The organism is Streptomyces sp. NPDC025273 (genome assembly GCF_040638585.1).
Lineage (GTDB): Bacteria > Actinomycetota > Actinomycetes > Streptomycetales > Streptomycetaceae > Streptomyces > Streptomyces cinereorectus.
The window spans coordinates 1-40,892 of sequence record NZ_JBEZYP010000031.1; the positions used below are offsets into that span (position 1 = coordinate 1).

The window sequence follows — 40,892 nt, forward strand, 5'->3', positions numbered from 1 at the left end:
ACGTCATCGTCCACGCACGCCGTGCCGAGATCGCCGACGGCATCAACACGACCCACCGCAACCCGGGCTACTTCCCCGACATCGAACTGCCCACCACCCTGACAGCCACCACCGACCCGGCGACCGCCCTGGACGGCGCGCACTACCTCGTCCTGTCCATCCCCGCCCAGTCGCTGCGCACCAGCCTCGCCGCGTGGGCGCCGCACATCGGGCCCGACACGGTGATCGTGTCGCTGATGAAGGGGATCGAGATCGGCAGCGGACTGAGGGCGAGCCAGGTCATCACCGAGGTGACCGGCGTGAGCACGAACCGCATCGCGGTCCTCTCGGGCCCGAACCTCGCACGCGAGATCATGGCCGGACAGCCCGCCGCCGCCACCGTCGCGTGCCACGACGAGGACGCCGCCCGCCGCGTTCAGCAGGCGTGCCACACCCCGTACTTCCGCCCCTACACCAGCACCGACGTGACCGGTTGCGAGCTTGGCGGCGCGGTGAAGAACGTCATCGCCCTCGCGGTCGGCATCGCCTCGGGCATGGGCATGGGTGACAACGCCTCCGCCATGCTCATCACCCGCGGTCTGGCGGAGACCACCCGGCTGGCCACGGCCATGGGCGCCCACCCCGGGACGCTGGCCGGCCTGGCCGGCCTCGGCGACCTGGTGGCCACCTGCTCCTCCCCGCTTTCCCGCAACCGCACCTTCGGGACCCACCTCGGCCAGGGAATGAGCGTCGAGCAGGCAACGGCCGCCACCCGGCAGACCACCGAGGGAGTCAAGAGCGCGGAGGCGATCCTCGCTCTGGCCCGCGCCCACGACGTCGAAATGCCCATCACCGAAGTGATGTCGGATCTGCTGCACGAGAAGATCAGCCTCGACCAGGCCGCGGCCGCACTGATGCAGCGGCCCCCCAAGCCCGAGCGCTGAACCCGCCGCCCCGTTCCCGCGGGCGGCCACCGCACCTTCACCCTCCCATCACGGAGGCTGTCACCCATGCACGAGTCCGTGCTGCCCGCTGCCCAGACCGCCGCCACCCTCACCCTCGTAGCGTGGATGATCACCGGCTTCACCCCGCTGCCCGGCCGCTGGCTGCGCTGGAAGATGTTCTGCCGGGCCACCTTCACCCTCATCACGCTCACCGGAACCAAGGACGGCCGCACCGAGCCCGTCAACGTCTACGACCACCTCTCCCCGGGCTCCTTCATCCTCGGCCCGCCCCAGCTCCAGGCGATCCTCAACTACCTGACCACCAGCGGCCGGTACGACACGATCGACGGCCACGGCCGCCTCCTGAACGCCGACGGCGAGCACACGATCGAAGTGAGGGACAGCCGTGTGGTTCTATGACGCCCTCACCTCCGGCTTCCAGCACCCCACCGACCCCGGCCGGCTCCAGCAGTTCCGCATCCTCTTCGGCACCGTCCTCACCCTGCGCTTCGCCCTGTCCATCGGCCAAGGCGGCTGGCACCGCCTCGCCCCCGGGTCCCTCAGCCTCCACCTCGCCGAGCTGCGCCTCGGGCCCACACGGGCCCGGCTTCTCGCCAGCACCTACCGGCCCGCGCTGATCCTCCGCACAGCCGCCGCCCTCACCCTGGCCACCGGCCTCCTCCCACGGCTCGCGCTGCTCGTCGTCCTGGCCGGGGCCGCCATGGAACTCCTGTACCTCAAAAGCCCCAACGCCGTCCGCTACACCCTGCTCACCGGCACCTGCCTCCTGCTCGCCGGAGACCTCGGACACGGACTGCACATCGAGCACGGCCCCAGCAGCGCCAACACCTGGGCCCAGTGCCTCCTCGTGCTGATCACCACCGACATCTACTGGAACAGCGCCTGGCAGAAACTCCGCTCTCCCCAGTTCCGCACCGGCCTCTACCTCGCCCAGTGGATCCACGTCTACACCCAGGTCCGCGAACAGCTGCCCTACCGCCGCCAGTACGCCGTCCCCGGCACCGTCCGACGCCACCTGGGCAACCTCACCGCCCGCGACATCCACCTGTGGCGCATGGCGGCGGCCGCCGCCATCACCGCCGAGATCATGCTGCCGCCCGCCCTGCTCTACCCGCCGACGATGCCGTACGCCGTCGCCACCGGCATCGCCATGCACACCGCCTTCACCTGCCTCAAACCACGCCAGCTCATCACCTTCTCCGGCCTCACCCTCGGCACCTACCTCGCCTTCGCCCAAGGATGATCCCGCCCCGGCTGTCGCTCGGCGTCCCGTCTCACAAAGGGCTCGTCAGGTGGGGGCACACAGGGGCACCATGTCTGAATGACCCGCGACCTCTTCGCCCCTGTCGTTCCAGATAGGCAGACTCATCATCTCTTCCAGCGAGTCCGGGCTGGCACAGCCCATATGGCCGCTCGTCGATTGATGAACGAGATCTTCACGGATTTTCACGACGTGGACAAAAGCTTTGTCAGGGAGTTTCAGTCTGGGGGGTTCTCGGCGCGCGTCTTTGAGTTGGCTCTTTTCGCGTATTTGCGCGAGCAAGGCCTCAGCCCGGACAGGTCCCAGGCGGCACCGGACTTCGTCATCCGCGGCGAGAATCCGGTGGCCATAGAAGTCACCACAACCAACCCGGCCCAGGGAAAAGAGCCGGATGACATTGAGTATGCACCTCTACTCCGCGAAGAAATTCCCGAAGCCGATCAAGCTTTCGTGTTCCAACTAGGTAAGGCACTGAGACGCAAACTGACGCACCGTGACGCCGCTGGCTGTGCGTACTGGGAGAAGTCTCACATTCGGGACGTGCCATTCGTTATTGCTGTCGGCGCTTTTCATAACCAGAACGCGCAGATGCACGTGATGTCCTCGGTATGTGAGTACCTATATGGGCAGCGGGATGTCCTGGGTCATGATGAATCAGGCAAGCTCACAATCGCTGCTGAAGAGATCAGCGCGCACGAGTTGCGAGGCAAGACCATCCCGAGCGGTCTGTTCAGGCTTCCTGAGGCAGCGAACTTGGCCGGTGTCCTGTTCAGCAACGCGCACACCGTAGCCATGTTCAACCGGATCGGCATGGAAATTGGGTACGGATCGGACGACGTAGCATTCTGCCGCGTAGGGACTGCCTACGATCCGGATCCGAACGCTTCCACACCTCAGCTCTTCAGCTATGTCGCGGGCGACCGCCCCCCAGACCAGCAGGAGACTTTCACGGAAGGGCTGAGTCTGTTCCTCAACCCCTGGGCCATCCGGAAGCTCTCCCCGCAGGCGCTGCCGGGGATCTCATTCGTCGACCTCCTCGACGACGGCCGACTCATGTCCATGTTGCCGGGCGGCTTCCACCCCTTCACTTCGAAAACGCTTGTCTTCGAGGGACCGAACGCCCATCAAGTGGCGCGCTATCGGCAGCTTCAATTCCTCGGCCGGCTCCCGAACACCGATCAGAAATAGTCAGCCGTCAGAAGGGCGGTCCTTCTACAGCTTCTGACACCGCCGGTTCGGCGGGCCCTGGGGGACCCAGGCCCGCCCCAGGGCTGATGCGTTCTCAGGTTGTGAGATGAAGTAGCTGGCACGCGTGGGCAGGGTGTGACCGGTAGTGGTCACGCGGACCGAACCGTACGCGGACGTATCAGCCACCGTGTGCGAAGCAGGGCCAGAGCGCCCGGGTAGGTCGCTCACCCGTTGGCTGTGGCCGTGCCGGTCATCGTCCCCAGCCGTTCGGGGGATACGCGGGCCGCATCCGGCGCGTTTCCCGCCCCGCCGGGGTATCCCTTGGTGCAACGAAAGGGAGACATGATGCCGCTCTATCTATCGAGGTTCAGCTACACACCGGAGACTTGGGCGAGGCTGATCGTCCACCCCGAGGACCGCGCAAAGGCCGCTCAGGCGTACATCGAGTCCGTCGGCGGGAAGCTCCACGGCTTCTGGTACGCCTTCGGCACGCACGACGGCTACAACCTGTGGGAGGCCCCCGACAACGTGTCCATGGCCGCGGTTGCGCTGGCGATTAGTGGAGGCGGCGCGCTTAGCTCGTTCGAGACGACAGTTCTCCTGACCGTCGATGAAACCATGGATGCCCTGCGCGAAGCCGAACGAGTCCAGTACCGGGCGCCGGGCGCGTAGCGGTCCAGGCCGATGCGTTCTCTGGAGACGAGATGAGTGGTTCGCCCAGGTGTGGTCATTCGCGGGTGATCCGCCGGACTGGAAACGACGAACGCGACCGGGCTGGCCGTGGACGGCAAGACCGTGCGCGGAAGCCGCACCAACGGCGCGGCCGTACACCTGCTCGCCGCCGCCCTGCACGACAGCCAGACGGTCATCGCCCAGCGACAGGCCGAGGCTAAGAGCAACGAGATCCCCGCGTTCGCCCCGCTTCTGGAGCCGCTCGATCTGCGCAACATCGCCATCGGCCTCATGCGCCAAGCCGGATGGGCGAACCTCGCTGCAGCCACCGACCACTACCGGTCACGCCCCGCCCACGCGTGCGAGCTACTTCATCTCACAACCTGAGAACGCATCAGCCCTGAGGCCCGCCCCGGTACGGTTATGGCTGTGCCACCCGTCGGTTCGGCTTTGAGTCCCCTTCGGGAAACTCGAACCCACGGCCCTTTCGTCATCGCCCACAACACCCCCATGACCGACCTGGGCGCACCCAAGGCCGTCCCACCCCTACGGCACCGGGGCAACCGGAGCTCTCCCTGCGCACACCCAGCGGCGGTACGGGGCAAGGCCAAGCGGGAGCATAGCTGTGTGGAGGGTCCTCTCGGTCTAGTTGGTGTTGTTGGGGACGGCGAGACGGGCGAAGCCGTAGATGTAAAGAAGGATTCCGGCGACGATCGCGGGGAACGCCAGGTGGTTGCAGAGGGCTTCGGCGTTCTCGCCGACCCACGCCGTGAAGCTGGTGCTGGAGGCGAACTCGGGACGGTGGTAGTCGTACTGGCCCATGGCCGCGCCGGCGCCCACGCAGACCACCCCGCCCAGCATGAAGCCGATGGGGGCGCGGCGCTGCTGCCGCTTGTCGTAGTAGCCGGTACGGGTGTGCTCCTGATAGACCGCGAGTTCCCCGGGGGCGGAGTCCAGTTCCTTCTGCGCGAGCCATTCGGCGGCGGCCTGGGCCTCGATCGACTCGGCGGCGTCGAAGAAATGCCGCTGGGCGGCGGCGTGGCAGTCGGCCTCGTCGCACATCACGCGGGCGGTCATCGTCACCGACCCGTCCGGGTGCTCGGCGGTGTCGATGTCCGGATCGGTGAGCTGGGCGTAGGCGCAGGTGGACGCCGCCTCGCGGACGCCCTCGCGCACTGCGGTCTCCAGCGCGGTGCGGCCGTCCGGCTCGGTGGCGAGCTGCTCGGCACTCCAGCGCAGGCGGTTGGTGTGCACCGTGTACCGGCGGTCTATCGGCGCCGTGGTGAGGGTGACGGGCACGTTCAGCGGCATGTGATCAGTCGCTCCTTCGGGTGGCGATGGCTGTACGGGCAAGCCGGGAGCGGTGATCGAAGCCGGCGTCGGCGAGCGGGCAGGCGGACCGGGTATCCACATCCGCCTCCCGACTTCCGTCGCACCACGCGACGTTCCGTCCGACCCACACTCCGATGAAGCTTCCCGCCACCGCTACTCCAGCCGTTTCGACGGCAGCTATCCCCTGATCCATGAAGCTCATCCTGCCCGACTCGAAGAGGCCGTCCAGGGCCAGAGCTTCAAGCGTTACGCAGGACTCATGCCACCTGGAGGTAGCAGCGGACAGGATCCGCCGTCCGGACTGCCCGAGGGTGCTCACGAGGCCGGAACGGCGCAGGGTCGCAGGTGTGGAGTTCCCCGTTAACGTCGCGCTGGCCCGGGCCGTATCAACACTCCCGCACGGACCGGATTACTGGTACGAACCCAAGTTCGACGGCCACAGGATGATCATGCGGCGCACCGAAGAATCGGTGATCCTGTACGCCCGGTCCGGGCGGGTTGTCACCTCGAACTGGATGGACCTGGCCGTGGCCGGCATGGAGCTCAGGCCGGCCACCGTTCTGGACGGCGAAGCCGTCGTATGGCGCGATGGGCACCTGGACTTCGGGGCGGTGCAGTCCAGGGCCGCGTCGTCGGTGGCAAGGGCCCGATTCCTGGCCGGCCAGCATCCCGCCGCGTACGCCTGCTGGGATGTACTGCACCACCCGGACCCGGCGATCGGGGATACCCGCGCCCTTCCGTACACCCGGCGCCGGGAGCTCCTCCTGAATCTGCTCGACGGCATCGGGTCCCCGATCCAGCCCGTTCCGGCGACGGACGACCGCACCGTGGCCGAGGACTGGTACGAGTCGCTGCAGCCGATGGGGATCGAAGGTGTTGTGGCCAAGCGCGGCACAGCTGGATACCCCTCGGGCCGTAGGGCCTGGGTGAAGGTCAGACACGCGGACACGGCCGAGGCCCGGGTCGTCGGGTTCACCGGCGCGCGACGGCGGCCGCGGAACCTCGTCCTCGTCCTCGCCGGAGCAGCCCGGCCCCGCATGTCCGTACGCCTCGATCCCGTTCTCGCCGCTCGAATCGGCACCGCCCTGCTCGACGCACCTGCCACCGGGCAGCGGCGCACACACGGAGAGCCCTACACGGGACTTGAGACCGACCTGGTGGTGGAAGTCCTCGCCGGAACCGGCCGCCACGGCACCCTGACCGTGGTCCGGATCCGCTGACTGGGGTGAGCACGTGCTTGTCGTACCGTCCTGCCATGACAGCTGAAAATGACAAGCAGGCTCTTACCGCCATCTGTAAGGCCGCGAACAGCGGATATCTACTGCAGGTGATAGCGGATGGCAGCTTCGACCCTGTCGTCGAGAAGGACCTCTCGCACTGGCCCGACTGGCCGACCTTCCCGGCCGAAGCCGCGCACGCGGCGGGATGTGAACTGGTCCTGCTCGGCTATATGGTCCGGCCTGAGACCGTCACTGCCGACTCGCTGATGGGCTGGCACGCTGTACCGGATCAGCGGGCATGGTCGGCGAAGGTCGGCTCGTTCGCCGAGATGCGGGCTGCTGGAATCTGACAGGGTGTGGGCGTGCGGCGACCCTCCCGTGGGGAGGCCGGGAGGGGCGGCAGGCCCCGCCTGTGCCGCAGCAGGAAGGCGGGGCCGTTGCGGGATCCCGGTCTCGGGGGTGGTCCGGGTGCTCGCGTGATCAGCATGGCACCGGAACCAGCCAATCAACAGGGCTGTGACCGGAAACAGTTGTTCCGCTGGAGGATGCCGCGTTACTACCGTGACGTGATCCGACCATGGGGACCAGCGGTACAGCCAGTATCGGTGAGAACGATCATGGCTGTGAGCTGCCGTTTGGCGTCGGGGCCTTGGTAGTTCTCACGGAAAAACAACGCTAAGCAACTGCGGCCCAGCTCAGAGGGTGAATCAGGACGGCCGCAGCGGGTGTAGGGCCGGGCGAAAGGCCCGGGGCGCGGGCCTGGTCACTGGCCGAGGGTCGCTGACGCGGTTCGTGTCCACTGGCGTTCGACCTGGTCGATCTTTGCGGGTGCGACATTGTCGACTGCGGCGTTTGCGCGGTGAGGCTCGCTGCTGACGGGCATACAGAATCCCTCGCTGAGTTCACCGTCGGCTCCCGGCCTGCGACGACCGATGAGGGTCGGTGCGTACATGCGCACGCACTCCCTGCAGGCCGAACAGGATGAGAAGCTCAACCACGCCGCCGTCGGCGCTGCCCAGCCAGTGCGGCAAGGACGTGTCGAACTCGGCCGCCTCACCGGGCGGCAGTGTCAGGTCACGCTCGCCGGTCACGAGCCGCAGGCGTCCGCTGAGCACGTAGAGCCATTCAAAGCCTTCGTGGGTCTGCGGGGTCGGTTCGAGTGGTTCCGGCTGGGCGGGGATGATCATCTTGAACGCGTGCACACCGCCCGGTCGCCGGGACAGGGGCACGAACGTCATCCCGAACCGCCTGAGCGGCTTGAGGTGGATCCGGGGGTCGCCAGTGCGCGGGGCACCGACGAGATCGTCCAACGGAACGTCATAGGTACGGGCCAGCGGCAGCAGCAGTTCCAGGCTCGCCCGGCGCTGCCCGCTCTCCAGCCGGGACAGGGTGCTCTCCGACACGCCGGTCGTCGCCGCGAGGTCGGCGAGGGTGATGCCGCGGTCACGACGCAACGCACGCAGCCGCGGCCCCACCGCGTCGAGCACGTCTTCATCCGTCTTGGGTTCCATGGGGTCATCTTGCTATTACCGCAAGATTGTGTGCCAGTTTGTGGTGCGCCCGGCAAGACTGAGCACCTTCTGACACAAGGAGTCCTGATGAGCACCACCGATATGAGCACCACCGATGCGGTCGCCTTCTGGGACGGCATCTACGCGGCCCGACCGGCAGCCGGCAACCCGCAGCCGAACGCTCGCCTCACCGAGACGGTGACGGGCCTGCCGCCCGGTGACGTGTTGGACCTCGGATGCGGCGACGGCGGCGACGCGCTGTGGCTCGCCGGCCAGGGGTGGCAGGTCACCGCCGCCGACATCTCGGCCGTGGCGGTCGAGCGGCTCGCCGCCCTTGCCCGCTCACACGGCCTGGGCGACCGCGTCACCACCGTGCAACACGACCTGCACAGGTCTTTCCCGCCCGGCGGGTTCGACCTGATCCTCGCCCACTACCTGCACACCCCCGGGGACCTGGACCGGGTAACCGTCCTGCGCTCGGCCGCGCACGTACTGCGCCCGGGCGGGCGGCTGCTGGTAGTCGACCACGGCTCGGCCGCGCCGTGGTCGTGGAATCAGGACGCCGACACGCGGTACCCGAGCCCACGGGAGGTCGCCGCCGGTATCGATCTGGCCCCGGAGACATGGACGGTCGAGCGGGCCGACGCCCCCCGCCGGATCGCGACCGGACCAGGCGGGCACACCGCCGAGGTCACCGACCACGTCCTCCTCATCCGCCGCACTGCCTGACACGGGGGCAGGCCCCCAATGAAGGAAGGCGACCACTGTTGCCCAGCACCCCACGCCGCACCACACGCCGCAATGGCCGTGGCGACACCCCGCCGCCCCGGACCGGAAGCAGTGAGATCGAGGTCCTGCGCGGCTTTCTCGACTACCTCCGGACCTCGATCGCCACGAAGGTCGACGGCGCACCCGAGCCGCAGGTGCGAACAGCCGCGGTGCCGTCGGGCACGAACCTGCTCGGCCTGCTCAACCACCTGACGTACGTCGAGCGGTCGATGTTCCTCGGGGACGACGTCACCGACTGGCAGGCGACGTTCCGCGCCGCGCCGGCGGACAGCGTGGCCGATGTCGTCGCCCGCTACCGAGACGCGGTCAAGCGCGCGAACGACGTTCTCGACGGGTGCGCCGATCTCGGCGCACCGGTCCCCCGACCCCGGCCGGACCGCCCCGCTCCCAGCATCCGCTGGGCACTCACCCACCTGATCGAGGAGACCGGCCGGCACGCGGGCCACGCCGACATCCTCCGCGAACTCATCGACGGCACGACCGGCCGCTGACCCACCCTCTCCGGGACGGAAACACATGATCACAGAACCACGGCCGTTGCCACGCCGTTCCCTCCGTTCCGCGCACACGGCGGCAACCGTGATGCTCACCCTCCTGCTCACGATCGCCACCACAGCCTGTTCCACCCCCGCCTCCACGTCCACGCCGACAGCCGGTGGGGCTTGAACAACTGGTCAGCGGGCTGGCACCTGCTGGTGCGAGTCGGACAGGACCAGGGACATGGTCTGTTCGGTGAGGGGTTCGAGGGAGATGTCGTAGATCCGGGTGATCTGCTGGAGCCGGCTGATGGCCTTGCGGACCCCGGTGGTGTTTCCGGTGGCCCACTCGATGTGCATCCAGTCCCGGTAGAGGACTTCGGAGGTCTCATCGATGTCCAGACCGCGCAGGACCGCGTGCCGGGCGGCATCCATGTCGGGAGTGTCTCCGTCGGTGAGCCAGGCAGCCAGGGTGTGTGCGACGTCGACCACGCGGGAGATGACTTCCTGCTGGATGGAGTCGGCCCACGGGTAGTCCTGGCCCTCGAACGGCTTGCCGCGGACCATGCCCAGCGCGTTCTCCAGGTCCGCGACACCGGCGTCGGGGCCGGAGGCCAGGCCCCGGGTGGCGAGTTCCTGGAAGCGGGCCCAGTCGGAGCGGATCCCGGGACGGAACGAGTATCCGTTCTTCGGACGGGGGAGGTACGACTGCCCGTCGGCGGCGGCCCCGAAACGGGACCTGATCTCGGAGAGACGGGACTGCAGCGTGCGGGTCGACCAGGGGTTGACGGGGTCCATCGCCGTGCACAGGGCGTCGGCACTGCGTCCGGGCCGCAGGTAGATCAGAGCGGCGAGCGCCCCGACCTTCGTGGCATGCCCGGAGCCGCTGATGCTGCTGACCTGGAGCGGCCCGAGGATCCGGATCTCAGGTGTCTCCGGGTCCTCGTCCTCCGTGCCGTCGAAGGGCGGTACTGCCGACGGGCCGGCTGGTGCGGGCACCGCGGGGCTGCCGGGTGAGCTTGTCGGCATGGATCCCTCGGTCTCCGCAGCTGCATCGCCCGACTCGTTCGGGGTGGCGGAGGCGAGCAGCGCGGGGAACGGGTTGCCGGGGTCGGCTGCGCCGTCGCCCAGGTAGACGGTGTGGGCGCCGGTGAGGGGGGTGGTGGCGATGTGGGCGTGGTCTTCGGAGAGCTTCCAGGCGCCGGTGGCGGGCTGGGCGGGTTCCTCGGTGACTTCGAGGGCGTGGATGAAGCTGCGGTACTGCTCGTCGGTCAGCCGCTGCAGCTGGACGGGCCGGCCGCCCAGCTCGGGGAGCTCGACAGGCGTGTCCGGCGCGGCGGGGATGGTGTCGGCGTCGGGGAAGGCCTGCCGGGTGGCGTCGTTGGCGGGCAGGACGACCGCGATCGGCAGCTTCCGTGCCGCGGACAGAGCGTCGGCGAGCTGCCAGACCTGGTCCCCGTCGATGTCTCCGGCACAGATCAGGATCCAGGGCAGCGGGGCGGGTGCTGTTTCGTCCTGCTGGTGGACTTCGAGGAGGAGGCTGCCGAGGTCGGCGACGACCGACTGCAGCTTCGGCATGGTCTGTACACGGCCTTTGGGCAGCAGTGAGGCCAGGCGGCTGCCGAGTCCGACGGTGATGATGTCGGTGTGATCGCTCCAGCCGCACGTCCCGGCCTCCAGAGCCAGGGCCCGCGTGACGGCAAGGACGTCGCCGGGTTGCCCATCCAGCAGCAGCACACGGTGCATCAGGTCGGCCAGCAGGAGGTCACCGTCCTCTGTGGCCCCCAATGTGACTAGGCCGGGATAGGGGGCGGGCACGTCTGCGGTGGCTGCCTCGTCCAGCAGCGTCGCCGCAGGATCCAGCCCCCATACGCCCGGCTCGTCGCAGCCGGTGAACGGGGACATGGGGGTCCCGGACTTGTCCTCGACCAGCAGCTGCACACTCTGCCCCGTGATCCGCGCCCCACGGACGACCGGCAACTCGACCCCCTTACCGGCCTGGCCGGCCAGGGTCCGCAGCGCGGTGTCCAGGAGCGCGGCGCTGGCAGGCTCACCACTGGTGTTCAGGAGCTGTTCCAGCAGTGACGGGTCGGCGTCGATCGCGATCGTCTCGCCCGCCCTGCGGCGCCGCTGCTGCAGGATCCGCTTCACACCGAGCGCCCCGGCGAGCGAAGCAGCCAGCAGCGCACCGATCCCCGCGACCAGCGCCACCTGCTGCACGACACCGCCGTCGCCGTCGTCCGTCTCCGGCGAGGCTACTGCTGAGGGCTCGGCCTGCGACGGCTCAGCGCCCGGCGGGGAAGCAGAAGCGGCCGGGCCGGGCACGGTGCTGGGCTCCGGGGCCGGAGCGCTCGGGGGAGCGGGCGCCGGTTGCCCCTCCTCCACGTCGCTCTGTTCCTTGTCGTCGTTGTGCTGCTCCGCCTCGTCCGGCTGCGCGTTGTCTGGCTGCCCCGCGTCGTCCGGGGTCTGTGGGGCGGGCGCGTTCGGGCCTTGCTGTCCTGGGCCAGGGTCCGAGTCGTCCGGCGCAGTCGCGGTGGCGGGGAGCGTCAGGTTCTGGCCGGGGAAGATGTGGTCCGGGTCGGTGAAGCGGCCCCCGCCGGGTTGGGCTTCGCCCTTGTTCAGTTCGAAGATCTCGGGGTACTTCGACTCGTCGCCGAGCTCGTCCTTTGCGATCTTCGACAAGCTGTCACCCGGCTCCACCACGTACTCCTCTCCCGTGGCGGCCTGCTTGCCGCCGCCCTGCGCACGCAGTCCGCGCTCTGCGCCGTCTCCCACGTCGGGCCCGGCGATCGCTGTCGTGGGGCGGGCATCCTCAGGGAGGTGAAGGATCCAGCCGGGGTGGATCGGCAGGTCAGCCCGGAAGGTCTGGCCGTCGGACATGGTGCGGCCGTCGTTGAGTGCGGCGATCTCCTCCCACCGGTTTCCGTCGCCGAGCCGGTCCTGGGCGATCGACCACAGGCTCTCGGCCGGCTTGGTGTCGGCCACGGTGTGCGCGGCCTGCCGGCTCGCGTCCGACTCGACCTGCTTGGCTGTGTCCTGCTTCGTGCTGGTGCTGGCAGGGGCGACTGTTGATGTGACCGCGGGGGCGGCGGCTGCGGGGCTGGCAGAAGCAGCGAGCGCGGTCCCGGTGGGCAGGGCCAGGAGCACGGCCCCGACCAACGTGGCGGCCGCCCGCTGCCCGACCAGGAGCCGCAACTGCGGTGCGGTGCGCCCGCGCAGCTGCGCGGGGATCTCCACCAGCACGGACAGAGCGAACATGCCCCAGCCGGCCCACCCCGCCGCTGCGAGAACGAGGAGGAACACCTGCCCGGAGTCCTGCGTGCCCAACAGGTTGCCGAGCGCGTCGATCCCGGCCGGGGCGACCACACCGGTGGCCCACCACAACAGCATGGGCAGCCCGGCCAGCAGCGCGGCCAGCACGACGAGGCTGATCAGGGCACGCAGTACGGCCCACAGGCCGGCCCCTCTACGGCGGGCCGGCCTGGCCGGGCGGCGGGACAGACCGGCGGGGGACTCTGGCATGGAACAGCGCCTCTTCATCAGTAGGTCGATCTTGTGTCAGTCAGCCTTGTGGAGCAGGGTCGCCGAACCGTGCCCGGATACGGCCATGGAGCCGATCCCGACCACGGGCAGGAACTTGGTGGGGTAGGAATCCGTGACGGTGACGACGACCTTCGAGTTGTTCTCGGCGAAGGACACCTTGCCGCTGACGCCGACCCGGCCGAGATAGGCGTAGGCGGCAGTGGCGGCGGCCTGCGGGTCGACACGGATCGCCTCACCGGAAACTGCCGCGCCGGGGTCGATGGCCTGGCCGCCGGCCCGGGCAGCCTCGAACGCGACCGCATCGGCGCGCTCGGTAGCCCGGAGCTTCCCGCCGCCGTCGAGGACCAGGCCGATGATGCCGAGCAGCGCCACCACACACACCGCGACGAACACGACCACCCCACCGTCATCGCGCCGCATCCTGCCTGACACGAGACGGCTCCACCGGCAGCAACTGCCAGAGAATTGAACCTGCACGTCAGCCCTCCCTGGAGCGGTAGGCGTCGACCACGGAGGAGAAACTGCTGCTGAGCGTCTTCGAGCCCGGGGCGCCGGGCAGCAGGAGATCGGAGAGCGCCACGGTGCATTCCACGGTGACCGTGGTGTAGCCGACCTGTCCGATCGGCATGTTCAGCCCCGAAGCGTCCACAGACACGCTCTTCGACGCGCACTTGATCCCCTGGTCATCCAGAGACCGCGCGGCAGCCGAGGACGCGGCGGACGTCGCGTCACCGTGGGTCCGCTCGATGGACGCCGCACGGGCGGCGTCCTCCGCAGCGGCGTCGATCTTGGCCCCCGACATCACCAGACGCCCCGCAGCAACCGCCATACACACGAACGCGATCAGCAGCGGCGTGACGATCGCCGCCTGGATCGCCTCACTGCCACGATCACCACGCAACCTGCCCGCGCACTGCCGGAACCAGGACCGCAACCCACCCAGGGCGCTCATGGTGTGGTCCAGCGCTCTCGGGCCCCGGTCGCCGACTGCGAGATCAGCAGACCGGGGAGGCCCGGAACCAGGGACACGGCCCGGCCGGTCACGGTGACCTTCATCGTCTCCCCGCCGCTCCCGGCGGTGCTGACCCCGGCGCCGCGCAGGCTGTCACCGGCGATCCGGCCCAGCGTCTCCCGGGCTCGGGCCGCACCGTCACCGGGGGTGGCTTGGTGGATCCGGCCGGCGCTCACGCCTTCCCGGGCCGCGGTCAGCGCGATGTTGCGCGCGTAGTACTGCATCCCCACCTGCACCGCGGTGATCGTGAGCAGGATGACGAACGGGAACACGATCGCCATCTGTACGGACGACTCGCCCCGGTCGCCCCGCGCCCTGGATGCAGCCGCCTCTGCCCAGCGCCGTATCACTGCCGCTGTCCTGTTCACGCTTGATCAGATACCGGTGAGCATGCCGTTGTACCGGGAGACCACCACGGCGATGGTGCCCGCGATGAGCAGAGCACCACCAACTGCGGCCACCCAGATGATGACGGTCGTGATCGAGATGTCGCCCCGGTCCTCGCCTCGGGCCAGGCCCTGGTCGATCCGGCCACGGAGCCATTGACCGGCGCCGGACATTCTGACGGTGAGCTTGCACATGACGATGTCTCCTTCGTGCGTACGTTCAGGTGTTGAGGATGCGGATGACCGCGGGGAAGGCGATGAGGAGCATGACCAGCACTGCGAGCAGGGCTCCGGGGGCGGTCATCTTCTCGCTGTCGGCGTTGGCCTCGGTGGCCTGGCCGGACAGCAGCTCGGTGCGCAGGTTCTTCGAGCGGGAGCGCAGCGTCGCGTAGACAGACGCCCCGTCATCCGAGGACTGGCGCATGATGGCCGCCAAGTCGTCCAGGACCGGCAGGTCGAGTTCCTGGGTGAGCCGTTCCAGGGATTCCCAGTGGGGCACCTTGTCGACCCGTGAGCGGGCCAGCGCCTCCTGGATCCGTACGAACGCCCACCCCTGGCCTACCTGGGCGGCCTGTTCCATCGCCTGTTCCGCGCTGGTGTTGCTGGCCCGGCGCAAGGCGACGAGATCGAGGTAGGCGGCCATGGCGTGCGCGAACTCTTCCCGCGCACGGCGTGCCTGGTCGCGCAGGGCGAGATCGGGGGCGAACCACAGGATTGCGCCGAACAGCAGCCCGACGCCGACGGGCAGGTAGAACGGCATATGCAGCAGCAGGAACGGCAAAGTGGCCAACGGCGGAAGCAACAGGCCTCCGGCGCCCAAGGCGACCTTGGTCAGCATGAACCTGCTCGGGCTCTGCCCGACCAGCGCCAGATTCCGGTACGGGACTCGCACCCCAGGTACTCGTCCCACGTGGTCGAGGAGCCAGGCGCCCCACCGCTCGTCGCGGTCCGCGCTGGACAGCTCCGGCCGCGGGGGCGTCGGGTGGTTCAGTCGCTGCAGCGCGGGCCCCAGAGCGGGGGCGGGGCGGGCGAGCTCTTTGATGAGCAGGGCCACCCCGGCGCCGACCGTGCAGCCGGCGAGGACTGCGCCGACGGGAATCACAGGGCCTCCTGAAGAACGGGGGTCTCGCCGGGTGCCGGGGGCGGTAGGACGGTGACGCGGCTGCGCGGGTCGGCGACCAGGAAGCGGGGGACCGGCTTGGTGTCGGCCAGCGACCGCATCCACGCCAGGACCGCGACGAAGCCCACGACGAGCAGACCAAGAACCAGCTGGCCCAGCACGGTGCCGTAGGGGGCGGTGTAGCTCGGCACGAGCATGCCGACACCGATCACACCGAGGGTGATGATGGTCATCCACCGCACGGTGGTGCGGGGCTTGGCCCGGTCCGACTCGATCGACCGGCGCTTCGCGACCTCTTCATGTACGGATTCGGCGAGGTCGTCCAGCGCCTGGGCCAGGCCCGGGCCGCGGTCGGCGGCAGACAGGATCAGAGCGGCGACGACCTTGTCGGCGGTCACGTCGTCCAGCGCGTCACCGAACTCACGCAGCGCGTCCGTCGACCTCCACCCGACCTGAAGCCGGTCCACGAGATCACCGACCTCGTCCTCGATCGCCTCCGGTGCACCCTTGCGGGACAGCTTCAGCGCCTCGTCCAGGCCGCGGCCGAGCCGCAGCACGTTGCTCAGGCGCTGCGTCCAGTCACCCAGCGCCTCCAGCTTCCCGATCCGCCCCACGGCGCCCTTCGTCGGCGCCAGCAGCCACGGCACCCCCACCGCCGCCAGCATCACCAGAACACCCAGCACGAAAACCCCGGTAAGCAGCCACAACAGCCCGCCCACAACTGCACCAGCGACCAGCATGTTCCGGCGGCGTGCTCGCGCGTCCTGATCGGCGTATCCGGTCCGTGCTCGCAGCCGGGCCGCCACAGAGGGGCCCTTGGGCCGGGTCGTGCCGACGATCCCGGCGACCAGGCCGACGATTCCGCCGGCCAGGGCGAGGCCGGCCAGCACCCACAGCAGGAGTGCACCCATCAGGACACCTCCCGGATCTTGAGCGGCAGGACCGTGGGCCAGGTGCCACGGGGTGCGTTCAGCAGGTCGGAGTCGAATCCGACGCGGCGCAGGTCGTTGATGCACCTGGGGTGCATCAACGGCACGGCCCGGGGCTCGTCCCACTCCGGGCGTGGCCCGAAGATCGTGTTCGTATCCGGGCGCCCGCCTTCACCGATACCCGTCACCTCCACGACGTGGGAGAGGAACCGGTGGCGGTGTCCGGCGATCTTCGTCTCGTCGATCGAGTTCACGAAGACGATGAAATGCAGCCCGTTCGCGGCCTGACGGTAGGCCAGCTGCTCGGACATGTTCGCCTGGGCCAGCAGATAGAGCTCGGCGATCCGGTCGAAGACGACACTCGGGTGGATGGCGTGCAGAGTGCAGAGGTTGCCGCCCTGCCCGTTCGTCATCGCCTGCAGCATCGCCACGATCTCCGGACCGCGGACCTCACCGACCACGATCCGGGCCAGCGACATCCTCAGCGCCCTGTACATCAGGTCCATCAGCGAGATCTCGCCTGCACCATGTCCATCGACGCGCTCACCGTTGGACTGGCGCGCCTCCATCGGCACGACCTGACGGTGGAACCCGTTCTCGTGGGCGAACAGCTCGAACTCCGTCTCGAGCGTGGCGAATCGCTCGTCGGGGTCGATCTCCTTCAACAACGCGCGCAGCAGCGTCGTCTTGCCGGCGGCCTGCCCGCCGACGATCATCACGTTCTTCTCCGCGCGGACGCACGCCCGAAGGAACTGCTCCAGCGTCGTGTCCAGCATCCCGCCCTGCACCAGGTCATCCAGATTCGCGTGCCGCATGCCATGGCGGCGGATCGTGACGTAAGTGCCCGGGGTCACGTCGATGATGGCCTGCAGCCGCGACCCGTCGGCCAGACGCAGCGCGAGGAACGGATCCGCGGTGGAAAGGCTGCGCTCGCTCTGCCCAGTCGTACGCCGGGCCAGATCCCGCAGCAGCTCGCGCAGCTCCTCATCCGAGTCCGCGACCGGAGCCACCTGGACCCGCCGCCCATCGGTGAAGTCCAGCCACACGTACCGGTAGCCGTTGATCAGGATGTTCTCGACCCGCGCGTTGTCCAGATGCACCTGCAGACGCCCGGCCCGGAACTGCAGGTCGAACACCGCCTGCGAGATCGCCGCGTCCTCGGCCGGCGTCGTGGACAACCCACGCTTCACCGCCTCGGCATCCGACCAGATCGCCACCTGCTCATTGATCAGAGCCCGCCCCCGCTGCTCCTGCGCCGCCGGAGACATACCCGGCTCGGCCCGAAGAAGCGCGGTCAGCCGTTCCCCGACCTCCTTCTTGATCAGCCGAACGGCCTCGTAGTCGACGGCCACCCCCGGCCGAGCAGGGGAAGCAGCGCCAGTACCTGACCCGCCCTGCGCTGGTGTGCGGGGCTCACTTTGTGCGGGGTGGGGACGGGCCTGGCTCTGGGCCGCGATCCGCTCGTCGAACGGCGTGACCTGAGGGTTGTGGTAGATGGGGTTAGCGCGCACCAGCCACCACCCGGCCGCTCTGTCCGGGAGGTCCCAGGCGTGCCCTGCGAGTGGCGACCATCCCGAGGACCTTCTCCGTCGTGGTGCGAGCGCCACGCATGAGCTCACTGGACTCGAACTTCCGCGGCTGGCTCGCCCCGTCGGACAGCACCGCGGCCTCGGCAGGCCGCCACGGCAGCGTCGCCACCACGTCGGTCTTCAGATGCTTCTGAACCTCCTCCTTGGAGAAAGAGCCACGGCCCACCAGCAGCAGACCGATCTCCGGCGCGTTACCGACCTGCTCCCGCAGCGCCGTCAACCGCACCTCGGCGCTCTGCAAGCTGCGCAACGTGTTCTGGGCAACCATCAGGACGACATCGGCGCGCTGCGCCAGGACGCCGGAGGGGCCGAACGCTCCGCGGCGGCCCAGGTCGACGAGGACGTCGTGCTGGTGTTCCTCGACCCCGGCGAACAGGTGGGCCAGCTGGTCCCACACCGGCCCCATGGACGATGCGTGCGCCGGGTCGTAGAGGCCGGGCAGAACAAGACGGTCACGGGTCCCGGCATCGGTCACATCGACCAGTTGCCGCCAGAAGGCCTCACCCAACTGGTTCTGACGACCAGCCAGCGCGAGGTTCCGCATGCCATGTGTATTGCTGAGCGTGCCCTGCAACGCTCCGGGCAGGATCGCGCCGCCGTCGGGGTCGCATTCGGCGAGCACCACCCGGTGCCCCGTTTCCAGCGGCCACGTCAGCAGCAGCGCCATCGCCGCCGTAGTAACTCCCGGCGCACCGAGTCCGCCGGCCAGCGCGATGACAGCCATCAGCTGCCGCCCCGGGCATCGACGATCACCGCGACGTTCCCGGTCGCGACCCGGGCAGCGAGTGCCGGGCCGTCCTTCACAGGCACCGCGACGTCCACAACTACGTTGCCGGTACCGACGGCCGGGGAGCCGACAGCGACGACGGAGGCGGCCACCGTCTGCGGCTTCGCCTCCAGACCGCTCTCCTTGGCGGTTTCCATCGCGTCGGCGTCCGGGGTGCTCACGACGAGGACCTTCTGGCCCGGTGACAAGCGAGTGGCAGGAATCTGGGACGGCTTCAGGCTCACTCCGACCAACTGCTGACCGGGCCCGACCAGGGACTTGTCCGTTACCTGGGCCGGGGTCAGCAGCGAACCGGCCCGCAGGTCGACAGCTGCCCGCTGCCCCACGAGCCCAGCAGCCTTCGAGGCCTTCACGGACTTCACCGCAGGGTCCAGCGCGACCGACGCCTCGGCGAGATCCGCCTTGGTCAGCTTCGTGCCCACGGGAACGTCGCGGGTCACGACGAGTACCGGGGTGCGCTGGCCCGACGCGGAGTACAGCACGGCGCCGGACAGACCTCCCACCGCGATCAAGGCGACGGACAGGGCGATGAGCCCGGGCCGGCGCCGGCGCTGCTTGACCATGCGCGGGGCCGCGACCGGCTGGGGGCGCCCCTGGCCTGACTCTTGCGCGCCGGGGCCGGGCGCGGGGATGGTGGTGCTCTTGCTCACGATCTGCTGCCTCCTGGGACACGCAGGAACTCAAGGGGAATGGCGAGGAAGCCGAGACGAGTGGCGGCTGACGCCTGCGCTGGGCTAGTTGACGACCTGGACCTCTGCGACGGTGATGTCGATGTCGCTGTCGCGGACCTCGGTGAGCTGGCCGGAGGTACCGCCGCCGGTCCAGTTGATCGTCCACGTGGACGTCGCGGTGACGTGATACTTCCCAGACGGCTGGGTCGACGACGGACGCGTGTAGAGGTGCCCGCAGTCCGGTGACCGTTCCGCGCCGTAGGACTTCTTGTACGGTGTTCCGGCCGTCGTGCACACGACGGTCTTGCCGTCACCCATCGTCCATACGATCTTGCTGACCTTCGCCACCGCGGAGACTGTGACGGCACCGGCCGTAGCGCTGGCCGTGTTCGGCCCGTACGTCTCGGGGCCGGTAGCGGTCCACATGTACACCGGCATACCGATCACACCCGTACCACCCGGCTTCGGAGTGATACCGATCTCCGGCCCCTGCAGCAGCATTTTGTCCACGGCCTGCCGCGCCAGCTCGGCCGGGTCGACGGCCGCCGGCTGATTCGCGGCCCAGAAGACTCGTCCGACGACTGAGTCTGTGGCGGCCCCGCCGGAAGCCTCGGCACACGGAGCGACGTAGATCGCCCCATCCCCCGGCTTGTGCCCCTCCCACAGGTCACTGCCGGCGGCCGGCTGCGGATCCAACTTGCGGATCGTGCAGTCCCGGCCCGGAATCGTGCTTACGCCCTCGCTCGGCGCCTCGCCGGAATCGCCTTGCGGATCGACCTGTGAGCCTCCGCCAGTGCTGCCTGGTTTCCCAGGAGTGCTGGCATCGACGCAGACGAACTTGCCACAGAGGGCGGCTCCTCCTCCTGGGCCGTCGGCAACTGCCTGACCAGCGAGTGCGTACCCGGCCAGAAGCAGTGCCGCGCCCACCGAAACCGTTGATCTGTGCCCGGTCAGCATGCCTTCTCCTGCGGCTTGTCGTCGATGACCACCCAGCCCTGGGGCCACTTCTCAAGCGTGGAAGTGATGACGTACTTCGTCAGGCGTGTGGACGGCAACGGTGCAGGCTTCTTGGTGTCGGCCTTGACGACCTGCCACTTCGAGATGTCGAGGCAGCTGGTGAGGACAACCTTGGGTACCTCGCGGCTGATATCGGAGGCCGTCACGGTGGAGTCGACCACAGAGACGCTGCCGATGATCAGGGCACCCTTCTTATGCATCTGCTGCGCGTCGTCCTCGGCGTTGACCAGTGCCAGCCCGGACGCCACCTTCTTCAGCCGATCGCTCTTGCTGTTGATGTCCGCGTAGAGCTGCTCCATCTCCCGCCAGTACTGCCCATAGGCAGCGACTGCGGCTGATTCAGCGGCCTGCGTAGGGTCAGCGGGTGGCGATGGCGCACTCGCAGTGGCGGCAGGGCTCGGCGCCTTGTCAGGCTTCGCGTCCTCATCTGGATCGGAGCTACATCCGGCTACGGCGGTCAGCGCACATGCGGCCAGCACCAGGGTTGCCGACCTGAGGTGGTTTCGCTTGCGAAGATTCGAGCTGCTTCGCCGTCCTGTCCGCGTCACTACGTCTCCCATGCATATGCCTACAAGTGGTGCGACCTGTGCTGAGTCTGCGGTGGCAGGTGATCGCCTTCGAAACCAACTTGGCAGTCTAAATCGGTACCTTACGCAAAGTTGTCTCAACAACCCAGCCTGTTAGGGACGTTGGAAATCGCCATAAGGCCCCCGTAGCTGCCTATTTCAGCGCAGTCTGCGAAGGAATTCATACGCCTGTTCCCTCCGTTGCGGCCAACACCCCTGTTGACCAGCACCTATCCAGTCAGTTAGTCGATTCGTCGGCAACGAGGCCGAAAGAGGTGATCCGCAGTTGCCGGGCTGTCGGCGAGGAACCGTCCGTCCGGTCTTGTTTGATCGGTGACGCTGCCGGGACGGCCCGCTGGCTGGCTCATCGCTGGGCGCCGTGTCCGTACGCGGCGAGTTCCTCCGGGGTGCCCCACGCGCCGGCGATCCGGGCACGCAGCCTGGCCGTGGCGGCGTCTTCCCCGTCCTGCGGGTCCGTTCCGTGGTGCAGCGGAAGGGTGTCCGCCTCGGCGTCCCATCGGGCTGCCGCCCTCTCCGCCGCCTCCTGGGCTTCCTGTGCGTCGATGACGCAGCCCGAACACAGTGGGCCGCCGCCTGCGGGGATCGGCTGCCGGCACGAGGGCTCCTCGCAGTCCTTGAGCCGCCCCGCGCGACCTCCAGTTGCCCGTGAAGCCTCGGGTGGGGCGATGCCACCCGGCGGGCCTGCCAGGCCCTTACGTCGCGCCCTGGCCGCCCTCTGGTCGGCGATACGGACCTCGCACAGACGGCACTCGACACCGGTGATGACGTCGCGGCCGTTCTCGCACCGGGCGTCAGCACACGCGTAGCGGTCACCCCGCCGCAGCGGCCGCACCATCGCGACTGCAGCACCCACCGGGCTGCTCAGCTTCCCGGCAGCATGCTTGGCGGCGTACCCGTGGTGGATCCACCGGTACTGGATCCGCTCACCGAGCTGCTCGACGGTGCGCCCGTCGGTGCGCATCGCGGACAGGATCGCCGAGGACACCCGGGGGAGCTCCGGCAGGACCTCCAGGAGCTCCGGCGGGTAGAAGGCGCGCACCGACCGCACCGTGGCCAGTTCCGCCGCGGTGTGCCTCGCCTCCCGACCGCCACCGGCCCGCCCGTCCCTGCGCCGGCCGGGGCCTGCTTCGTTCGGGTCGGGTCGAGGGGGCGTCGTTGTGGACGCGGCGGAGCCGCTTTGAGGCTCACGCGCGCTACTACCTGAGGTTGAAGTCCTGACGGACGTCCCACCGCTACGCGGCGCAGCCGCATCCTTCTTGTTCTTGTTGGTCTTCTTAGAAGTAGTGGTCTTCTTATGTAGGCGATTTCCCAATGTTGGCTCACCCTGTTTAGGGAAACCGCATTTAGGCTCTGACCTGCTGGTTTGTTCCGCGGGTACCTGTGTGCGGTTTCCGCATCCTGGCTCTGACCTGCGGGTTTGCTCCCCGGCCCCGGGGCCCTGGTCGAGAGGGTCGAAGCCGGGGTCGAAGGTGAGGATCAGGCCCTGCGGCATGTCGGTGATGAAGTACTCGGCTTCGCCGAGCTGACCGAGGCCGTTGCGCTTCCGCTCGCGCTGGAGGTACCCGAAGCCGATCAGCTCCTTCAGCCCGGAGCCCACGGCCGCGACACCGTCGGTGGAGAACGAGGCGATGGCGGCCTGGCTCACCCCGAAGCCGTCCCGGTGCGTGCTGATCAGCCCGAAGATGCCCTTGGCCTTGAACGACAGGCGACGGTCCCGGAAGAGGGCGTTGTGGATCTGCGTGAACTGGGCCTGGAAGGCATCAGCGGCCATCGGCCCGCGCCGGATGCTCCCTCCGAACCGCCGCGGTGGCTGCGCCGCCATCAGAGCTCCATCCACGACCGGCGCTCGGCCGCCCCGGACAGCGGCGTCCACACCGGCGCGGACGGACCATGTTCCTCCAGGTCCTCCAGCACGGCCGCCCCGAGCGGAACCTTGGCGGCCAACGTCGCGACGAGCGGATGTTCACTGGTCATGGCCCGCAGGTCCTCGGTGCGCTGCTGCAGCGTCCGCGGGGAAGCGCCGGTGAGGATGAACAGGATCCGGGGGAAACGCGGGTAGAACCGCTGCCAGGCGAGCATCGCGGCCTGGTCCCCGACCAGACCCCGCCGCCCGACGGGCTGAGGGGTGTAGTCGTGGAACCGGGCGTAGGAGATCAGCTTGCTCGCCAGGCGCTCCGAACTCATCGTGGCTCGGTCGATCTCCACGAACGCCCGGAACTGCAGCCTGCGTGGCGAGGACGCCGTGTAGTGCATCACCGCGTCCGCGATCAGCCGGTCCTCACCACCGGTGTCCGGCAACCGGTGCGCGACCTCCGGAACCCAGTCCAACGGCCCGTACTCATCGCCCCGGGCACCCGCGTCATCGAGGAACGTCAGGTGCGCCCGGATACCGGCCAGGGAGTGCGGAGCCCGCAGCCGGGCCTCGGTCGCATTGCCCGGCGGCACCACGCTCCGGCCCCGGAGCTCCGGCCACAGCGTCGCCACCTGCGCCCCGCGCGGGGAGAGGAACCACAGCCGGGCCCTGTGGGCTCGGGGAAGAACAGAGAAGTTGATCAATTTGTCGGCCAGCAGGCCACTCAGCATCCGCGACGTCACCGATCGTGCGTTCGGTGACAGCATCTGGTGCAGCTGCGGGGTGGTGACGACGCGGAGCTGGGCGAGCAAGGCCATCGCCCGGTGCGCCGCGGTCTCCTCGGTGGCGTGCTGCGGCTTTACGGCCGACGCCTCTGCCGAGCAGGCAGTGTCTTCGGTGTTCTCGATGTTGCTGTTCATCGGTACTGCTCCCGTTCGGTTGTGGCGGATTCGGTGGTGTCGTGGCTGGATTGAGAGAGGAAGCCGCGAACGGTTTTTTCGTGTGTGGTGGCGGCTTCGGTGAGCACGGCGAGTGGTTTGGCTCCGGTGTTGGTGTGGGCGGCGCACAGCAGTGCGCGGACCTTGTCGCGTTTGGCGAGTGGTCTGAAGACTTCGCTCAGTTCCGGTCCGCGGATCAGCAGGGGGCCGACGCGCCTGCCGGCGACAGTGAAGGAAGCCCAGTGGCGGTAGCGGTCAAGCTCGGCGGCATCCTCGGGGCTGACCTGGTCGCCCCACTCGTTGGTGATGTGGCGAACAGCTTCGACCGAGCCGGCCGTTGTGGACAGGCAGGAGGCGTTCTGCAGCAGCGCTGTCCGAACATCCGCGCTGAGCCTGTGCAGGAGCTGGGTCATGCCGTGCATCCGGACCCCGAACTTGCGCAGCTGCTCGGTGATCTCCGCCAGTGAGGTGGACGCGGAGCCGTCGAGGGAGATGAGCTCGTCCAGGTAGAGGCGGAACGGTGCCCGGTGGCGCTCGGGCAGGTCACGCCGGGAGAGGCCGGCGCGCAGCATGTCGCGTACGAGTAGGGACACGACGAGGCGGTCGGTGGGTCCGGTGCCGGCTGGGCAGATCCAGACCACGTTGGATTCGTCCATCGCGCGGCGGATGTCGTAGCTGCCGACCGGCTGGCCGAGGAAGGCCTTGATGACGGGGGAGGAGGCGAGGCGGTCCAGGGGGTTGAGGACGGTGGGCAGGGCGTCCTTGGGGATCTCGGTGAACGACGTCGTCCACCATGCGGCTGTTTCCGTGTCGAGGCCGTTGACGACGAGTTGTCTGAAGGTCGGGTCGGTCAGCAGCGGCCGGATCTGGAAGATGGTGGCCTGGCACTGCGGGGCGTTGTGGTCGACGGCTTTGCTGTTCACTGCGACCAGGGCCTCGATCGCCTTGGTCAGGATCGTGATGGCGCGCGGGGCACTCGCGTCTCCCCAGCCGAGGCTGGTCGCGAACGCGTCGACCATCGCCGCTGTCACCTCGTGTGCGGCCCGCCCGCCGGTCATGCTCAACGGGTTCCAGCACGCCAGCTTGTCCTCATCCCGGCGCACCGTCAGGTCGAACAACCACGTCCGGCCCATGATCTCCGGATGCGCGAGGTAGGGGGCAACGGTCTTCCAGGAGTCGCTGTGCGGGTCGACGAACGCCAGCCCCCGCCCGCCGTGGGCACTCGCGACGGCCTGGCACAGAGCGCGCATGGTCTTGCCCCATCCGGCCTTGCCGACCTGCACCTCGAACAGGGTGTCGTCCTCCCGGGTCGCGACCAGCCGCTCCCGCCCGTCCGGCCCCCGGTACCAGCCCTGCGGGACCAGCCCCTGCTGCAGCTCCTCCGGGTCGAACGTCGGGATGTCCGTGGCCAGCAGCGGCAACCGGGCGTGGACGGTCGGCGGCTTCAGGAACCCGGCGAGCTCCTCCACCCGCGCCCACGAATTGCGCCCGGGCCGGATCAGGCCGGTCCTCCATTGCTCGTCGAACCGGTCCCGCCACGGCCACCGGTCCGGCCCGAAGCGCACCGGGCCCAGCGACCAGCCGGTCGACGACAGCCGGGCCCGGGCGGCGTAGACATCCAACGCTGCCTCGATGTGCCGCAGCCGGCGCTCGGCCCGGCCCACCACGTCGGACGAACACCGCACCAGCAGCTGTACTCGCACCAGCCCGGCATCCTCGGCCAACTTGCCGAGCACCTTGTCCCGATCGACTCGCGGCGGCCGCGGCGCCATCAGCAGGCTCCGCCCCGACCCCGCACGCTGCTCGTGGGGCATGGTCAGCTTCGTGACCTGCCATGCCAGGGCATCCTCCATCGTCGCGGCGTCCTGCGTCATCCACCGGGCCTCCCGGCGCGACTCACGCCGCGCGTGATGCCGCGCCCTGTCAACGACCTGCCACCGCCTGGCCCGCAGACGCCACTTCGACGCCGGCGACAGATCCAGACACACCTCCGCCAGATCGCCCAGATCCGCACGCAGATCGGCGACCGCATCAATCAGCGGCTGCAACGGATCCGGCTCCAGCGGAACGTCCCGCAGCCGCGACCCCGGAGCGCCGTGCAGAGCGAACACCGCCCGCACCGTGTGCTCCGGCGACTTGCGTCTGCCGCGTAGCTGACGGACCGGCTCCGAGCGCACTCGGGCGTACGGGGTCTGCAGCAGCAGATGCCGCGCCGAAGCCGGAGCCTCGACCCGGTACGACAACGGCTTGCTCCCATCGGCCCGCAGCCGAACCCGCACCGCCCGCGCAGACCGCGGAGCCCACCACGGACCCGCACCAGCCGCCCGGATCAACTGCGCACCGAACCGGCCGATCTCCTCGCTCGTCGTCTCGAACTGACGCGAGGGCACCAGCTCCACACACGTCCGCCGCTCCAGAGCCGCCGCCGACAGCCGCCGCTCCACAACCACCCAGGCACCCCCCGCGATGGCGCCGACCAGGCCCAGCAGCCACGCGTACTCGTAGGTCCAGTTCACCCACGACCAGGCCAGCGAACCGAGGAACGTCAGGACGTCCCACGCCGCACTCGGGGCGGAGGCGAGCGTCACCGCACGGACGGGCATGAGGCTCCTCCGCGTGTGCCGGCGGACAGAGCGGCGCCGGTCGGCCGGGCCGGGCCTGACGTACGGTCGGGCCACTGAGAGGGCTGGAATGACATGCGGGACTCCACGGAGCGAGAGGCGATCAGGTCTTGTCCTCAAGGAACCCGGGCCCGCTCACCGAATCGCTCACCACAGCCACCCGGTTGAAATCACGGTTGGGAAACGCCTGCGGCGGTGAGTTCCTGAGCCAGGCACGGCGGTGCCCCCTGCAACTCACCACGCCTGGTCAGGGCCCCTTTCTCCGAGAATTCGTGTGTTGCGCGATGCCTCCGGGCGGCGGGCGCGCAGAGCCTTTGGCAGTGAACTCACCACGGCGTTCACTCGTCACTCACCACGACGGAGGTCCTTCGTCACCGCACGGGAGTCCACGTCCCTTCCTGGCGTGTGAATCGGAGGGTGGCGGTGCGGCCGTCCAGGAACGTGCCCGACGGGTCGGCTCCCGCCCATACGAGGTGGACCACCGCGTCGGTCTGGTGCTTGGTGTCGCGGCGGGCGATCAGCCCCTGGATCCGGACCCGGGAGTACCCGCTCGTCATACCGGGATCGGGGAAGTAGCCGGGCCACGTCGTCCGGTCAGCACCGGTGATCTCGGCCAGCCACACGGCCCGCCCCAGCGTGGTCAGCCGCTGCTCGTCGGCCGGCGCAAGGTCGGCAGGGACAGCGCGTTCCAGCGCAGCCTGGATCAGCGGGTCAGCGCGAGGTCCTGCCCCCGGCTCCGGCAGGACCTCCTCCGGGGCCGGTGCCGACGGCGACGCGGAGCCATGCACCGGCTCGGCCGGGCCCTTCGCGACCGGTGGCCCCGCGTCGGCCGCAGGCTCATTGGCGGGAGTGGTCGGGTCCGGCGTCTCGGGGGCCGGAGCAGAGGAAGTAAGAGCTGTTGGTGTGGACCCGTCGCTCGTACTCGTGGGCATCGCGTAGACGACCAGGGCGCAGCCGGTCGCGGCCAGCAGGCCGGCCACCGCGATCAGGACACGGCCCCGGCTGCTGCTTGAAGGCGATGGGGAGGTCACAGGATTCGTGCTCCTCCGGCGAAGTCGGACATGGAGCTCACGGAGTCGATCCGGACGTTGGTCCCCGGCCGGGGTGCGTTGATCATCTGGCCGTTTCCGAGGTAGATCCCGACGTGGTGGATGGTGCTGTCCCGGGTGGGGATGTAGCCGTAGAACACGAGGTCGCCGGGCTTGAGCGCGCCGACCCCGGCAGAAGCGGGGATCCGGGTACCGACACCGGCCTGGGCGGCGGCGAGGCGTGGCAGTTTCACCCCGGCCTGCGCGAACGCGTACAGGGCCAGACCTGAACAGTCGAAGCCGTTGACGGTCCGGCCGTCCTGCCCGCCAGGAGAACAGCACACCCCGCGCGAGCGCCCTTTGGCGTTGCCACCTCCCCAGGAGTACGGAACCCCCTTCTGCGCGAGGGCCGCGGACAGGACGGTTCTCACGTCGCCGGTGGCCTGCCCGATCTCACCGGCCCCGGCGGAGGCTTCGTCGTATCGGTGGATCCAGCTGAGGACGTCGGCCACGTAGGCGTCGCTGTGGTTGTAGACGAAAATCGCCTTCCTCAGCTGGTCTTCGTCCTTGAGGTTCCGCCCTTCCCCACAGAGGTAGGCGGCGGCTCCCAGCGCTGCGTCGTCCGCGTTGTGCGGGTCGGTGACACCGTCCTCGTTCGAGTCCTGGCCATAGCCGCGGAACGTCTGAGGCAGGAACTGGAACGGGCCCACCGCCCGCTCGTACACCGGGTCGCCGTCCCATTCACCGCCGTCGGTGTCGGGGAACACGCTGGTGTTCCCGCCGACACCCGATCCGTTCAGGGCAGGGCCAAGGATGCGCGGGCTGATGTCCCCGGCCGCGCTGACGCTGTGCCCGATCGCGTGGTTGGACTCGATGCGGGCGATCCCGGCGAGGATCTGCCACCGCATGCCACGACACTGGGGCACCACGTCCTTCACCCCGATGACCGCGTTCTTGTACGCGGCGAGCATCCGATCGGGAATCCCTGGGGCCGACCCCCCGATGTCCTCCCCCTGCGCCCCGCTCATGCTCGTGGCCGCCGAAATCCTCGAGACCATCGGCGCGACACAGCTCACCGCACACACCAGGAGCAGCACACCGAGACATCCGGCCTTCCGCCAGGCCTTCACTCCGGATCACCGCCCCAGGACGGGTCGTTGTCCCAGCCGGTGCGCTGCGCCCGCATGAGGGCGTCGAACACGCGGCGGCGGGCGTCGATCGCGGGGTCTTCCTGACGTGCGGTCGACGTCTCGCCTCCGCCCGGTCCAGTCCGGTCCGGTGACGGCCTGGACGTGGGGCCGGTGGCGATGATCGCCCCGGCGGCTGCGTTGCGGACACCGGTGCGTACCGCGGTCGGCGGGTCGTAGGCCTGCCACGTGGCGGCGGCACGCTGGGAGACGTGGTCGATGCGCGCGGCGGTGGCCCGGCCGGCAGACGCCCATTCACCGGCATCCTCGCGGACCTGGTTGGCCGCGACCCGCAGTTGGATCTGTGCGTCCTGCGTGTACTCCGATGCCCTGCCCGCGCCCGTCCTGATGTGCCGGGGTGCGCCGACGGTGGCCCCGTACCCGATGCGGGCGGTGCGGCTGGCGATCCGGTACCCGCGGAATCGCATGGCGCGCCGGTGGATACGGGGTCCGAGCAGCGGTCGGTCCGATGTCGGGTCGTGCAGGATTTCGCCGGTCGTCCTGTTCACGGTCATGCCGCCGGCTCCGTCCGTGCCGCCGGGGCCGCCTGCTCCGCCGCCCGGCCTTCCGGGGGCGCCAGGCCCGCCCGGGCCGGGGTGCTGGCCGTGGGCGATGTGCCGCAGGAGCCGTACGGACTCGTCTTCTTCCTGCGGGCGGCGGCCGATCAGGGCCCCGTAGGCGCCGCGCAGGGCCAGGCGTCCTCCGGCCAGGCCGAGCATCATGGGTGCCATGCCGCGGCGGCCTTCGGCTGCTGCTTCTCCGAGCAGCCGCCCGCCGTCGATGGGCATGCCCGCCCCGTCGGCCATCGCGGCCACCGTGTTCAGCAGTCCGTGCCGCATGCCCAGAAGACGCGGGGCTGCGGACATGCCGCCCAGCAGACCGCCCCCCGTACCACCGCCTTGCCCACCTGAGTGCATGGCGAGCGCGGCACCGAGCTCCGACGTGTCACCGGGCAGGTGTGAGCCGCCGATCTTCGCGTACCGCATCCGCATGGCCATGCGGTTGCCGAAGGAGGTCACCCCGGCCAGGAGTCGGCGGTGCAGGGCGAGTCCGACCAGGGCCAGGATGTCCAGGAGCAGGATCCGTTCGATCATCAGGTCGGGGCCGTCGGTGAGGATCGCGTCCATGGCGATCCCGAAGAACGGGATGACCATGCAGATCGCGAAGGTGGACAGCATGCTGATCGCGAAGACGGCCATCCACTTCCACACGGCCTGCCGGCTCGGCCCGGGCAGCATCCCCAGGACGAACGCGACGACGCCCGCGGCCGCGGCGGCGACGTCGGCGGCCTGGGTGCCCAGCAGCACGATGACCGCGGACAGCAGCATCGCGCAGATCAGCAGGGCGGCGATCAGCAGCAGGACGGCGCCGCCGGCCCGCCACCACGTGGGCTTCTTCGCGTACTCGGCGCACGCTTTGCCGACCGGGCCAGCCTTCTCCAGGTCCTCCAGCGCGGCCGCGAGCTGCTGGTCCTCCTCGGTCAGGACCGGGCTGGCCGTCTCCAGCAGCGAGTTGCCCGGGGTAAGTGGCGGCAGCACACCCTCACGGCTGTGCCCCTCGCTCTCGCAGTAGTCCTTGGCCATCCCGTCGACGTCCGCACACGGGTTGTCCTTGTCAGCGGCGGCGAGGTACCCGCCGCTGACCAGACGCAGATGGATGGCGTACGCCTTCTTGTCGGAGGCCTTCGCCGGGTCCAGGATCCGCCCGTACTGCAGGAGCATGTACGGCTTGACGACCAGCGCGTTGGTCACGGACTCCTGAATGGGCCGGGCCACTTCGGTCGAGGAGACCGGCTTCTCCTTCTCACGCTCGATACACCGCAGCTCGGCCGTCCCGGACAGGCCGGAGCACGGATGCGTACTCGCGATCTTCCCGCCCCAGGAATAGGAGTTCACCGTCAGCTGCGCGACCTCCGCCGCGGCCTCCTGCGTCGCCACCAAGGGGCCTTGCTCGGCCAGCAGGTAGTCCGGGCGGACGAATGCCGACGCGGCGAGCGCGGCGATGACCAGGGTGAGCACGATCTCGCCCAGCCCCTTGCCCACCTTGCCGCGCATCATCATGACCAGCCCGAACACGAACGCCCAGCCCAGCAGCAACCCCTTGAGGCCGAGGGTGTCGACGACCGCACTCTCGTAGGAGTCGGACACCTTCTGTGCAGGGGCGGACAGCATCCGCAGCAGCGGGAAGCGGAAGGCGAACTCCACGGCCCAGCAGGCCAGCCCGACGAACACCCGGATGATCGTGAACACACCGCTCAGGACGAACGCCAGGGCCTGCGACTTCAGGGACACGATCGAACCGCCGTTCGCGGACAGTTCGTACCCGTCGATCGGGATCCCCTCGGAGGTACGGATATTCAGCGGGGCCAGCAGGTCCGCGGAGTCGTTACCGCCGGTGGCGGCATGCGCGACCGACCCGTTCACCACCAGGAACACCACGACCAGCACGCAGACGTACGCGGCCTGGTGCAGCGTGCCGCGATCGGGTACCCACCGACGCACGCGGCCCGCACAGCGGAGGGCTGTCGCAGAGGTCATCGCCCGTCCTCCGGCTGCGCGGGGCAGTACGCGAGGGCGGGGACGAAGACCTGTAGGCACGCCTGTTCCGCCAGTACCTGCTGCCGGACGGTCTCGGCGAGAGAGGGCAGGGAGGGGCCGAAGAGGCCCAGGAGCGCGGCACCCAGAAGGAAGAGCAGTGCCAGCCGGTCGGCACTAGACGTCCGCATGGGTGGCCTCCTCGAGGAGCACGCTGGATGCGCCGGTGGGCTTCGCCGCGGTGGGGGTGGTGTAGATGGCGTCCTCGATGCGGGGGACCGGGGGCACGTGGACCTTGATCCGACCGACCTGCATGCGTGGGTCGCGCAGCAGCATTTCGCCCTCGCGTCCTTTCTGGCCGACCGGTGACAGGCCGGTGGTGACCAGGCGCACCAGGTCCTCGTCCTCGCTGTTCAGCCCCAGGAATGCCAGCCCTTTGCGGGCCCGGGCCTGGTCGCTGGTGCGGGCCAGGGCCTTGTACGCGAGGAGCCCCGCGTCCTTGCCGAGTTCGTCGGCGTCGTGGGCGGCCAGGATGCAGCCGGCCCCGTGCTTGCGGCCGTCGTGCAGGATCTCGTGAACCAGAGCGCTGCCCTCGGCACTGCTGGTCAGCCAGTACGCCTCGTCCATCGCGACGGTGCAGAACCGCGACGGGTCACTGAACGCGGCCTGCCGAGCGATGGCCGCGATCAGATACAGCACCGCCCGGCCGATCAGCGCCTCCAGCGGCTGCTGTCGCAGCACCTCCATGTCGGCGAACGCCTCCCGCGGCGGAAGGGTGAGCCCGGTGGTGGTCATGACGACCATGTCGGCGCTGAGATCGCCGTCCAGCGTCACCGGCGGAAGGTCCGGGTCGAAGACCATCCCGGCCAGTGGGTTCGAGCTGACGATGGCCAGGAGCTCGGACATGGTGGTCGCCGCGTCCCGGCGGCTGGAACCCGCCGAGCTCTTCTTCGCCAGCACCCCCAGTGCTCGGAGCACCGAGGCCATGGACGGATCCGGGCCGGCGGCGGCCTCTTCGACCGCGTGGTGCAGGACCGCACCGGAGGCGGACATCGGTCCGACACCGAGCTGCAGCGTGAGGTAGGACAGGGCGTAGTGCGCGCCGACCGGACCGCCGAACACCCGCAGCGGGTCGATGGACAGCTGCGCCTTCGCCGCGTCGATGACCTCGCACCGGCCCACGGCTGCGGACCGGGCGAACGTCGCCCACTCCCGGATCGGGGTGCGGTCGATGACGATGGCCCGCCCGCCCCGGTCGGCAACGGCGGACACGAGGAGCTTCTCCAGCACGCTCTTGCCGCCGCCGAGGTCACCGACGATGCCCATCGACGCGCTCGCGTTGCGCTGCGGGGCGTCCGCGAGGTTGATCAGGACCGGGCGGATCGTCCCGCAGTCCAGATCGACGCCGACCATCATTCCGCTCGGATCCCCGACCTGCGTGTTCGTGAACGCACCACCAGCGGCCCAGTCCTCCGACAGCTGATGCTGCGTGAACTCCTTTACCCCGGCCGGCCGTACCGACCCGGGCAGCCCGAGAGCGAAAAGGGCTTCCTGCATGCCGTGCGGGCGCACCGCCCGGTAGTCCCCACCCGACAGCAGAGCGACCAGTGCCCGGGCCCGGGCGTCGCACACTGCTGAGTCCGCCCCCCACACGGTCAGGACGGTGACGGACTGGACCTCGACCTCAACACTCGACCGCGACAACCGGGCATCCTGCTCGGCCAGATCCCCGGCCGCATCCGGCAGGGAGTGCGGCATCCCCGTGGGCTGGGCCCCGTACTGCTCGGCCTGGTCCAGCAGCTCCTTCTTCTTCCGCCGCACCTGCTCACGAGCACGCTCGGAAGGAACCACCTGCATGTCGACGGTGAAGTCGACCGGGAAGTCCAGCGACTCCAGCTGCGCGAGGAGATCCGCGGACTCCAACGCCTGTACGGCGGGGAACTCAGCCAGCGCGAGGTGCGCCTGGTAGCCGGTCCCGGCCTCGCACTCCACCTGCAGCCACCGCCGCGCCAACGGCGAAGCACCATCTCTACGCCACCACGCCGCACCACCCGGCTTGGAGCGGCCGCCCTTCCCGTCCTTCCGGTTCTCGCTCTCTGCTGCGGCGGGCCGGCCGCCTTCGGTGATGCGGACCTGGCCCAGGTCGGCGTAGGAGGGGGAGCGGAGCGCGCTGCCGGCGAGACGGCTGCCGTAGAGATCGGACTCCTCGGCGTCGGCGAGCAGCGGCTCCTCCAGCCCTCGGTGGACCGCGTGTTGGACCATCCACACGATTTCCGCGGGGCGGGCCGGACGCAGCGACAGACCACCACCGAGCGCGGACTGCACCCGCTGCGCGCGCTCGGTGAACTCGGCGACCTCGTCCGCGCCGACCGGGACCGGCGCGAGACCGAGCGCACCGGACAGCTCCGACCACATCGCCGACCCGTTCGCGGCCAAGTCGAACCGACGCCCCGGCGAAACCAGCGGCACCGCCAGCCACAGAGTCCGCCGGTGCATCTCCTGACCGGCCAGCAGATCCAGAGCGGCCGCCGTCGTCTCCGCCCATGGGGGCAGGTGCTGCCAGTCGACGCCTTCGACCATCTGCTCGGCGACCTCACCCGGATCCACCCGCGCCGCGAAACCGAACAGACGCGGCGCGCCGGCCAGTGACCGCACTAGGGACGTGACGCGGCTCAAGATCTCGTCGCGCACCTGGGGTGCCACATATCGGCCGCCGACCGGGGCGACCCGCCAGACCGCCCATACGGTCCCCGACGTCGACCACACGAGGTGCCCGGCGATGTGCCGGAACGGGATTCGCATCAGGACCTCCCCGCCATCTGCGCACCGGACAGGAGCCCGGCCAGACCAGTTGCCGGCACCGGCCGCGCCTGAGGCACCGGCCGGGCGGTTGGGACGACGCGCGTCGGCCGCTCGCGCTTCGCCTTCGTGCGACGCCTTGCCGCAGGGGCGGGCGCAGGCGCGGGCGCGAGGTCAGCGACCTCAGCCGGTGCGGGCTCTGGTGCCTGCTCGATGACGAACGTGCCGGAGAGCATGGTGGTCTGCCGGTCGCGGGCCACACGGCCACGGATCCGTCCTGCCGGGTGGCGGGCAAGCAGCGTCAGCCAGCCCAGCGCGGCGGTGAGCGGCGACCGACCGCTGATCTTCGCTCCGCGTACCGCCCACACGGCGACCAGCCACAGCACCACCGGCACCGGGCCCATCCACGACCACCAGGAGAACGTCTTCACCAGCAGCAGGGCGCCGCCACCGAGCACCGCGAGCTGCGCGGGCGTGTAGGGGCCGAACCAGATGACCCAGTCGCCGAGCTTGCCCAGTACCCACGGGTGCCGGCGGGCCGCGGTGTAGACCCGGGCAACCCGCTGCCGTTCCGGCTTCGCGGCGCTCACAGCACACCATCCGGCGCCGGAGTCTTCTCGTCGACCACGAGGGTCACCGCGGGCAGCGAATTGGCGGGGTTGTTGACCTCGTCCTCGAAGATGCTCGCCAGCGAGTTGCGCGAGTTGTAGATGCCCAGCGCGAGCACCAAGCCGATCAGGGCTCCGATTCCCGCCTTCAGACTGACCTTGCGCACGACGGTGATGACGACGATGGCGATCAGTGCGACCTTCAGGCCCTGGTCGCCCCAGTCCTCCAGGGTGTCCAGCCAGGAGTCACCCAGTGCATCGAGCTTCCCGGCCAGCACGAGGGAGCGGCTCACTGCTCCTCACCCCCCGCCGCGGCGGAGGCCTTCGCGGACGACGACGTCGCCGTCGGGTCGGCTCCGGCGTGCAGGGCGGTGACTTCCCACCGGCCGGAGCGTGCGGTCATGGTCAGCTCGTAGGCCAGCGGCCACTTCTGCGTCTTCGCCACCACGGCATCGACGCGCGCCTGGACGCGGACCTTCGTGCCGTCCTTGGGCACCGGCCCGCCGGCGGCCTCGGTGTCGGCGAACGCCTCCTCGACGACCACCGCCGAATACCCGGAACCGGCAACCGCCGCCAGCTCCGTGCCGGGCGACAGGTAACGGCCGACTTCACCGACTCCGGCCAGATAGGCGCTGAAGAACTCGCCCAGCGACGCGACGACCTCACCATCGGCCGGAAGCTGGTTCTCGAACCTCGAGCCCTTCGCCGCCGCCGGCACCACGGCAGGCCCGGCGATCTGCGCCGGGGCAGCGGTGACTGCGAACGCCCCCGCCCCCGTCGCGGAACTCGACGCGGACACCGGAACGGCGAAATACTTCACGACCCGCGACGCCTGCGCCCCACTCCCCGCTTCGGCGTTGTCGTCACGGACAGTGAACTGCGCGGCCACCACCACCGACCACGCCTCACCCGCCACCCGCTCACTGCGCACCGCCACCACGCTCTGCACCGACTGCGCAACCGCCCCGCCGGCACGGGAGGGAAGGACCACGTCCGGAGCGAGCGTCTTCACCGCACGGGCCGTCACACTGTCGGGCACGGCGTCGTCACTGCGCAGCCACAGATCGCAGAACAGGGCGGCCACACCGGCAGGATCCGCACTGCGCACCGGGACCGAAGCAGCCGCCTTGGGCTGCGCAGTCGAGGCGGCGGTACGGGGCATTGCGCACACGACGATCAGCGCAACAGGCCCGGCCGCGAGCGCAGTCCAGGCCCCGATCCGGGCCAGGGACACACGTCGCTTCGCCTCCCGCAGAGAGCTCACGTGCGGCCCGGACGGGCGCAGCGGCGGCGAGGAAGACGCCCCCGCGGGGGCGGGCCTTCGAGGGGTTCCTACGGTCATGCCAGAGCTCCAGGAGGAAGAAGCGGTCGGTCTTGCCTCCAAGGAACCCGGCACCACTCACCGGAACGCTCACCACGACAACCCGGTTGAAATCACGGTTCGGGAACACCCCTGGTGGTGAGTTTTCGCAGCCCGTGGTGAGTAGCGTCCGCCACTCACCACGCCTGGTCAGAGCCCACTTGCTCAGGCCGGCGGGCCTGAACATGCGGCGGGCTCGGGGACCGGCCGATCGCAAAACTCACTACGGCATGACGGCGAAACTCACTGGGCCTCAACGGGGCAGGATGAAAACTCACTAACGCCCTGACGGGGCGAGAGGAAAACTCACTGCCAACGGGCGGCCACTCACCACGGGCCGCGGGAAAACTCACCACGGGTGGCGGACTACTCACTGCGGCGTCAGCTCTTCTGAAATGGTGCGGCGTAGGCGAGAGGATCCTCGCCTACGCCCGCTGCTCAGGAAGCGCAATGTCTGCGGGCAACGCCCAGGGCCTGTCCGCGCATTCAGCCGGCACCTCATCAATCGCGGCGAAGCGGCTGCGCACTGCGCATTGCGCGGCCAGGTCGGACGCCACGGCGCAAGTAGCTCCAAACTCCAGCAGGCGCAGAGCGCAGACTGCGCACTGCTAGGTTCCGCGATGCGCGGCATCCGTGCCCAGTCCTGGGCGTCGCGCACTTCGGGAGGAGAGCCACAACGGTGCAGGATGCGCACGGGCCACCCGCGTACCTCACCCATGGCGGTGTTACGGACAGTGATGGTCTGGCGTGAGTGGCAGCAGGCGGGACTGGTCCAGGGAGTGGCTACGCGGTCGCGCTGCGGAGCTCGCTGAGCAGCCGTGCGGCCTGCCGCTCTGTGATGCTCTCGGCTGCGGCGACTTCAGCCGTGGTCAGCTTGGGGCCCGTCTTCAGCAGCATCTGGCGCACACGTTCCTTGCGTGCGTCAGCGCGAGCCAGCCGGGGATCAGCCGCGCGGTCACGGGGCTTGGTGTCCTTGCTGCCCTTGGGGCGTCCGCCGCCGGCCCGCTCTCCCGGACGGTTGGCGTCCCACTCCAGAATGGTGCTGCGCTTCCAGTGGGGTACGCCGCACACGTTCTGATCGGGGCTGGGGGCGAAGTCATGGGCGACGTAAGCGGCCCATGCCGACGGCTTGATGACGTTCCGCAGCTGAAGTCGGGCCTCTTCCCGGTCCAGCAGGTCATCGGGCGAGTCCGTCTCGGGGATCTCGGGAATCTCCCGGCCGGTGAGGTGGGCCTCTACCTGCTCGAAGTCCCAGATGCGGGTCTGCGCCCCCGAGCGGCTGATGGGCGGGGGCAGCGTCTTGGCCACGGCGGGGAGCAGCTTCTTGCGGTCCAGGCGCTTGGCTACGTCTGCGGAGCCCATGGGGGTGCGGCCGGCACGGATCATGTCAGTCTCCTTCTGCGGCCAATGCTGCATTGGCCTGTGGGCGGATCGGGTTTGGGAGTGCGCTGCGACCAACGGCGCGACATAAAAAACTGTACAGTATCTATAGCGAAATGGTTAACCGGCCACCCCGTCAGCTCTCGGGCACGGGCAGAGAGTCCTGGGGCCCGGAGCTGTCCCCGGGCGTGGTGGGCCTGGCTCTGTAGACGAGAACGGGAGTCGTTTGTCGATGGCTTCGGAAGTCACTGCGTATCCACGTCACTTGATCAATGTCGATGTGTTTGGGAGTCACTGACGGCCGAGCCGGCTGCCTATGGAAAGAGCAGCGGCGTGCGGTGTGCGCCTCACTCGTTGGTCGGTGGGTGACCGGCGAGGCGCACGGGATCGTGCTGCGCGCGCTTTGTGGCGGCAGTGTCTAGTGCCCGTTGCCGATGGGCGAGCGCGTTGTAGACCGTCTCTGCGGCATCCTTGGCGAGACCACCATCGGTTACCTGCCAGAGGTGCGGCTCGTAAGGCTGGCGGACGCGAGTCGGCTGGGAGAAGAGCAGCCTCATGAGTGGGTCGGTGCCCGCAATTTCGGCAACCTCTTCCGGTTCGGGTGCCTCGGCGTGGCGGATGAGACCGAACTCGAGGAGGCGTTGGCAGCCGTCCTCCCAGGCATCGTCACGCAGGCCGAAGATCTGCATGCGGGGCCGCGTGGTCAAGAAGACGCCCGACGTGTGGTGCTTCTTGGGCGCCCACTTGCTCATCATTCTCAGGATGAGCCAGGTGGCGACCTCGGAAGGATTGAGCACCTGAATCCAGCCCTTCAGGAAGAAGTCCTTGGGGAGCGTGATCGTCTTGGTGGCTGCCCATTGATAGGCGGGGACGGTGTAGAAGTCCGGGGTCTGCCTATCGCCCCGCCCGGCCTCCTCCATGAGCGAGAATTTCTCGTACAACCGCTGTCCGCGCGCCCCTCGAGGCATGGTGACCAGGGAGTCCTCCTGGCCGAGTTCTTCCAGAGTCCTCAGGGCTCCCTTGACTTGCTGAAGTCGCAGGGCCTCCAGCTTCCTTTTGCGCCACAGCTCCTCCATCCTCGCGCTGTTGAGTTCCGGGGGCATGTTCTCCAGCGCGGTGTCGTACGTACCCGACTTGGTGTCGTACGCACCGTCGATGGCAACGAGGGTGGACCACGATCCGCCCCCCTTCAGCGGGAGAACGTTCTTCCAGGGGTCTCCTGTGTCCAGTCGGCACTGCGCTTCGAAGGCTGCCAGCAGGTAGAAGCGCAGCGCAATTCCCCGCGGAAGGACCAGCTTGGTGAGCCTCGACCGATCCCCGTCGGCCCGCAACAGGGTGCTGCGCAGGACGATCCGGTCCGGCTCCTTCCCGGCCTTCCAGAATCCATCCAGGGCCTCAGAGGCATTCGTGACCGAACCGGTCTTCCGCATCTGCCGCAGCCGGCGCAGTCTGCGCTCGTTCGTCTTCTGTGCATCAGCCACGATCGCTCCAAAAACTGGTTAGCGTTTTTGATCCCGCTGTTTTGATCCGGGTAAAGGTGACCCTGTCACCCTTTACCCGGATCAAAACGTTGATCACGTCCTGACGAAGGCTCTTCCGGACCCCCTGAAGATGGATGTCAGGCCCGCTCAACGCGGGGGCGGCGGCACGTTGTTCGCACGGACGCGAACGGCCCCGGGTACCAGCCGGGGCCGCCTGCTCGAAGAACTCTTCAAGGAGAACAGTAGTGGCGGATTCTCAGAACCCCCAGCCCCTGCCGCAGCGCTGGGCGGTCATCCTGCTCGCCGGTGTCGTGGCGGGCGCGCTCGTCCTGAGCCTGGCAGGTGTGCTGCCGGGGCTCGGTGCCGCTGGCGCGACTGTGCTCGCACTGCACAAGGTCATGGCGTAGCGAAACGGTGGAGGGTGCAGCCAGCGCCCTCCACCGGCGCTGCCAGATGCCCCGGGCCGCCCTGTACCCAGCAGGGCAGCGGCCGAGTGCCTCCCGAACTCGGGAACATCGACTTGGCAGCCTTCGAGGTGCCTCCCGCGCTCTTCGACAAACGACTCCCGTTCTCGTGGACAAAGCCAGTGGGCCAGAGGTGATGGCGTGCTTGACCCGCTAACCGCCGCTTGAAGCAGTGTGTGGTGTGGCGCGGGCGTGGCGCTTCACTCGCCACACCGCCGTCTATTGAATGCGCCTGTTCCACCTGTTGCTCTGAACCCCAGACCTTCCCGCCGTCTGCGGGAACTACCCCTTCTGCGCCGGGCCTTGGTTCCGTGCGCTCACAACCGGAGACCACCCTGTGAATCAGCACCCTGTCGACACACAGCAGATCCTTCTCATGCTGCTCGCCGCAGCCGGCACGTTCTACGTTGCCGCGGCTCATCCCTCACTGACCGAACCGATCGTCGCGGCCGCCGCCATCGCCACCCTGGTCTGGGTGATCCGTCAGTGATATGCCGCCCCGCGCCCCGGCCGGGCGAGGCGGCGCAGTGCCCCGCTCCGAGACGATGGACTGCGGCTCGTCTCGGAGCGGGGCACGGCCCGTGGGCGGGTCAGTTCAGGCTGGGCAGAACACGCTGGGCGAGCCAGTGGGCGACGTTGACCGGGACGGCGTTTCCGACCTGGCGGGTCAGGTCGGCGGCGGTGGTGCCCTCGAAGACGTGTCCGTCGGGGAACCGCTGGGCCCGGGCCTTGGTGTGCAGGCTGATCATCTGGACTTCGCAGTCGTCGACGGTGCGCCCGGGCTTGACCAGCATGTGATGGTTGCCTTCGGCGGTGATCGCGCCGATCGGCTCGTCCAGGGACTGCACGGTGCAGTGGTTGCGCAGCACGACGAGGAAGGGCTGGCCGGAATACCGCTGCAGGCCGATGGCGACCTTGCGGCGGGTCTCCTGCGCGTAGGGGGTGAACTTCTTGCGGTCGCGGCGCCCTGCGCCGAAGCTTCGCCCGGGCATGGTCAGGTCGATGTGGTCACCGATGGCCAGCGTGACGGGCTCGACGCGACGCCCGCACCGCGTGTTGGGGCAGGCGTACCGGTACTGCTTGTCGTAGGTGCCTGCCTTGCGCACCCCGGGCTCGTCGAACCGTTTGGCCCACACCTGTACGCCCTGGACGGGGCCGCACTCGACGCACAGGCAGTCGGGCCGGACCTGGAGGTCGGGCAGCGGCAGCCCCTTGCGGGTGAAGACGAACAGGACCCGGTGGCGGTGCTGCGGGGCGGCCATGTTGCCGGGGCCGGAGATGTGGGCGGCGTCGACCGAGGCGATCTGGCCGTTGAAGCCCATCGCGTCCCAGACATTGGCCCACGCCTCGAACAGTGCCCACCGGGTCACGAAGTCGGGCACGTTCTCCCCGCAGACCATGTCGTAGTCGTGGACCTCGTTCGCACGGATGAGGTCCCAGGCGGTGGCCCGGGTCCGGGACCAGGCAGGGGCGGGAGCCCGGCCGTCGGCAGCAGGGGCCTGGCCGGTGACCAGGGCTCTTGCAAGATCGAATTGATCTTGTGAAGTGGCTGGTCGGCGGGGTGTGACCGAACGGGCTGAAGCTCCGTTGATGCGAGTGACCTAGC

General features: G+C 69.1%; 40 protein-coding genes. 12 read left to right on the forward strand and 28 right to left on the reverse strand.

The genetic code is table 11. From position 1 onward, the window contains the following. The 6 genes from AB0F38_RS30325 to AB0F38_RS30350 form a co-directional block, all read left to right on the forward strand. On the forward strand, positions 1 to 923 hold a 923-nt coding region (locus AB0F38_RS30325), incomplete at its 5' end, for an NAD(P)H-dependent glycerol-3-phosphate dehydrogenase (RefSeq protein WP_361900267.1). Between the two features lie 66 nt (positions 924 to 989). Beyond that, positions 990 to 1,343, forward strand: coding sequence for a hypothetical protein (locus AB0F38_RS30330; RefSeq protein ID WP_361900270.1), 354 nt, complete (start codon positions 990 to 992; stop codon positions 1,341 to 1,343). Beyond that, entirely contained in the window at positions 1,330 to 2,187 is an 858-nt protein-coding gene (locus tag AB0F38_RS30335) for a hypothetical protein (protein WP_361900273.1), read from the forward strand. The genes AB0F38_RS30330 and AB0F38_RS30335 overlap by 14 nt, the downstream gene beginning before the upstream one ends. Before the next feature lie 78 nt (positions 2,188 to 2,265). Then, a complete protein-coding gene (locus tag AB0F38_RS30340) occupies positions 2,266 to 3,393 on the forward strand; it encodes a hypothetical protein (protein WP_361900276.1) in 1,128 nt (375 codons plus the stop codon). A gap of 345 nt (positions 3,394 to 3,738) precedes the next feature. Then, the gene (locus AB0F38_RS30345) at positions 3,739 to 4,065 is read left to right on the forward strand and encodes a GYD domain-containing protein (protein WP_361900373.1); all 327 of its coding nucleotides are present in this window, start codon (positions 3,739 to 3,741) and stop codon (positions 4,063 to 4,065) included. A 108-nt stretch (positions 4,066 to 4,173) separates the two neighbouring features. Next, positions 4,174 to 4,452 carry a hypothetical protein gene (locus tag AB0F38_RS30350; RefSeq protein ID WP_361900279.1) on the forward strand — a complete coding sequence of 93 codons (279 nt, stop codon included), beginning with the start codon at positions 4,174 to 4,176 and terminating at the stop codon, positions 4,450 to 4,452. Positions 4,453 to 4,710: 258 nt separating this feature from the next. Here the strand turns inward: AB0F38_RS30350 and AB0F38_RS30355 are convergent, their stop codons facing one another. Further along, positions 4,711 to 5,376 (reverse strand): hypothetical protein, encoded by a 666-nt coding sequence (locus tag AB0F38_RS30355; RefSeq protein ID WP_361900282.1) that lies wholly within the window; start codon positions 5,374 to 5,376, stop codon positions 4,711 to 4,713. 368 nt (positions 5,377 to 5,744) lie between these two features. On the opposite strand from AB0F38_RS30355, the gene AB0F38_RS30360 reads away from it, so the two are divergent. Together AB0F38_RS30360 and AB0F38_RS30365 are read left to right on the forward strand one after the other, a co-directional pair. Beyond that, on the forward strand, positions 5,745 to 6,617 hold the full coding sequence (locus AB0F38_RS30360; RefSeq protein ID WP_361900285.1) for a DNA ligase: 873 nt from the start codon (positions 5,745 to 5,747) through the stop codon (positions 6,615 to 6,617). A 35-nt stretch (positions 6,618 to 6,652) separates the two neighbouring features. Continuing rightward, positions 6,653 to 6,967 (forward strand): hypothetical protein, encoded by a 315-nt coding sequence (locus AB0F38_RS30365; protein WP_361900288.1) that lies wholly within the window; start codon positions 6,653 to 6,655, stop codon positions 6,965 to 6,967. Positions 6,968 to 7,519: 552 nt separating this feature from the next. On the opposite strand, the gene AB0F38_RS30370 is transcribed toward AB0F38_RS30365, so the two are convergent. Beyond that, entirely contained in the window at positions 7,520 to 8,128 is a 609-nt protein-coding gene (locus AB0F38_RS30370) for an XRE family transcriptional regulator (RefSeq protein WP_361900291.1), read from the reverse strand. A gap of 102 nt (positions 8,129 to 8,230) precedes the next feature. Between AB0F38_RS30370 and AB0F38_RS30375 the strand changes: the two genes are divergently transcribed. Both AB0F38_RS30375 and AB0F38_RS30380 read left to right on the forward strand, forming a co-directional pair. Beyond that, on the forward strand, positions 8,231 to 8,857 hold the full coding sequence (locus AB0F38_RS30375) for a methyltransferase domain-containing protein (RefSeq protein ID WP_361900376.1): 627 nt from the start codon (positions 8,231 to 8,233) through the stop codon (positions 8,855 to 8,857). A 38-nt stretch (positions 8,858 to 8,895) separates the two neighbouring features. After that, positions 8,896 to 9,408, forward strand: coding sequence for a DinB family protein (locus AB0F38_RS30380; protein ID WP_361900294.1), 513 nt, complete (start codon positions 8,896 to 8,898; stop codon positions 9,406 to 9,408). 183 nt (positions 9,409 to 9,591) lie between these two features. Here AB0F38_RS30380 and AB0F38_RS30385 read toward each other — a convergent pair whose 3' ends face one another. The 25 genes from AB0F38_RS30385 to AB0F38_RS30505 form a co-directional block, all read right to left on the reverse strand. Continuing rightward, the gene (locus AB0F38_RS30385; protein ID WP_361900297.1) at positions 9,592 to 12,915 is read right to left on the reverse strand and encodes a LysM peptidoglycan-binding domain-containing protein; all 3,324 of its coding nucleotides are present in this window, start codon (positions 12,913 to 12,915) and stop codon (positions 9,592 to 9,594) included. 36 nt (positions 12,916 to 12,951) lie between these two features. Next, complete coding sequence (locus AB0F38_RS30390) at positions 12,952 to 13,356, reverse strand: pilus assembly protein TadG-related protein (RefSeq protein ID WP_361900378.1); 405 nt, start codon at positions 13,354 to 13,356, stop codon at positions 12,952 to 12,954. 58 nt (positions 13,357 to 13,414) lie between these two features. Beyond that, a complete protein-coding gene (locus AB0F38_RS30395; protein WP_361900300.1) occupies positions 13,415 to 13,888 on the reverse strand; it encodes a TadE/TadG family type IV pilus assembly protein in 474 nt (157 codons plus the stop codon). Continuing rightward, positions 13,885 to 14,316 (reverse strand): TadE family protein, encoded by a 432-nt coding sequence (locus AB0F38_RS30400; protein WP_361900302.1) that lies wholly within the window; start codon positions 14,314 to 14,316, stop codon positions 13,885 to 13,887. The genes AB0F38_RS30395 and AB0F38_RS30400 overlap by 4 nt, the downstream gene beginning before the upstream one ends. 6 nt (positions 14,317 to 14,322) lie before the next feature. After that, the gene (locus tag AB0F38_RS30405) at positions 14,323 to 14,529 is read right to left on the reverse strand and encodes a hypothetical protein (RefSeq protein ID WP_361900305.1); all 207 of its coding nucleotides are present in this window, start codon (positions 14,527 to 14,529) and stop codon (positions 14,323 to 14,325) included. 25 nt (positions 14,530 to 14,554) lie between these two features. Beyond that, positions 14,555 to 15,436 carry a type II secretion system F family protein gene (locus tag AB0F38_RS30410; RefSeq protein WP_361900308.1) on the reverse strand — a complete coding sequence of 294 codons (882 nt, stop codon included), beginning with the start codon at positions 15,434 to 15,436 and terminating at the stop codon, positions 14,555 to 14,557. Beyond that, positions 15,433 to 16,365 (reverse strand): type II secretion system F family protein, encoded by a 933-nt coding sequence (locus tag AB0F38_RS30415; protein WP_361900311.1) that lies wholly within the window; start codon positions 16,363 to 16,365, stop codon positions 15,433 to 15,435. The genes AB0F38_RS30410 and AB0F38_RS30415 overlap by 4 nt, the downstream gene beginning before the upstream one ends. Then, the gene (locus AB0F38_RS30420) at positions 16,365 to 17,735 is read right to left on the reverse strand and encodes a CpaF/VirB11 family protein (protein WP_361900314.1); all 1,371 of its coding nucleotides are present in this window, start codon (positions 17,733 to 17,735) and stop codon (positions 16,365 to 16,367) included. Before AB0F38_RS30420 ends, AB0F38_RS30415 begins: the two co-directional genes overlap by 1 nt. Before the next feature lie 148 nt (positions 17,736 to 17,883). Then, positions 17,884 to 18,696, reverse strand: a complete 813-nt coding sequence (locus tag AB0F38_RS30425) for a hypothetical protein (protein WP_361900317.1) — start codon at positions 18,694 to 18,696, stop codon at positions 17,884 to 17,886. Continuing rightward, positions 18,696 to 19,409, reverse strand: coding sequence for an SAF domain-containing protein (locus AB0F38_RS30430; protein WP_361900320.1), 714 nt, complete (start codon positions 19,407 to 19,409; stop codon positions 18,696 to 18,698). Before AB0F38_RS30430 ends, AB0F38_RS30425 begins: the two co-directional genes overlap by 1 nt. A gap of 84 nt (positions 19,410 to 19,493) precedes the next feature. Further along, positions 19,494 to 20,387: an ATP/GTP-binding protein gene (locus AB0F38_RS30435; RefSeq protein WP_361900323.1), complete on the reverse strand. Its 894-nt coding sequence runs from the start codon at positions 20,385 to 20,387 to the stop codon at positions 19,494 to 19,496. Next, entirely contained in the window at positions 20,381 to 20,746 is a 366-nt protein-coding gene (locus AB0F38_RS30440; protein WP_361900326.1) for a secreted protein/lipoprotein, read from the reverse strand. Before AB0F38_RS30440 ends, AB0F38_RS30435 begins: the two co-directional genes overlap by 7 nt. Before the next feature lie 631 nt (positions 20,747 to 21,377). Further along, the gene (locus tag AB0F38_RS30445) at positions 21,378 to 22,856 is read right to left on the reverse strand and encodes a hypothetical protein (protein ID WP_361900329.1); all 1,479 of its coding nucleotides are present in this window, start codon (positions 22,854 to 22,856) and stop codon (positions 21,378 to 21,380) included. Then, positions 22,856 to 23,806, reverse strand: a complete 951-nt coding sequence (locus tag AB0F38_RS30450) for a replication-relaxation family protein (protein WP_361900332.1) — start codon at positions 23,804 to 23,806, stop codon at positions 22,856 to 22,858. The genes AB0F38_RS30445 and AB0F38_RS30450 overlap by 1 nt, the downstream gene beginning before the upstream one ends. Then, a complete protein-coding gene (locus tag AB0F38_RS30455) occupies positions 23,803 to 26,427 on the reverse strand; it encodes an ATP/GTP-binding protein (protein WP_361900335.1) in 2,625 nt (874 codons plus the stop codon). Before AB0F38_RS30455 ends, AB0F38_RS30450 begins: the two co-directional genes overlap by 4 nt. A 389-nt stretch (positions 26,428 to 26,816) precedes the next feature. Then, positions 26,817 to 27,476 carry a hypothetical protein gene (locus AB0F38_RS30460; protein ID WP_361900338.1) on the reverse strand — a complete coding sequence of 220 codons (660 nt, stop codon included), beginning with the start codon at positions 27,474 to 27,476 and terminating at the stop codon, positions 26,817 to 26,819. Beyond that, positions 27,473 to 28,444 (reverse strand): NlpC/P60 family protein, encoded by a 972-nt coding sequence (locus AB0F38_RS30465; protein ID WP_361900340.1) that lies wholly within the window; start codon positions 28,442 to 28,444, stop codon positions 27,473 to 27,475. Before AB0F38_RS30465 ends, AB0F38_RS30460 begins: the two co-directional genes overlap by 4 nt. Before the next feature lie 155 nt (positions 28,445 to 28,599). Then, positions 28,600 to 31,197, reverse strand: a complete 2,598-nt coding sequence (locus AB0F38_RS30470; protein ID WP_361900343.1) for a hypothetical protein — start codon at positions 31,195 to 31,197, stop codon at positions 28,600 to 28,602. Continuing rightward, complete coding sequence (locus AB0F38_RS30475) at positions 31,194 to 31,385, reverse strand: hypothetical protein (RefSeq protein WP_361900346.1); 192 nt, start codon at positions 31,383 to 31,385, stop codon at positions 31,194 to 31,196. The genes AB0F38_RS30470 and AB0F38_RS30475 overlap by 4 nt, the downstream gene beginning before the upstream one ends. Further along, positions 31,372 to 33,996: an ATP-binding protein gene (locus tag AB0F38_RS30480; RefSeq protein WP_361900349.1), complete on the reverse strand. Its 2,625-nt coding sequence runs from the start codon at positions 33,994 to 33,996 to the stop codon at positions 31,372 to 31,374. Before AB0F38_RS30480 ends, AB0F38_RS30475 begins: the two co-directional genes overlap by 14 nt. Then, positions 33,996 to 34,583 carry a hypothetical protein gene (locus AB0F38_RS30485; RefSeq protein ID WP_361900352.1) on the reverse strand — a complete coding sequence of 196 codons (588 nt, stop codon included), beginning with the start codon at positions 34,581 to 34,583 and terminating at the stop codon, positions 33,996 to 33,998. Before AB0F38_RS30485 ends, AB0F38_RS30480 begins: the two co-directional genes overlap by 1 nt. Beyond that, positions 34,580 to 34,894 carry a hypothetical protein gene (locus tag AB0F38_RS30490; RefSeq protein WP_361900355.1) on the reverse strand — a complete coding sequence of 105 codons (315 nt, stop codon included), beginning with the start codon at positions 34,892 to 34,894 and terminating at the stop codon, positions 34,580 to 34,582. Before AB0F38_RS30490 ends, AB0F38_RS30485 begins: the two co-directional genes overlap by 4 nt. Next, positions 34,891 to 35,685 (reverse strand): conjugal transfer protein, encoded by a 795-nt coding sequence (locus AB0F38_RS30495; protein ID WP_361900358.1) that lies wholly within the window; start codon positions 35,683 to 35,685, stop codon positions 34,891 to 34,893. The genes AB0F38_RS30490 and AB0F38_RS30495 overlap by 4 nt, the downstream gene beginning before the upstream one ends. 1,059 nt (positions 35,686 to 36,744) lie before the next feature. Continuing rightward, positions 36,745 to 37,347 carry a hypothetical protein gene (locus tag AB0F38_RS30500; RefSeq protein WP_361900361.1) on the reverse strand — a complete coding sequence of 201 codons (603 nt, stop codon included), beginning with the start codon at positions 37,345 to 37,347 and terminating at the stop codon, positions 36,745 to 36,747. Between the two features lie 341 nt (positions 37,348 to 37,688). Next, on the reverse strand, positions 37,689 to 38,822 hold the full coding sequence (locus AB0F38_RS30505; protein ID WP_361900364.1) for a hypothetical protein: 1,134 nt from the start codon (positions 38,820 to 38,822) through the stop codon (positions 37,689 to 37,691). A gap of 245 nt (positions 38,823 to 39,067) precedes the next feature. Between AB0F38_RS30505 and AB0F38_RS30510 the strand changes: the two genes are divergently transcribed. After that, the gene (locus AB0F38_RS30510) at positions 39,068 to 39,229 is read left to right on the forward strand and encodes a hypothetical protein (RefSeq protein WP_361900367.1); all 162 of its coding nucleotides are present in this window, start codon (positions 39,068 to 39,070) and stop codon (positions 39,227 to 39,229) included. Positions 39,230 to 39,623: 394 nt separating this feature from the next. Then, on the forward strand, positions 39,624 to 39,776 hold the full coding sequence (locus AB0F38_RS30515; RefSeq protein WP_329830338.1) for a hypothetical protein: 153 nt from the start codon (positions 39,624 to 39,626) through the stop codon (positions 39,774 to 39,776). Positions 39,777 to 39,876: 100 nt separating this feature from the next. On the opposite strand, the gene AB0F38_RS30520 is transcribed toward AB0F38_RS30515, so the two are convergent. Further along, positions 39,877 to 40,668, reverse strand: a complete 792-nt coding sequence (locus tag AB0F38_RS30520) for a DNA cytosine methyltransferase (RefSeq protein ID WP_361900370.1) — start codon at positions 40,666 to 40,668, stop codon at positions 39,877 to 39,879. Between the last annotated feature and the right edge of the window lie 224 nt (positions 40,669 to 40,892).

What these genes read in the sequence shown, in the direction of transcription:
- AB0F38_RS30330 (WP_361900270.1), top strand. Translation starts at nt 990, where the DNA reads ATGCACGAGTCCGTGCTGCCCGCTGCCCAGACCGCCGCCACCCTCACC.
- AB0F38_RS30340 (WP_361900276.1), top strand. Translation starts at nt 2,266, where the DNA reads ATGACCCGCGACCTCTTCGCCCCTGTCGTTCCAGATAGGCAGACTCAT.
- AB0F38_RS30345 (WP_361900373.1), top strand. Translation starts at nt 3,739, where the DNA reads ATGCCGCTCTATCTATCGAGGTTCAGCTACACACCGGAGACTTGGGCG.
- AB0F38_RS30355 (WP_361900282.1), bottom strand. Translation starts at nt 5,376, where the DNA reads ATGCCGCTGAACGTGCCCGTCACCCTCACCACGGCGCCGATAGACCGC.
- AB0F38_RS30365 (WP_361900288.1), top strand. Translation starts at nt 6,653, where the DNA reads ATGACAGCTGAAAATGACAAGCAGGCTCTTACCGCCATCTGTAAGGCC.
- AB0F38_RS30370 (WP_361900291.1), bottom strand. Translation starts at nt 8,128, where the DNA reads ATGGAACCCAAGACGGATGAAGACGTGCTCGACGCGGTGGGGCCGCGG.
- AB0F38_RS30375 (WP_361900376.1), top strand. Translation starts at nt 8,231, where the DNA reads ATGAGCACCACCGATGCGGTCGCCTTCTGGGACGGCATCTACGCGGCC.
- AB0F38_RS30385 (WP_361900297.1), bottom strand. Translation starts at nt 12,915, where the DNA reads ATGCCAGAGTCCCCCGCCGGTCTGTCCCGCCGCCCGGCCAGGCCGGCC.
- AB0F38_RS30390 (WP_361900378.1), bottom strand. Translation starts at nt 13,356, where the DNA reads ATGCGGCGCGATGACGGTGGGGTGGTCGTGTTCGTCGCGGTGTGTGTG.
- AB0F38_RS30395 (WP_361900300.1), bottom strand. Translation starts at nt 13,888, where the DNA reads ATGAGCGCCCTGGGTGGGTTGCGGTCCTGGTTCCGGCAGTGCGCGGGC.
- AB0F38_RS30405 (WP_361900305.1), bottom strand. Translation starts at nt 14,529, where the DNA reads ATGTGCAAGCTCACCGTCAGAATGTCCGGCGCCGGTCAATGGCTCCGT.
- AB0F38_RS30415 (WP_361900311.1), bottom strand. Translation starts at nt 16,365, where the DNA reads ATGGGTGCACTCCTGCTGTGGGTGCTGGCCGGCCTCGCCCTGGCCGGC.
- AB0F38_RS30425 (WP_361900317.1), bottom strand. Translation starts at nt 18,696, where the DNA reads ATGGCTGTCATCGCGCTGGCCGGCGGACTCGGTGCGCCGGGAGTTACT.
- AB0F38_RS30435 (WP_361900323.1), bottom strand. Translation starts at nt 20,387, where the DNA reads ATGCTGACCGGGCACAGATCAACGGTTTCGGTGGGCGCGGCACTGCTT.
- AB0F38_RS30440 (WP_361900326.1), bottom strand. Translation starts at nt 20,746, where the DNA reads ATGGAGCAGCTCTACGCGGACATCAACAGCAAGAGCGATCGGCTGAAG.
- AB0F38_RS30445 (WP_361900329.1), bottom strand. Translation starts at nt 22,856, where the DNA reads ATGGCGGCGCAGCCACCGCGGCGGTTCGGAGGGAGCATCCGGCGCGGG.
- AB0F38_RS30450 (WP_361900332.1), bottom strand. Translation starts at nt 23,806, where the DNA reads ATGAACAGCAACATCGAGAACACCGAAGACACTGCCTGCTCGGCAGAG.
- AB0F38_RS30455 (WP_361900335.1), bottom strand. Translation starts at nt 26,427, where the DNA reads ATGCCCGTCCGTGCGGTGACGCTCGCCTCCGCCCCGAGTGCGGCGTGG.
- AB0F38_RS30465 (WP_361900340.1), bottom strand. Translation starts at nt 28,444, where the DNA reads ATGCTCGCCGCGTACAAGAACGCGGTCATCGGGGTGAAGGACGTGGTG.
- AB0F38_RS30470 (WP_361900343.1), bottom strand. Translation starts at nt 31,197, where the DNA reads ATGACCTCTGCGACAGCCCTCCGCTGTGCGGGCCGCGTGCGTCGGTGG.
- AB0F38_RS30475 (WP_361900346.1), bottom strand. Translation starts at nt 31,385, where the DNA reads ATGCGGACGTCTAGTGCCGACCGGCTGGCACTGCTCTTCCTTCTGGGT.
- AB0F38_RS30480 (WP_361900349.1), bottom strand. Translation starts at nt 33,996, where the DNA reads ATGCGAATCCCGTTCCGGCACATCGCCGGGCACCTCGTGTGGTCGACG.
- AB0F38_RS30500 (WP_361900361.1), bottom strand. Translation starts at nt 37,347, where the DNA reads ATGATCCGTGCCGGCCGCACCCCCATGGGCTCCGCAGACGTAGCCAAG.